Origin of the sequence: Enterococcus sp. AZ197, from assembly GCF_050556405.1 — a bacterium.
Classification (GTDB): Bacteria; Bacillota; Bacilli; order Lactobacillales; family Enterococcaceae; genus Enterococcus; species Enterococcus faecalis.
Genome location: NZ_CP187873.1, coordinates 1526888 through 1584558 on the forward strand (window position 1 = coordinate 1526888; position 57671 = coordinate 1584558).

A 57671-nucleotide genomic window follows, 5' to 3' on the forward strand; every position below is an offset into this window, starting at 1 on the left:
CTGAAATATTCCGAATCGCTGTTGTACCATTCGAATATTTCTTCATTACATCTTTCATTTCAATCATGGCGTTCTCTCCATCTCTTTTTTCTTCAATCCTACTTATTATAACATGTGAATATTGCAAACTTCTTGCATTAAGTTACATTTTTATTTCAATTTAATGAAGAGCTTAACGTAAGCGCTGTTTTAAGTAGGCATCAATGAAACCATCAAGGTCTCCATCCATCACAGCTTGTACATTGCCGGTTTCGTAATTTGTCCGATGGTCTTTGACCATTGAATACGGATGGAACACGTAAGAACGGATTTGTGAGCCCCAGCCAATTTCCATTTGTTCACCACGTAAACTTGCTGCTTCTTGGGCTTTCTTTTCCATTTCCAATTGATATAATTTGGCTTTTAACATACTCATTGCTTGCTCACGGTTTTTTAATTGAGAACGTTGTGCTTGGCTTGCGACAACGGTGCCTGTTGGAATATGTGTGATTCGAACAGCCGATTCTGTTTTATTAATATGTTGACCACCGGCACCACTTGCTCGATAGGTATCAATTTTTAAGTCATCTGGATTGATCGCAATCTCTATTGTATCGTCTAATTCAGGCATTACATCAACTGAACAAAACGAAGTATGACGGCGTTTGGCGGAATCAAAGGGCGAAATCCGCACAAGACGATGGACACCTTTTTCAGATTTTAGGTAACCATAAGCATTGTAACCTTTGATTAATAAGGTGACACTTTTAATCCCTGCTTCATCTCCAGCTTGGTAATCCAACGTTTCAACTTGGAAACCGTGACTTTCTGCCCAACGTGTGTACATTCGTAAAAGCATACTTCCCCAATCTTGTGATTCAGTACCACCGGCACCAGGGTGTAATTCAATTAGGGCGTTATTATGATCATATGGCTCATTTAGTAGTAAGGATAGCTCATACGTTGTTAAACGTTCTTGCAAGAGATGAATTCTTTCTTCCAATTCTTCTTGAATCTCTGCATCATATTCTTCTTGTTGTAATTCAAACATCACCGTTAATTCGTCAAGTTCCTCAGAGAGCTGATGAAATTGTTGATATTTTTCTTTCAAACTATTGGTTTCGTTAATTAGCTTTTGAGCCGTTTCTGTGTTGTCCCAAAAACCAGGTTCTCCCATCCGATTTTCCGCCTCGGCAATGTCTTCTTCTAACTGGTCTAAGTCAAAGAGACCTCCTGAAGCTAGTAATTTTTTGTGTCATTTCGTCTAATAATGTACGAATTTCTGGGTTTTCCAAAATGATTCCTTCTTTCTCTTTATTGTAAAAAGAGCAAAGGCGGGACAAATTGCCCCACCCTGCGTTTTTTCTTTAATTAAGCGTTTCTTCCATGACAATTTTTGAATTTTTTGCCACTTCCGCATGGGCATAAATCATTACGGCCCACTTTTTTATCTACACGCACAGGTTGACGCTTCGCACTTGTGTTGCTTTGTGCAGCTGCATCTTGTTCTGTTTCTGGATGTTCCGCTTGTCCTTGAGCTACTTGCTCACGTTGGACATTTTGGCGAATTTCCGATTTCATGAATAAACGTGTTACTTCATATTCGATTGAACCCACCATATTGTTATACATAGAATAACCTTCTGTTTGATATTCTACTAATGGGTTGTTTTGACCGTACGCACGTAAGCCGACAGATTGGCGTAATTGATCCATTGCATCAATGTGATCTGTCCATTTAGTATCGACAACACGCAAGATGACTACTTTTTCAAATTCTAGCAATTGTTCTTGGCCATTCAATTGTTGAGATTTTTCTTCAAATACTTCTTGCGCACGTGCCACTAAGTAGTCTTTGATTTCTTCAGCTGATTTATTTTCTAAATCTTTTTTAGAAATCGTATCTTCATGGACAAGTGTTGAGGCTGCAAAATCGACAATCCCATCTAAATTCCATTCTTCTTTTTCTAATTGTGTATGGCTATCCACCACTCGGCCAATCGTCCGTTTTACCATGCCCATCAATACATCAGACAAGTCATTTTCTTCCATAATTACTTCTTGTCGTTGCGCATAAATAACTTCACGTTGCTCGCGCATCACGTCATCGTATTGTAAGACATTTTTACGTGTGTCATAGTTATTTCCTTCCACACGTTTTTGAGCAGACTCTACTTGGCGAGTAAACATTTTACTTTGAATAACTGCATCTTCTTCTTGCACATTCATTCGTTCTAAGAATGTTTTAATTCGTTCTGAACCAAAGCGTTTCATTAAGTCATCTTCTAAAGATAAATAAAATTGTGAAACCCCTGGATCCCCTTGACGTCCTGCACGTCCACGCAACTGATTATCAATACGACGTGACTCATGACGTTCTGTCCCGATAACTGCTAGACCACCTAGTTCAAGTACACCTAAACCAAGTTTAATATCCGTTCCACGACCAGCCATATTTGTTGCAATTGTAACTGCGCCTTTTTGACCGGCATTCATAATGATTTCGGCTTCTTTAAAGTGATTTTTCGCATTTAATACTTCATGAGGAATTTTAGCTGCGTTTAATTTATCAGAAAGTAATTCTGACGTTTCTACCGCAACAGTCCCCACCAACACTGGTTGCCCTTTGTGGTAACGTTCTTTAATATCTTCCACCACTGCATTAAATTTACTTTCTAAGGTTGGATAAAGTAAATCTGGACGATCGTCACGGATAATTGGACGATTGGTTGGGATTTGAATGACTTGAATATTGTAAATTTCACGGAATTCTTCTTCTTCTGTTTTAGCAGTACCAGTCATCCCGGCTAGTTTTTTGTACATCCGGAAGTAGTTTTGGAACGTAATCGTCGCCATTGTTTTTGTTTCATCTTCAATTTCGACGCCTTCTTTTGCTTCAATCGCTTGATGCAAGCCATCAGAATAACGACGACCATCCATGATACGACCAGTAAATTGGTCAACAATTAAGACTTTATTGTCTTGAACCACGTAATCAATGTCTAATAACATGATATAGTTTGCCCGTAACGCTTGATCTAAATGGTGCGTTAATGCTGTATTTTCAATATCGTAAAGGTTATCCAATCCGAAAGTTTGTTCAGCTTTTTCAATACCTGCTTCTGTTAAACCAATTGTTTTAGACTGAATATCAATTTTGTAATCTTCGTCTTCTTTTAAGCGTTTGACAAAATTATCGGCACGCGTATAGAGTGCTGTCGATTTTTCAGCTTGTCCAGAAATAATTAATGGGGTTCTTGCTTCATCAATTAAGATTGAATCCACTTCATCGACAATTGCATAGTTTAATGGACGTTGAACCATTTGGCTGCGATAAACAACCATGTTATCACGCAAATAGTCAAATCCTAATTCGTTATTTGTACTATAAGTGATATCACAGTTATACGCTTCACGTTTTTCATCAGAAGATTTAGAGTTAATGTTTAAGCCAACGCTTAAGCCTAAGAAATTATATAATTCTCCCATTTCGTTAGAGTCACGGGTTGCTAAGTATTCATTAACTGTAACAACGTGTACTCCTTCGCCAGATAGTGCATTCAAGTATACAGGCATTGTGGCAGTCAAGGTTTTCCCTTCACCTGTTCTCATTTCAGGGATGTTCCCGTCATGAAGCACAATCCCACCCATTAATTGGACACGGTATGGGAATAAACCTAGTACTCGTTTAGCAGCTTCACGGACAACCGCAAACGCTTCTGGTAATAGTTCGTCTAAGGTTTCCCCTTTTTGATAACGGGCTTTAAATTCATCTGTTTTTTCACGTAATTGTTCATCGCTTAGTTGTTCCATTGCACTTGCATGTGCATCAATTTTATCGGCGATTTTTTCTAATCGTCTTAATTCTTTTTTATCGTTTTCAATCATTTTTTTCAAAAAATTTGCCATTGGTATCTGTGTTCCTTTCAATTACCTCTTTTTATTTTTGTATCCTTTTTGTACAAGAAGCACAATCTATCCGTTTTATTTTATCATTACTTGACGAGAAAGAAAACCATTTCTCTCTATTTTGCAGACATTTTCCTTTAAAAGATGAACTTTTAAAGTTATTTTATGTATTTCTTTATTTTTTCTTTACTCCGTGCTTTAAAGATGTTTAAAGAGCTGAAATGCACGAAGGCATTTCAGCTCTTATTTTAAGCTTTAGTCTGTTTCAATCAAGCCATATTTGCCATCTTTACGACGGTAAACAATGCTTGTTCCATTTGTTTCAGCATCTTCAAAAATAAAGAAGTTGTGTCCTAACATGTTCATTTGTAAAACAGCTTCTTCACTGTCCATCGGTTTTAATGATAGACGTTTTGTACGAACGATGTCTAATTCTGAAGGTGTTTCTTCTGTTTCTTCACCAACTAAGAAGACAGCGGCTTTTGTATTGTTACGTCCTGTTTCACGAGATTTTCTGTTGATTTTTGTTTTAAATTTACGAATTTGTCGTTCTAATTTATCGACAACCAAATCAATACTTGCGTATAAATCAGGTGACGTTTCTTCAGCTCGTAAAACTAGATAAGGAAGAGGAATAGTAACCTCGACTTTGGCTGTTTTTTCAGTGTACACTTTCAAATTCACGTGAACCGTTGCTTCAGGTGAATCGCTGAAATATCTTTCTAATTTACCGACTTTTTTCTCAACATAGTCTCGAATCGCTTCGGTTACCTCGATATTTTCTCCACGTACATTATATCTAAACATAACAATTACCCCTTTCATCTACCAGTAAAGAAAAGATTAAAGGACCACTCTTTAATTCCCTTCTTCTTAATCTCATTATATCGAATAATCTGGGTTTTGCCAACAAAATAGTCATCAAATTTATGAATTCTTTTCTTTTTACCGCGCGAGAGTAAACGTATTCAAACTTTTAGGATAACAGTCATTGATAACAGCAGCTGCGTGGAAAAGAGTTCGTCCAGTGGTATAGATGTCATCCACCAAAATAATAGAACAATTTTTTAATTTTTTTTGGTTTTCTTTTTGGATGGCAAATGGTTGTTGCAACTGCATCCTTTCCTTTCTAGTTTTCTTAGATTGCGGAACATTTTCCTCTTTTCTAATTAAAAAAGGGCTGTACGGAACATCAGCCGCTTCTAGTAAGCCAATTACTTGGTTGAAGCCTCGTTCTTGCATTCGCTTTTCGGATAAGGGCACCGGAATAATATAGTCCGCAGATTGTTGCTGAAAGTAAAAGTTGATTTCCTCGTTAAAACACATTCTTAAGCGATAGTCTCCTTGAAATTTATAGCGTTCCATCCACTCTTGCATTCCTTCATCATAATGAAACAACGCTGCATTATGAAAAGAATACTCTGGATAAAGCAGCTGCCACCTTTGACAATCAAAACAATAGCGCTCTTGGCTGACGCGACTACAGCCAAAACAAGTGCCTGTCATTGGCAGTTTCTGGAACTTTGCTTGGCAGTGCTGGCAAAGTGAAGGCCTCGCCCATTTTTTAAAACGTAAGAGCATTTTTAATGTTATCTCCAAACGAATGAGGCTTGCGCAATTTTTACAATCCATCTAACATCCCTCGTTTGCTAGCCAAGCGATTCATTTGCTTTATTTGCCGAATTGCCTCTTTCATGTCTCTTGTTTCCCCATCATGTAAAAATAAAACTTCGCCGTAATTGAATTCTTGTCTTCGATCGACTCGGCCCGCAATTTGGACAAGTGTTGAAGAAGTGAAGACTCGATGATTGGCACCATAAACAATAACTGAGACTGCATCAAAAGTCACACCACGTTCTAAAATGGTTGTAGTGATCAAAATATCCGTTTTCTGCTGACGCATTGCTTGAACTTTTTCCAGGCGAAGCTCATCACTACCATAAACGGCGACAACTTCTTTGTCGGAAAATCGCTCAGCTATTAATGCATGCAATTGGTGAATTAATGAAATGCTTGGGCAAAATAGTAAAACTGAATTACGCACCAATAAACGTTTCAAATGATGTGCAATGATTTTAATATTTTTGCTAGAAAGACGTTGCCACGACTGAACCCAAAATCGGCGTGGCACAGGTAATGGCCTACGATGATATCTTGCTGGCAAAATACTGGCTGCTAACTTCTTTTGCTGTAAAAGCTTCCGCAATTCTTTCGTAGGCGTTGCTGTTAAGTACACCAAGCTACTTCTTTTTTTTCGTGCGTTACGCACTCCATAATAAAGATGCTCGTTATTAACAAAAGGAAAAGAGTCGACTTCATCAACGATAAGTAAATCAAATGCTTGATGGAATTTCAATAATTGATGGGTGGTGCAAATCACTAGTTTCGTATAACGATACGGTTCTTGACTGTTTCCATGAAGTAAAGCAATTGCTTCATGAGGAAAAACCGCTTGGATTCTGGGAAACAGTTCTAAGCAAACATCGACACGCGGCGAAGCCAGCGCAATCCGCCCCCCTTCTTGTAAGGTTTGGTGTAAAACAGCAAATAACATTTCTGTTTTGCCTGCACCTGTAACTGCCCACACTAAGCGATTCTCTCTTGCTTTTGCTGTCTCACAAAGTTCAACCGAGATCGCTTGCTGTCCCTTTGTTAATTGTCCAGACCACTCAAAAAAGACAGTTCTTGGGCTATTGAGCCTTTCTGGTAAATGACAAAATTTTTGACAAGAAGTCACACGGCCTAATTGAATGCATGCATGACAGTAGTATACATTTGTCGCCAGTCTGTTTTCTTTTTTGGATACGACTTCCCCGCACCGCTGACATTGAATTGTTAGGGGGGAACGCTCTAACATTGTTGGTAAATAAACCAGCTTTGTCTGTATTGAACGTTCTGTTTCTTCAAGAATTATTTTACGTCCATGCAAATCTTCCATGTTAACCACCTCATTTATAAAATACGCATTTCTCCAGCTTTTTTGCGAAAAAAAAAAGACAAGTTGCTTTTTCGAAGATTCTCGAAAAAACAACTTGTTTTTACTCTTTTTTATCTGCTTGTGCTAACAAACCCAAGGCTTGTTCCAGCACTTTTTCCCCGTTCATTAAGCCGTAATCAGACATGCTAATGACATCTGTTGGGATACCTTTTGGTGATAGACGCTTTTCAAAATCACTCTTCATATAACGAACTTGTGGACCTAACAATAACACATCGACTGGATTATTTTCTAAATTTGTTTCTGCTTCCGATGCAGAAGCCGCAAATATATGGGCATCTAAGCCTTGATTAAATGCTGCTTTTTGCATTTTTGTAACAAGTAAACTAGTACTCATTCCTGCGGAGCAAACTAACATAATTGTTTTTTTTGACATTTTAACAGCCCCTTTTACCATTGCCTTTTTCAATTTTCAACATTATCTATTAAAAATATTATAGTGTAAAGTTAATTTTTGTCAATCATTCTTGTTTTTTAAAGCGGATACAATCTTGGTTTAAACGTACCATGCTGACTTCAGCAATTTATTAAATACCACATATTCTTTTTCCAAATTCACTTGAACTACTTGGTAACTCGCATTCAACCAACCATAAGCGCCCTTTTCTGGATGCTTATAATCGTTCGCCCACCAATCGACATCTGTCTTAGCAGTTTTTGGTAAACCAGAATGAGGGAATAACAATTCATCAAACTGGGTAAAGGTCAAGGTAACTTGGGAACCGCCATTCGTTTTCAAATAATGAGTAATTGTATCATATTTTTTCTGTCGTGTATGTACCATTTTCCAGCGCCTCCCTTTTCTCTATCATACCTTATTATAACGTTTTTTTCCAAAAATCTCACAAAAAAGATGAGAGAAAAAGTTGCTATTCAGTTGATTCTTTTTTATACTGACTTTATTACGAGAGAAAAGGATGCCCATATGTTAGAAAGCTATATTACAGTCAAACAAGATGGTTTCAGCGAGATTGAAATCAAGAAATCGCGGTTTATCTGTTCTGTAAAGCGCGTAACATCAGAAGAAGAAGCAAAAGCCTTTATCGCCGCAATAAAAAAAGAACATTGGAAAGCCAATCATAATTGTAGTGCTTTTGTGATCGGCGAAAAAAATGACATTCAGCGGAGCAGCGATGACGGCGAACCTAGTGGCACTGCTGGTGTTCCAATGCTGGAAGTCTTAAAGAAAAAAGAGTTAATCAACGTAGTGGCTGTTGTCACTCGTTATTTTGGCGGAATAAAATTAGGCACTGGTGGTTTAATCCGAGCATATAGTCATGCTCTTTCCCACACTTTAGATGAAATTGGTTTAGTCATTGGCAAATTGCAACAAGAGCTATTGATTACGATCGCCTATCCTTTATTAGGAAAAGCCCAAGCCTTTTTAGAACATAGTCCCTACACGCTTAAAGAAACTATTTACACAGAGTCTATTCAGTTAATTTGTTTAGTAGATGAACAAGCAACAGAAACATTTATAGCTGAAATGACGGATCTACTTAACGGCCAGTTGACAATTGAAAAAGGCGCAACAAGCTATCACGAACTACCATTTAACGAAAAAGGAGCACAAGCAAATGACATTTGAAGAAGTATTGCCACAGATTAAAGCAGGAAAAAAAGCCGTACGTAAAGGCTGGAGCGGTTTTGAACTTTTTATTGAATTACGTGATGAAATTGGCACCTCCGAAGGTGAATTTTTACAAGTTACCCCGTATTTTTTAATCAAAACTTCTGATGAAGGCTACAGCATGTTTTCACCAACACCTTGTGATGTCTTAGCAGAAGATTGGGTGATTGTTGAAGCATAATTACACACATAAGGTCTGGCAGATTACGGCGATTGCTCGTTCTTCCAGACCTTAATTTTTAAATGTTTAAAGGAGTTTTTCTTATGCCAAAAGAATTTGAAACAAAACGGGTGCTTGTAACTGGTGCAGCTTCAGGGATTGGCCAAGCACAAGCAATTGCCTTTGCTGAGCAAGGTGCTGAGGTTATTGGCATCGACCTAGACGAAACGGGGTTAAAACAGACAGCCGCACTGGTTAATCCAGATTCTACTAAGCCATTTACTTATTTTGTCGGTGATGTGTCTTCTCCCTCATTTGTGCAAGCCACGATGAATCAAATTGTGAAAGACAACGGCCAAATTGATATTTTATTAAATACGGCAGGTATTTTAGATGATTATCGTCCTTCTCTAGAAACTTCGGAAGCTTTATGGGATCAAATTTTAGCAACCAATTTAAAAAGTGTCTTTTTAGTGACCAATGCTCTATTACCTTATTTCCTCCAACAAAAAAAAGGAGTAATCGTTAACATGGCATCTATCGCTGGCTTAGTAGCTGGGGGCGGCGGCGCAGCGTACACTGCCTCTAAACACGCAATCATCGGGTATACAAAACAGCTTTCCTACGATTATGCCAAATTAGGCATTCGAGCAAATGCGATTGCGCCAGGTGCCATCCAAACACCCATGAACGCAGCTGATTTTGCAGGAGAAGGTGAAATGGCTGCTTGGGTAGCACGTGAAACACCCGCGGGCCGTTGGGCACAGCCACAAGAAGTAGCAAAACTTTCATTATTTCTAGCTAGTGATGACGCTGATTATATCCATGGCACAGTTATGACCATTGATGGTGGTTGGACCATGAAATAAAAAGACTTTACAGAGTGTCTGTTCTTCAGTAACATGTAACACAGTGAGGCAACTCACACCATAACACTTCAGTTGGCTTTGCTGCCCTTCCTTTGGTTATGGTTATCACTAAAACACGTCGTTGTTTTATAAAGGAGAATCTTAAATGAATCATTCATCAAATCCACAAACCAGTACGTGGTCAGCTACGGCGTTGGCTAAAATGGCGCTGGTTACCGCTTTGTATGTCGTTGTCACTGTACTTCTCGCTCCGCTTAGTTTTGGTCCGATACAGCTTCGTCTTGCCGAATTATTTAATTATTTAGGCGTTTTTAACAAGCGATATATCTGGTCCATTACGTTAGGGGTTGCGATTGCCAACACCGCTTCGCCTCTTGGTATCATCGATATAGTCATCGGTAGCGCTGGAACGTGCGCAGTCTTATGGATTGCCTATTTTGCGACAAAAAATCAGCAAAATTTATTGATTAAACTAATGCTGACGGCCATTCTTTTTGCTTTGTCCATGTTCACTGTCGCCGGACCCTTAACGTTCTTTTATCAGTTACCTTTTTGGTACACATGGTTGACCGTTGGACTTGGTGAACTTCTTTCAATGACCGTCGGCGGTATCCTGATTTACGTATTAAATAAAAAAATACAGCTTGCAAAACGCATCGAAGAATAAAAAAGCGCTTGGGATTTAAACCCCAAGCGCTTTTTAGCACTATCCTTTAGGTTGAATGAAGTCTGCTTGCCATTTTCCAAGAGATGGATTGTAATCAAAATACCAAAGTTGTGAAAAATATTGTTTTTGATGCTTGTATCCCGATAAAACACGACCGCTTTGAGTATCTTCCTCGTAGTCAATACAAGAAAAATGAAGCATCAGTGAAAAACTGGTTTCACTAATAGGATGATAATTCGAAGCTGGCGCTACTTTCACTTTTTTTACATGATTTCTGATGCCCGCTTGTTGATTTTCTTGTAATACTGCAAGATGTTTTTGATAAAGTTTTTCTGTATAGTTATCTTTGACTACAGACAAATTTTCTTGATCCCACGCTTGTTGTATTTCTAAAAACGTTTGTTGTATTTCTTTTAAGAGTGCCTTTTTTTCTTTTGATATTCCAGGTAATGCTGCCCACATTTCTTGAAAAGCGCCTTCATCGACTGGTTGATTTCTACGGCGTCTTTGCCAAATCATCGCGCCCCCAAAAAGAACAAAAAACACTGTTGAAATTAAGCCTTCCAGTGGCGTTGTGTTGCTGTTCCCGGTCTCGTTATGATGAACATAACTTCTTGATCCATCACCGCTTGGCGAAAAACTATTCGAGGGATTACCTCCGCTAGGACTTTCTACACGTCCGCCGCCATAGCCACCAGCTACAGCCGCCGCTTGATTAGGCCATAAACAAAAGGCCATGGCACAGCCCACAAAAACCAAAATTAACTTTCTCATTCTCTCACCTTTCGACCCCTTCAAACCAACAAATGAATAAATAGACGCAGAATACTAAACAAAGCGCCAAGATTAACAATGATTAATAATACCTTCAGCCATCTGCCATATGGTTGTACTGATTGATAACTTCGTTGATAAATACTCAAGCCAAACAGGACCGCTGGCCACATAAATATACTAGATCTTGGGCCAAACGAATTACCCTCGCCCAAAAAATTCACATGAATGGGCACATGAGCTGGTAAATCAGGATAAACCACCGCACTTAATAACAGTAAACCGACTGCCAAGACACTTGTAACAATAAACAACCGCTGACTAACTTTTTCAATCTGCTTGTTTCTCATTATCTTAGCTTTCTCCTTTAGTTTAATGATGGATATACTTTCAGTTTATGCCTCCCTATCTGAATTTGCAATAAAAAAAAGACAAGGAAACATTCGATTAAATGTCCTTGCCTCTGTTTTTGAAAATCCTAAATCAAGCCTTTCACACCTATATCTTTTCGATAGTACATTCCAGGAAATGAGTAATTATCCAATGTTTGATAAACTTTTTTGTGGGCTTCTTCAAGAGTCGAAGCAGTTGCTTCTGCTAAAAAGATTCGTCCGCCAGCCGAAACCAGAGCCTGTTCTGAACGAGTTACCCCTGCATAATAGATGGTTTCACCAGACATTTCTGGCAATGGTAGATTTGTCTTGTATTGATTAGGATAGCCTTCTGCTGCTACAACAACACCAACACTCGCTAACTCATTCCATGCAATCGTTGGTTGCTCTTTCGCCAGCAATGAAGAAATTATTTCTGAAAGGGGACTCTCTAAACGGGCCAACACAACTTGTGTTTCTGGATCCCCAAATCGAGCATTAAATTCAATAACCTTGGGGCCAGTTGCTGTTTGTATTAAACCAGCATATAAAATCCCTTGAAACGGACGTTTTTCAGCCACCATTCCTTTAGCAGTCGGTTTCAGGACTTGGCTAATGGCTTGCTGAACCGCTTCTTCTGGAATCTGAGGCACTGGTGTGTAAGCGCCCATTCCCCCTGTATTCGGCCCAGCATCCCCATCGAAAATCCGCTTATGATCTTGAGCAATCACCATCGGATATACCTTCTCATTAGAAACAAAAGCCATTAAGGAAAATTCTTCTCCTTGCAAAAATTCTTCGATTACAACCGTTTGACCGCTTACTCCAAATTGTTGGTCCTCCATCATCGCAACTAGCGCCCGTTTTGCGGCTGCTTTTGTTTCGGCAACTACTACTCCTTTTCCAGCTGCCAAACCATCCGCCTTAATAACAATTGGTACTCCTTGCTGTTCAATATATTCTAAGGCAGGTGCCAAACGTCGAAAGACCCGATATTCTGCCGTTGGAATCTGGTATTTTTGCATAAAATCTTTCGCAAAACTTTTTGAACCTTCAATTATTGCAGCTGCTTTTGTCGGGCCAAAAATCAGTAATCCCGCTGCTTGAAAGGCATCTACAATTCCTTCAATTAATGGCGTTTCCGGTCCGACGAATGTCCAATCAATCTGATTATCCTTCGCAAATTGAATTAGTTCCGTTTGCTGCTCTTCACTGATAGGTACAGTCCGAATATTATCACCACTCATACCAGGATTACCTGGTGCACAATAAACAGTCTTGACTTTGTTTTCTTGCTGTAATTTTTTGGCGATTGCATGTTCACGACCACCACGCCCAATCACTAATATATTCATCGGTTTCTCCTTTAAAAATTAATGTTTGAAATGACGAGTCCCAGTAAAAATCATCGCAATACCATAATGATTCGCTAGATCGATTGATGCTTGGTCTTTAATGCTCCCGCCTGGCTGAATAATTGCTTGAATGCCATGTTGTGCAGCATATTCCACGCTATCTGCCATAGGGAAAAAGGCATCACTTGCTAAGACGGCCCCTTGTAATTTTCCAGCTGCTTGGGCTTGATCAACTGCAATTTTTACTGAACCAATTCGATTCATTTGACCAGCGCCAATCCCCACCGTTTGGCTTTTATTGGCTAAAACAATAGCGTTTGATTTTACATGCTTGACTGCTTTCCAAGCAAAGTTCAATGCGTCTCTTTCAGCTGGTGTGGGTTGGCGCTCTGTAACTACTTGCCATGCTTGGTCATTTTCAACAACTGTATCTTGTTCTTGAATTAATAACCCGCCCATAACAGAAACTAATTCCGCCGCTTTTTTTTCTTGAGCATGAAAATCTAACGTTAACAAACGAAGATTCTTTTTCTGAGACAACAGTGCCAGAGCTTCTTCCTCAAAACTAGGCGCAATAATTATCTCTAAAAAGATTTGATGCATTTCAGCCGCAGTCGCTTGGTCCACTGGACGATTCAAAACAACAATGCCACCAAAAATTGAAACTGGATCTGCTTCAAATGCCTGACGATAGGCTGCCAAAATCGTTTTTCCTGTTCCAATTCCACATGGGTTCATATGTTTAACAGCGACGACCGTAGGTTCTGTAAACTCGCTAGCAATCCGGAGTGCTGCATCAGCATCTCGAATATTGTTATATGACAGTTCTTTGCCATGAAGTTGTCGAGCGGAAGCAATGGATAATGATACAGGTACAACGGATTGATAAAAGGTGGCTTGTTGATGGCTATTTTCGCCATAACGCAATGTTTGCTTACGTTCATAAGTAAGCGTCTGTTTCTCTGGTTCAGTTTCACCCACTTGCGTCGTTAAATAGTCAGCGATAAGCGCGTCATAAGCAGCGGTATGACGAAAGACTTTTGCTGCTAATCTTTTTCTAGTGGCTAACTGGCTAGTTCCAGTGCTGCTAATTTCACTTAATACCTGTTCATAATCACTAGGATCAACCACTGCTGTTACGTCTTGATAATTTTTTGCCGCTGAACGTAACATGCTAGGACCGCCAATATCAATCATTTCAATCGCTTCTGCTTCAGAGATCGCTGGTTTTAAAATTGTTTCTTTAAATGGATAAAGATTCACTACTACAAGGTCAATAAAGTGAATGCCTTGTTCAGTCAGTGCTTTTTGATGCGTTTGGTTTCCCCTTTTTGCCAAAAGTCCGCCATGGATATTCGGATGTAACGTTTTGACACGGCCATCTAACATTTCTGGAAAGCCAGTGATGTCGTCAATAGCAAGTGTCGGTACCCCCGCTTCTTCCAAGACAGTCCTTGTTCCCCCAGTGGAGATAATTTCAAAGCCATTTGCAACTAAGCCTGCTGCAAATGTTGTCACTCCTGTTTTGTCTGAAACGCTAATCAATGCTCTTTTGGTCATTTCGTTGTCTCCTTTACAATTTGTGAAATTATTTTTGGGTACCATTCGTGCTCAAGAGCATGAATTTTCTCTGCTAATGTGTCCAATGTATCTTCAGTATCAATCTTGGTGGTTGTTTGGAAAATAATCGGTCCTGTATCAACCCCAGAGTCAACATAATGGATAGTGATTCCTGTTATTTTCACTCCATAATGAAATGCCTCTTCAATTCCGTGAAGACCTGGAAAACTAGGTAACAGAGAAGGATGAATATTGACGATTCTCTTTGGATAAGCCTCCAGTAAAGTCTTGCCGATAATTCTCAAATAACCAGCTAACACGATTAAATCGATCTGATGCTCTTTTAAATGTTTCAATACTTGTTCTTCATACTGCCCACGAGATGGAAAATCAGATGGTGAAAAGCAAACAACGGGAATCTTGCGTTTTTTGGCACGGGTCAATACATAGGCTTCAGGCTGGTCACAAAAGACTAAGCTCAACTGCCCTGCGATTTTTTTCTGGGAAAAAGCTGCAGCAATCGCCTCAAAATTGCTACCATTGCCAGATGCAAAAACAGCTATCTTCATAAGGCTTCCTTAAAAATAACGGCTTTCGTTTTCCTAGGTACCAAACGACCAATTTCAAAAGCTTCTGGCAAAAGCTCCTGAACTTTTTCAACATGCTCTGGACTCACCGCTAAAATCATCCCTAAGCCCATATTGAAAATTTCATACATTTCTTCAGGTGGAATTTCACCGTATTTTTGAATCAATTTAAAAATTGGTAGCACTGGCCAACTATTTAATTGAATCTCTGCAGCTAATGAGGAAGAAAACATTCTTGGTAGATTTTCTAAAAACCCGCCGCCAGTAATATGCGCAGCCCCATGCACGAGTCCTGCTTTTAACAATGGCAATAATTCCTTCACATAAATTTTTGTTGGTGTTAATAATTCTTCCCCTAACGTTTTGGGTGCCAATTCTGGAAGCTTGTCCGTTGTTTTAAACGAATGTTTCTTAAAAAAAACATTTCTTACTAAAGAGTAACCATTAGAATGAAGACCACTTGAAGGAAGACCAATCAAGAAATCGCCTTCTTTTACGTTACTTGGAGTCAAGAGTTGACTTTTCTCAGCAATACCCACGGCAAAACCAGCCACGTCATAAGCATCTGCTTCATACATATCAGGCATTTCAGCTGTTTCGCCCCCAATTAAGGCTGCATTCGCCTCACAACAGCCAGTCGCAACACCCGTAACAATTGCTTCAACTTTAGCTGGATTAACGGTCCCTAACGCTAAATAATCTAAAAAATATAACGGTTCGGCGCCTTGTGCGACGACATCATTGACACACATTGCTACACAATCAATTCCGATTGTCTCGTGTTTCTGTTCTTCAATTGCCAAGAGTAACTTTGTGCCTACGCCATCCGTTCCTGATACCAAAACTGGTTCTTTAAGCTTGTAACTACTTAAATCAAAACAACCACCAAAACCACCAAGCATACCCAACGTTCCCGTCCGTTGTGTCTTTTGGCTATGCTTTTGAATTCGTTCCACTACTTCGTATCCTGCCTCAACATTTACGCCAGCTTTTGAATAGGCATTTTCCATGTCAATTCCTCCTAATTTCTTTTTTCAAGGATGCTTGATATTGTTCTTCATAATCATACAAAGGCGTTGGATAGTCTCCATTAAAGTAAGACATACACAGCCCAGAATAAGGAGCATCATAATTTAATTGAATCCCATCAATCAGCCCTGCTTCACTCAAAAAAGCCAGCGAATCTGCGCCAATCTGCTCTTTGATCTCTTCAATTGAATAGTTTGCCGCAATTAGTTCGTCCCGCGTCTGTATATCAATGCCATAAAAACACGGATATTTTAATGGTGGTGAAGCAATTCTGACATGAACTTCTTGCGCTTCTGCTTCTTTTAATAAATGAATAATGCGCCGAATAGTGGTCCCTCGAACAATCGAATCATCTACTAAAACGACTTTTTTTCCTTTGACCACGCCACGAACTGCCGATAGTTTCATACGGACACCTTGTTCTCTTAATTCTTGTGTCGGCTGGATGAATGTTCGAGCGACATATTGATTTTTTACTAAACCTAGTTCGTAAGGTATCTGTGCTTCTTCTGCATAGCCGCTAGCTGCAGACAATGACGAGTTCGGTACACCAATTACCATATCAGCTGCGACTGGACTTTCGATTGCCAAGTTCTTCCCCATTCTTTTACGAGCTGTATGCACATTAACTCCAGCAATATTTGAATCTGGTCGTGCAAAATAAATATATTCCATTGCACAAATTGCCGGTTGAACTTCCGTAGTGAAAACCTCTATTTTCAAGCCTTCATCAGAAATGATGACTACTTCACCAGGCGCCACATCTTGAATAAAGCGAGCCCCAACTGTTTCTAATGCACACGTTTCGGATGCCACAACGTACGCCCCATTGTTCATTTGTCCGATGGAGAGAGGGCGAAAGCCGTTGGGATCCAGTGCAGCAATCATCATCGTTTCTGTTAATAAAAGATAAGCAAAGCCACCCTTAACCAAATTCAAGCTCTCTTTTAATTTATCGAGAAACGAGGCAGCAGTGCTTTTTCGAATCAAGTGCATTAAAATTTCAGTGTCTGAATTGGAATGAAAAATAGCGCCTTCTCTTTCTAGTTGTTTTCGTAAACGTTTGGCATTTGTCAAATTGCCATTGTGTGCTAACCCAATTTGACTATCATAAAATTTAAATAAAAATGGCTGAATATTATCCACGCTACCCGTACCAGCGGTTGCATAGCGTACATGACCAATAGCCGCCGTTCCTTCTAACGCATTCAGTTTTTCTTGCTTTTGGAATACTTCTGCTAATAAACCTAAATCACGGTGGCCATCTAATTTCCCAGAATTGTTCGCCACAATTCCCGCGCCTTCTTGGCCTCGATGCTGCAAGCTGTGTAAGCCAAAATAGGTCACTTGTGCCGCATCAGGATGACCCCAAATACCGAAAATACCACACTCTTCATTTAAGCTTTTTGCTTCATAAGACATGGAATCGCATCCTCCCATAAGGCTTTGGCTTCTTTTGTTGAACAATTGATCACATCATCTAACGCATGAATGACCAAACCAGTTTCAGTCACTTTCCCAATATGTTGAGCTTTTCTTCCGATAAGTGTTTCAAATGCTTCTTGATGCTGGGGACTAACTGAAAGAATAAAACGGGATTGCGTCTCCGCAAATAGATATTCTTTTTTTAATGGCAGTGTCACCTGTAACCCCAGTTCGTTAGCAAAAGCCGACTCGGCTAAAGCAACGGCAACGCCGCCTTCAGCGCAATCATGCGCGCTAGCAACTAGGCCTGCTTGAATTGCTTTTAAAACTAATTCTTGGTTTGCTTTTTCCTCTTTTAAATCAAATGAGCGTAATTGCCCTTCAATTCGACCCAGTTGCATTTTTTGAATTTCTGAGCCGTTAAAATCTGCGTGGGTTTCACCGATGAGATAAATTAAGTCATCCACTTGTTTAAACGCTTGTGTGGTAATTTGCGAAACATCTTCAATCACGCCCACCATGCCGATCATTGGCGTTGGATAAATGGCTTGACCATCTGTTTCATTGTAAAGAGAGACGTTCCCTGAAATCACGGGTGTTCCTAGCTGACGGCAGGCTGCGGCGATTCCATCCGCCGACGTCCATAATTCCCAAAAACTTTCTGGTTTATCAGGGGAACCATAATTCAAGCAATCAGTGATAGCCAAAGGTTGTGCTCCACTTGCTACAATATTACGGGCTGCTTCTGCAACCGCAATTTGCCCACCAATTTCAGGATTTAAATACAAATAACGGCTATTACAATCTGTCGTCATCGCTAAGGCTTTATTGGTGCCCCGCACTCTTAAAACAGCTGCATCACTTCCTGGTTGCACCACTGTATTCGTTTGTACTTGACTATCATAGGTTTCATAAACTGATTTTTTCGATGCAATCGTTGGCTGTTGCAATAGGCGTTTTAATAATTCCGTGCTATTCGTAATTTCTGGAATGAAGGGCGCTAATTTTTTAAAAGCACGCATCCGCTCTGGTTCTTGATAGGCTTTCTGGTAGACAGGGGCTTCTTCTGCCAAAGCATCTACTGGTACATCTGCGACTATTTTGCCACTGTGAAAGACACGATACTGTCCATCATCTGTTACGGATCCAATCGCTACCGCTTCTAAGTCATACGTTTGAAACAATTCACAAACTTGCTGTTCTGCTCCTTTTTCCACACAGATTAACATCCGTTCTTGGGACTCAGACAAGAGCATTTCATAGGGGCTCATCAGCGTCTCTCTCTGCGGAACTTTATCCAGCTCTAGAATCAAGCCTGAACCTGCTTTTGATGCCATTTCAGCACTTGAAGAAACCAAGCCAGCCGCCCCCATATCTTGGATGCCGATTAAAATATCTTGATGATTTTTGATTAAATCAAGACAAGCTTCCAATAATAATTTTTCCATAAACGGATCACCTACTTGTACCGCAGATCGTTGCTGTTCTTCACCTTCACTAAATTCTTCTGAAGCAAAGGTCGCACCATGAATTCCATCACGTCCTGTTTTCGCACCTACGTAAAGAATGCTATTTCCGACGCCTTTTGCTTGGCCTTTTTGAATCTCATCATGACGAATCAATCCCACACACATAGCATTGACAAGTGGGTTTCCTTGATAACATGGCTCAAAAGCAATTTCGCCGCCAACGGTTGGAATACCAATACAATTTCCATAACCGCTAATCCCCGCCACAACTTCTTGAAACAAATAACGTGTTCGTGCATCCGTCAGTTCGCCAAATCTTAACGAATCAAGTAAAGCAATCGGCCGCGCCCCCATACTGAAAATATCGCGAATAATTCCACCAACGCCTGTGGCTGCTCCTTCGTAAGGTTCTACTGCAGAAGGATGGTTATGACTCTCTGCTTTAAAAACAACAGCTAATCCGTCACCAATATCGACAATCCCAGCTCCTTCACCAGGGCCTTGAAGCACTTGTGGCCCTTCCGTCGGAAACTTTTTTAAAACGGGCTTGGAATTTTTGTAAGAGCAATGTTCACTCCACATCACGGAGAATAAGCCAGTTTCTGTATAATTAGGTTCTCTTTGCAAAATGGTCTCAATCTGATGATATTCTTCATCTGTTAGTCCCCATTCTGCATACAACCGTGTCTCCTTGATTTCTTTTGGTGTTGGTTCATTCATCATTGGCTTAATTCCTTTCCAAAGTTTTTAATGATTGAAGCAAAAAAGCTGCGTCCATCTGTTGAACCTAACAATTCTTCCATCGCTCGTTCCGGATGAGGCATCATTCCTAGAACATTGCCCTGTTCATTACAAATACCAGCAATATTCGCAAGACTACCGTTCACCTTTTCTTGATACGTAAAAACAATTTGGTTCTTTTCTTTCAGCTCCTTCAACGTTTTTTCATCACAATAGTAATTCCCTTCGCCATGCGCTACTGGTAAATGTATCGAAACATTTTCAGGATACTCGCTTGTAAACTTTGTGTGCGTATTCACTTTCAATGGGACACTTTTACAAATAAAACGAAGCGAATCATTTCTTAGCAACGTGCCAGGAAGTAAGCCAATTTCTGTTAAAATTTGAAAGCCATTACAAGTACCAAAAACCATTTTGCCTTCTGTAGCAAAGCGAATCACCTCATTGATAATTGGCGAAAACCGAGCAATTGCACCACAACGTAAGTAATCGCCATAAGAAAAACCACCAGGCAACAATACGCCATCAAATTTTGCTAAAGAAGTGGCATCATGTCGGACAAATTCTGCATCGACGCCCATCACCTCTTTGACAGCCCACAATAAGTCTGCATCACAATTGGATCCTGGAAAAACAATCACTGCCAATTTCATTTAAATTTCCTCCAAAGATAAAATTTCAAAACGATAGGATTCCATATTTACATTGGCTAATAGTTGATCACAAATTTGTTCAATTTTCTCTTCAATTGCTTCTGTCTGCTGGACGTGCATTTCAAAATACTTACCGACACGGATTTCGGCTACTTCTGTAAAACCAAGCCGATGGACTGCTTCCTTAACCGCTTCACCTTGGGGATCCAAAATTGATTCTTTATACGTAACATAGACTTTGACAAAATACATACGCGCTTCCTCCTCAATTAGCTGTTAGTAAACGTTGTAAAACTTCTTCATATACAGGAACTATTTCTCCTAATTCACGGCGATAAACATCTTTATCCAGATGTTCGTTTGTGTTTAAATCCCATAGACGACAGGTGTCTGGAGAAATTTCATCTGCCAGTAACAATTGATTGGCCTTCGTCCGACCAATCTCGATTTTAAAATCGATCAAACAAATATTGAGGCGTTGAAAGAGTTGACTAAGCGCCTGATTAATTTGTAAAGCCAATGCTTTAATCTCCACAATTTCAGCAGGAGTGGCTACTTTTAGAAATTGAATATGGTCTTCGTTAATAAAAGGATCATCCAGACGATCTTCTTTGTAATAAAATTCAATAATGGGCGTCACTAATTTAGTGCCCTCTTCAATCGCTAAACGCTTTGAAAAACTTCCTGCCGCATAATTACGTACGACAACTTCCAAAGGAATCATTTCTACGGCCTGAATTAATTGTTCGTATTCAGATACTTTTTTGATAAAATGATTGGGAATCTTCTGTTGCTGTAAATGTTCAAAAATTAGACTAGTGATTTGATTATTTAAAGCGCCTTTCCCAAGAACTTTGTCTTTTTTTTGACCATTTAAAGCTGTTGCTTGATCAAGATATTCCACAAAAAGAACCGCTGCATTTTCTGTTTGATACAACTTCTTCGCTTTTCCTGTATACACAAGTGCTTTCTTTTCCATTCTTTCCCTCTTCTCGTTAGCTTCATGAACCCTATTCTTTCTAAGTCAGCTGATTTACATCAGACAAAAACTTACATTAGTTATAAAAAAACAATAATCGTTCGTGTTTGTCGAATGTAAAAATAAAAAACTTGCTTGGAGCAAGCATTTATTAAGTTACGTTCCAAATACCAACAGTCTCAATTTCCTTTAACGTTTCTGATAAGCAAGGTGTTGTAATGGTGACGTGGCCCATTTTTCTGTCAACTTTTGATTCGGCTTTTCCATAGTAATGGACTTGCCAAGTGGGTTTTGACGTGCATAACTGGTAGCTTTTTTCTAAGTGTTCACCTAAGAGATTCACCATAACCACTGGTTGAAGTAACTGGGGTAACCCAATGCCCCAATTGCTAATCCCTCGAATATGCGCATCAAATTGACTAAATGAGCAAGCTTCAATAGAGTAATGACCTGAGTTATGAGGCCGTGGCGCTAATTCATTGACGTACAACTCTTCTGAATCTGTTAAAAACAGTTCGATAGCTAAAACCCCAGATAAATTTAATTCCTCAGCAATGTGTTGCGCCAATTCCGCTGCTTTTTGTTGCACATTCTCAGAAATTCGAGCTGGCACAATTGATTCATGCAAGATATTCTTTCGATGAATGTTTTCAGATACAGGAAAGCTTTGGTAACCATGCTTATTCCCTGCAACGATGATTGAAAGTTCTTTAGTGAAAGGCACCCACTTTTCTAATTCACAAGTAGCGTTAGCTAATAATTCAGTCGCTTGGGAGAAATCCTCTTCGCATTTTAAGACGACCTGTCCTTTTCCATCGTATCCACCTTGAATAGTTTTTAAGACACATGGAAAACCAATCTTTTCTGTTGTTTGTGGCAGCTCTTTCTGACTTTTCACTTCCGCAAAAGGGGCAATCTTACAGCCAATCGATTGAAGAAACGTTTTTTCAAGCAATCGATTTTGAGTAATTTTTAACAATTCTGTTCCTTGTGGCAACTTTTCTAGTGGAATGGCCTTTTCTAGGGAGGCCACTTCAATATTTTCAAATTCATAGGTGATCACATCGCATAACTCTGCTAGTTCAGTTAAAGCAGATATCTGATCAAAGGCTGCCACAATTTGACGGTCAGCTACTTGACCAGCTGGACTATTGAGCGTTGGGTCCAACACAATCATTTGGAAACCCATTTTTTTACCACTCATGACTAGCATTCGCCCTAACTGTCCCCCACCTATAATGCCAATAGTTGCTCCGACTTTTAAGGGTTTATTCAAGTTGTTCCCCACTTTCCATAACCGCTTTTTCCAATGATTGTCGTCTTGCTTGGATTCTTTCTGCTAACTGTAAATCATCAATACTTAGTATTTCTGCAGCTAATAACCCAGCATTGGTAGCACCTGCTGAGCCAATCGCAGTTGTTGCTACAGGAACTCCCCCTGGCATCTGCACAATAGACAACAGCGAATCAATACCGTTTAATGTTCGTGTTTTAACTGGAACACCAATGACAGGTAAGGTTGTCTTTGCAGCTACCATCCCTGGTAAATGGGCCGCTCCACCAGCGCCAGCGATAATAACCTTCAATCCTTTTGTTCGTGATTCCTCTGCAAAACGAAACATCAAATCAGGGGTCCTATGTGCTGATATCACTCGTTTTTCATAAGGAATTCCCAACTCTTCCAACACAAGACAAGCAGCTTTCATCGTTGCCCAGTCTGAGGTACTTCCCATAATCACAGCGACTAATGGTTTCATGAATGTAATAACTCCTTCCGCCTTTTTTCACTGTTATTCTAACAATGAGAAAAAGAGATGTCAAAGAAAAACCGAAATATTATAGATTAAAATTATATAACGTTCGTGTTTATCAAAAAAAGAGTCATCGGAAAGATGACTCTTTTTTTGCTATTTTTAGCGTTGCTACCTCTTTAAGAAGAAACGTCGCCTGTATTAATAACTGGTTGTGTGCTCTTATCAGTAATGATTGAGACTAGTAAATTATTAATAAGTTGTACTTTTCGTTCATCGGTAAAATTAATTTCTTGCCCTTCTTCAATCTGTTCTAAGGCCATTTGTGTCATGCTTACCGCACCTTCAACAATTGTTTGTCGAGCCGCTAAGATTGCTTTTGCTTGCTGTCTTTGCAACATGGAGCTAGCAATTTCAGTTGCATAAGCTAAATGATTCAACCGTGTTTCGATAACCTCTACACCAGCCACTGCTAAGCGTTCTTGCAATTCTTTGGTTAACTCCTCGGAAATTTGTTCGGTATTTCCTCGCAGAGTTACATCATTATCTGAAAAAGTGTCATAAGGATATTGTGTTGCTACATGCCGGATTGCCGTTTCGCTTTGAATTTCCACAAAGTCTTGATAATAATCGACATTAAATAACGCCTTAGCTGTATCGACTACCCGAAAAACAATGACCGCAGAGATTTCGATTGGATTCCCGTCAGAGTCATTGACTTTTAATAGAGAACTATTGAAATTTCGTACTTTCAAAGAAATGTTCATTTTTTGCGTAAATGGAATGGTAATAAACAACCCATTTTCTTTAATCGTACCTAAGTAGCGACCAAAAAATAAAATAGCTTTCGCCTGATTGGGACTAACAATGGTTAAGGAACTTAAAAATAAAATAGCCCCAATTAACAAAATAATACCTAAAACAACAAGAACACCATTGGTATGACTTGCTCCATAAATAAATAGACCAATTCCCGCAATTAAAATAACTAATAAGCTCGCAATTCCTACGTAGCCACTCATATAAAATGTTTTTTTCTCTTCCATCTGTTTCACTCTCCTAACTCATTTATCTGGTCCTTATTATACACCTCATTGCCTTCAATAGAGTAACTTTTAACATTAAATAAACTGATTTTTTCGGGGCTCTTGTAGTATACTGAGAACAAAGAAATCCCAAGAAAAGGAGTGATAGAATGCGCTATTTAAGCAAGGACATTTTAGAGGAAGTCATCACTCAACGCCCCTCCGACTCTTACAAAAGCAATTTTGGGCGTGTCGTATTAATCGGAGGAAACCGTCAATATGGCGGAGCCATCATCATGAGTACCGAAGCGTGTATCAATAGTGGCGCTGGTCTCACCACTGTGATTACTGATGTTAAAAATCACGGGCCTTTACATGCAAGATGCCCAGAAGCGATGGTCGTGGGCTTTGAAGAAACAGTCCTTCTGACGAACGTCGTAGAGCAAGCGGAGGTTATTTTAATTGGTCCAGGTTTAGGCTTAGATGCTACTGCACAACAAATGTTGAAGAGGGTGCTTGCCCAACATCAAAAAAAACAGTGGTTAATTATCGATGGCTCAGCAATTACCCTGTTTAGCCAAGGCAATTTTTCCCTTACCTATCCTGAAAAAGTTGTTTTCACACCTCATCAAATGGAATGGCAACGTTTGAGTCACTTACCTATTGAGCAACAAACACTGGTAAATAACCAGCGCCAACAAGCAAAATTAGGCAGTACGATTGTTTTAAAAAGTCATCGCACCACAATTTTCCACGCAGGAGAACCTTTTCAAAATACAGGCGGCAACCCTGGGATGGCTACTGGTGGAACTGGAGATACCTTGGCTGGCATCATTGCTGGTTTTTTAGCTCAGTTTAAGCCGACAATTGAAACCATTGCTGGCGCCGTCTACTTACACAGTCTCATTGGTGATGATTTGGCCAAAACTGACTATGTTGTTTTACCAACGAAGATTAGTCAAGCCTTGCCGACATATATGAAAAAATATGCCCAGCCACACACTGCACCTGATTCTGAACTATTAGAACAGAAGCGTTCGAGATAAAACCCGAAAAGGCTAAATGGTGACAAATTTTGGGTTAAAAAGCAGGATTTAAGCCTGGGCCGAAAATCAAAAGCGATTTTCAGCCCAGGCTCTCTTTTTATTTTTCCTTATAAACATTTTTTAACGTTAATGGAGCGCCAAAGGTATGAAAATTCAAGCCTTTGACTTTATCATTTTGCAGGACTGTTTGTTCATTTTGGCTAAGTGGAATCATGCCAGCAGTCGTTTCAATCACTTCTTTTTCAGCTGCAATCAGTGTCGCCCATCTTTTTTCTGGCTCTAAGGCATAGGTTGTGGCTGCTTCATCTAATAATTTGTCATAGACAGGGTTCTGATAATTGCGATCATTGCCCTTGTATAAAGTCATCAGGGTAGAAATAGGATCTTGATAGTCTGGTGTCCAGTAAATTAAGAATAAATCATAGTCACTTTCTCGCCCAAAGTTCAATGCAGCTTCAGTCGGCAATGCGGTTAGCTCTATTGTCAAACCAGGAAACAGTTCTTGTAGCGAGCCTTGCAAACTTTCACCAATTTTTTTGTAAGAACCATCATCTGTTACCATCAATTCAACGTTAACCTTTTCTCCTAATTCTGCTTGTGCTTTTTTCCAATAACTTTGCGCTTTTTCTTTGTTATAAACCATTAAATTACCTGCTTCTTGACGAAAATCGAGGCCCGTTGTGGGATTCGCCACAAAGCCTTCCGTAATCGCACCATGTAGCGCTTTAGAACCATCTGCAATAATATTATTGACTAGATTTTCTTTATCTATGCCTAAAGCCAACGCTTTACGCAGGTTTTCGTTTGCAAGCGGCGTTGCTTGCCCTTTCCGTTTTTGATTTAAGCGCAAATAGTTCATTGTCGCTGTTGGGTACGAATGATACAACGTATTATTTTTATTCTGTTGCGCCAATTCACCACTTAGTGTAGCCACATCTAATTGTCCATCTTCAAAAAGATTCAATGCGGTAGATGTTTCTTTGATAACCGTATAATTGATAATGTCTGAGCGCACGTTCTGGTGATCCCAATAGCGATTATTTTTTGCTAGTTGCCAGTCCATCTTTGTTTGCTGCCAATCTTTTACCACGAACGGACCATTATAGACGACTTTATCACTAGCAGTTCCATAGTCCGCACCAAATTGTTCGACTACTTTTTGATTTTGCGGGAAAAATGTCGGAAAAGCTAACAAGGACGTAAAGTACGGTTTTGGCTCTTTGAGCGTCACCTTTAATGTATAATCATCCACAGCTGTGACACCTAGTTCATTGGGTGCTAATTTCCCAGCTGAGATTTCTGCACCATTTTGAATTGTTTCAACGATGAGGAAACTATAGACAAAGCCGTTTTTAGGATCAATCATTTTTTTCCAAGCATATTCAAAATCATGCGCTGTGACAGGATTATCGTTACTCCAAACCGCTTCTTTTCTCAAAGAAATCGTGTAGGTTTTTCCATCTTCTGAAATCGTCGGCAATGCTTTTGCTACGGCTGGTACCAATTGGTCTTGTTCATCTAAACTATATAACCCTTCAAACGCTGCTGTTTGGACAATAGCATCTGGAAAATCCAATAATACAGAGGTGTTGAGCGTTGTTAATTCTGAAGGTGACATCAGTTGAACGGCTTCTTTGGTATTTTTCTGTTTCTTTTTATTTTCATTTTTATTGGTACACCCAGCTAAAAATCCTACCAATAAAATACAAACCATTGTGATTTTTAAATACTTTTTCATCTTCTTTCTCCTATAACTCTTCATTTTTTTATGCTCTTACTTACAGAAAGACAGCTCCCCTTTTATTTTGTCCTTTCCACAAGCATCCAGACAACGACCGCTGGCTCCAACCCATCATTATAATTAATGTGCCCCTCACCAGCTTCAATTAATTGAGCTTGTCCAGCTTTTCCGACTAAGTCTTGACCATCTTCTAAAATCGTATGTGCTTCGCCAGAAATCACATAAGAATATTCATCCTGTTCATGGCGAGCATATCCAGCTAAAGGCCGTTTTTCACCAGGCTGTAATGTAATAATGCCCATTTGAACTTGTGTATTTGGTTGGTTTTCTTTATCAAAAAAAATCGCCATTTCGTCTGATTCTGCTGATTTAATAAGCAATAGCTTTCCCTCCTTTTTTAAATCTTGTATCTTCCATTATTCCTTTAAATAGTATCAAAGTCAATCTTTTTATAGAAAATTCTGAATATTCTACACAAAAAAAGAGAGCATGAATTCTCTCTTTTTTGTCTCTTTAAACTTTTACAATCCAGCCTTCTGGCGCTTCTTTGTCACCAAACTGTATGCCAACCAGTTCATCATATAGTTGCTTAGTCACTGGTCCAACTTCCGTTTCACTATAAAATACATGGAAATCTGTGCCGTTTTGAATCCCACCAATAGGAGAAATAATCGCCGCTGTGCCACAAGCACCCGCTTCGGAGAAGTCCGCTAATCGATCAATGTAAACGTCTCCTTCAAGCGCCGTCATCCCTAAACGTTCTTTTGCTAGCGTCAATAATGAATATTTAGTAATACTTGGCAAAATAGACGCTGATTTCGGCGTAATAAAAGTACCATCTTTGGTTATGCCAAAGAAATTGGCTGCACCAACTTCTTCAATTTTCGTATGCGTATACGGATCTAAATAAATGCAATCACTAAATTCTTTCTCATGTGCTTCTGCACCTGGTAAAAGACTAGCTGCATAATTGCCCCCCACTTTAGCGGCCCCGGTTCCTCGACCCGCTGCTCGATCATATTCAGAAACGATAAAGTTGGTTGGTGCTAAACCATTTTTAAAATAGGAACCAACCGGCACGCAAAAAATAGAAAAAATGTATTCTTTGGCAGGTGCTACGCCAATATTATCGCCGACACCAATCATATAAGGGCGAAGATACAACGTACCGCCCGTTCCATATGGCGGTAAATAAGCAAGGTTGGCTTTCACCACTTCTTGGCATGCAGAAACAAAGGTTTCTACTGGTACTTGTGGCATCAGTAGACGCGCACAACTTTTTTGTAGCCGTTTGGCATTTTCATCTGGACGAAACAAATTGACAGAACCATCTGCACATTGATACGCTTTTAATCCTTCAAAACATTGTTGGCCATAATGTAGAGCAGGCGAACCTTCACTAATCGTTAACTGATTGTTATCTGTTAGCGCGCCTTCTTCCCACTTGCCATCTCGCCAATAACTAATATAACGAAAGGGCGTTTTAATGTAAGAAAATCCTAAATTATTCCAATCAAGATTGGCTTTTTCCATTGTCGTAGCACCTCAATTATTTTGATTTTTTATCTTAATTAGTGTAATTGTACCCACCAAAAACTAGAAAAGCAAGCCTTATTCTCATTCTTAACTTTCTTAACTTTTGTTATTTTTTCTTACTTGTCCATTTCTCCCTCGCAAAAAAACCTTGATAGCCGTTTCTTGAATTGCAACGGAATATCAAGGTTTCGAAAAATTATTCAGTATATTCTTTGGTTTCTTGTAACGTTCCATCTTGCTTATAGATTTTCAGCTTTGTTTGCTTATTCCGAGCAATTTCTTGAGCTCGTTCAACCGCCTCTTGTTTGTGGGTAAATGTATTACTTGCTTTTTCAGCGCTGTCTGAAATCACCAACCATTGGCCGTCTTTATATTTAACGTTGACAGCCGCCGTTAATAATTTTCCCGCATGTTTATCCTGTTTATGCGAATCTTGTTTCGTAGGATTTGCTTCTTGTTCGAAGGCCTTTTTATCTGCTGCACTTGCCTCTTGATACCATTTCTCCGCTTGACTAATCGCAATTGGAATGGCGCGATCATCAGGGTAGCCATCCGCAAGCAACGCATTGCCAATATCTATCGCTTTTTTCCGAATCAAAGGTGCTAAATTTTTCATTGATGTAGGATAATCATTCATATTCCAAGGCATCAAAATCTCCTCCTTAAATTCTGTCTATTACTAGCTTACTACAGAAAAGGAACATTTGAAAAAGAAATGATTACTTTGAATATTTCCCGAACCTTCTTGAGAGAATAAGCCTAATTTCCCATTAGCCAAACTTCTCAATCTTTGAGTGTATGATTACTCATTTCCCTTTGAATCAGTTATGATAAAGGAAGAAATAAATAAATTTTTTGGAGGGATTTTCATGAAAATGTCTAAAGTACTCACCACTGTTTTGACGGCAACTGCTGCTCTTGTGTTGCTTAGTGCTTGTTCATCTGATAAAAAAACAGATAGTAGTTCTAGTAGCAAAGAAACAGCTAATTCAAGTACAGAAGTAGTCTCTGGTGCTTCAATTAGTGCCAAGCCTGAAGAGCTCGAAATGGCGTTAAGTGATAAAGGAAATTGGATTGTCGCAGCTACTGACAATGTCACTTTTGATAAAGAGGTAACAGTTGCTGGTACTTTCCATGATAAGGGGAAAGATTCCAACGATGTCTATCGTAAATTAGCGCTTTATTCTCAAGATGATAATAAAAAAGTAACTGCTGAATATGAAATCACGGTTCCTAAGCTAATCGTTTCTTCTGAAAATTTCAACATCGTTCATGGGACTGTCAAAGGTGATATTGAGGTGAAAGCAAATGGCTTTACTTTAAATGGTACCAAAGTTAATGGCAATATTACTTTTGATAAACAAGAATATAAAGATTCTGCTGACTTAGAAAAAGATGGTGCCACTGTTACTGGTGAAGTCACAGTAGCCAATAATTAAGTTATTACCAGACAATTTTAACTAGTAAAAAACCAATGACAAATGTTCAATCAAATTTGTCATTGGTTTTAGTTTGTAAACACAGTGCCAGCATTGGTAGATAATTACAAAATGAACTCACTCTTTGCCATAAGCCTAAATAATTAAATGGTTTTACCTGTTGTAGCTGTGGAATCCTTGCTAAGCCATATAAGCCGGCTGCAAGCATACATAAAATAAACAAAAAACCAAAAAGTTTTTTATTTTTTTGCGAACCGTATTTACTGTAGATAATGGTTAAGACGCCTGATAACAACAAAAAGCCTGTATAACCGACTGCTGATCCTCCGTTATGAAGCGCGGCAGCAACTGTGCCAGCGGTTGAAGTGTCTACGCTGAAGAGTCCACTGAAAATACAATCAAATAAACCATAAGCGCCAATCATTGCCACTACTAACCAAGCACCTTTTTTCGTTTTTCTGGAAAAAATAGCATATATCCTAGGTAAACTTGCTAACATCAACATTCCCGCAATGATAGTTAAATGATTAAAGGTTTCCCTAACTGGACTATTCACATCACCTAATAAGCTAATTACTTCTGTCAATTGATTGTAACCTTGATCTTTGAATCCGACATAATAAGGTGTAAAAAAATCAAGTAAGACCCCTAAAACTAAAAAATAGCCGCCATATTTTTTTAAAAACTGCATTTATTCACCTCAATTTTGATTTTCTATTTACTTTAAGTATAGCATATCAAAAATTCCAAATAATTAAACTTTCTTTTCCACTAAAAAACTTTTCGTCAACGCGAGACGAAAAGTTTTACTTTAAGATTCAATAGAATCTACAATCTTATCATTTTCTTTTGATTCATTTAGCCACTCCGAGACAATAATTTTAATGATTGCAGCAACAGGAACTGCTAAAAACATCCCTAAGACGCCGAAGTACGCTCCCCCAATCGTGATTGAAACAATAATTAAAATCGGATTGACATTTAGGGCATCTCCCATAATTCGAGGACCAATAATATTGCCGTCAATTTGTTGTAAAATTAATAAAACTAGTAACACCGTAATTGCTTGAGTAACACCACCTGTGAAAAGCGTAATCACACCAGCAACAATTGACGCAAAAATCGAACCAAAATAAGGAATCATATTACAAATACCTAATAAAATACCCAAAGTCACAGCAAATTTCACATTCAAAATACTTAACAAAATCGTTGATGAAACGCCAATTATACAAGCATCAAGAAATTGGCAACTGATAAATTTATAGAAAATTTTATTCGTTGTATTTAACCAGGTTTGTGTTTGCTTGTACACTTTTTCAGACAGCAATTTGTGGGCAGCCTTTTCAACAAATGTCAAAATAGATTGCTTAAATACCAGCGCATATATTGAGATAATCAACGTCAAAAATGCATTTAAAAAGAATGAGGAAACATTTTTAGTCAACGTTCCTAATGAAAATAACGCTTGTGTCCATTGATTTAAAAAACGTTCCGGCGACAAATCTTTAAGGACACTATTTAAATATTTTTCAATCGCGGCTGTTTTTAAAATCCCTTTATCTTCTAAACTCATCACAAACTGAACCATGTGATCATAAAAAGTGGGTAAAGAGTTTGCTAAATCTACTAAATTACTAATGAGTAGCGGAACGATATAGTTTAATGTCAAGACAAAAATAAACAAAATAATCAGGTATAAAAGGAGTACACTCAAGCCGTGTTTCGCTTTTTTAACGACTGGTAAAGGTACTCTTTCTAGTAATCCCTCGATTTTTTTCTGACTTCCACTCAATAAATAAGCAATCACGAACCCAGTAATGAATGGGGATAAGATGCCTAATAAACCCGAAACACTATGGACAAAGTGCTGATAATTCGTGATTAATAAATAGCCAACAATCAGCGCCATTACAAATAAAAAGCGGACAACCCAGTAATTCCAATCAACATTGTATTTCTTCAATCACTTCACCTCTAAATAAATTATGCCTATCATTGTAATTGTAAACGATTTGTGGCAAAAGGCAAGTTTGTCCATTCGTTCTTGATGAAATACACAAAGAAGCCTGACACTTTAAAAAATGTGTCTGTTTATTCTGCAGTATAAAAATGAGGCACTAGACCTTGCTTCTTTTCATAAAAGAAGCAACTTGGGCTACAAGTACGTTTAACTTGTAGCCCAAGTTGCTTAGATAGACTAAATTTATTTTTTCGATTCCACTGTGACCGTAAAGTTATCCATAATGAAATCTTTATCGGCACCTGTTGTAAAAATACCAAACGTAGTGTTTCCTGAAGCATCCCCAATTATTTCTGCTTCATAATGCTTGGTTTGACCATCTGCTGCTGTCGAAGTCAACTCACCGACTGGCTTAAAGTCATTGTTATTTTTCAACTCCCCATTAATGGTCCCAGCAGTAAAGACATTTTCACCATCAGTTTGATAATCAAATTGGACCGTATATTTCTTGTTCGGTTCAAATTTAATATTTTGCGGAATTGTTTGAAGCATCAATCCTGCTCCTTGTTTATGGGCTTTCAAGGACCAGTTGCCTTCTAATACATCTGAAACAAGATTTCCATTCCAACCATATTGTGTATAAGGTTCATTTCTTTCTGATAAATGAATCCGTGGATCTTCTACACCACCAGCTGAGCCTTTAACAAACGGATATAACCCAACTGCTTGTGTGTCTTCAAAATCTTGCTTAATAACTGTTTGTTTGTCTGGGTTCATGATATCCGTTTGACGCTCAGCAATTCGTAAATCATCAAATTTTGTAACGGAATTGCCTTTATCAACCGCTAACGTCACCGAGCCTTTTTTGGCATTATCTGGGATTTCAAAATCAATTCGCATATTTTGCATATACTGCGGATTTTTCCTGCTTGTATGGTTAATATCTGCCTGAATGTAGTTTTGGGCAACCGAATTATTCACTGTCCGCGTATATTTCTTACCACCAATTTTAACAGTTACTGTGGCTTTGCGATCATGTGTTTCTGTGTTTAGATACAAACTATATTTTCCTGGTTTAGGAAGATTGATGTCTTGTTTGATTTCGGTTCTTTCTTTTTCTGAACTAAAGACATAATCACCGTTAGCATCTTTTTTAACTTCACCATCACCTCGGAAAACTTTCCAGTTATTTTTTAAGGTATTGGCTTCATTAAATCCAGGATCTTTAAATGGTGTTCCTGTTCCAAATGTCATCGGTTCAATACTGTCAGGTTCAGCAATGACATACGGTGTATTAGCCTCGGCTTGGATGGTCACTTGGTTATTTGTAGTGGCAATTGCGCCTTTGTCAATACGCCCTTGATCTGTTAATTCATATAAATGTAAATTCGTTTTTCCTTGCATTTTCTTATCCAATGACCAAGTGCTGGTACCGCCTTTTGGATTCCAGTGATATAGTTTGTCTTGACCATTGACATTCCAAGGCAGTAGATACGCATCACCTTTTAGAACTTCTGTCTCATTTAACGTAATGCTTCTTGGCGAATTAGCATCTGCTTGAGTAACGGTCACTTTTTCAGTACCGTTCGCTAATTTAATCGTACCATAGATTTGACCATCTGCTGCTGTTGTAGTTTCCCAGTTTGTAATTTGGTAATGTTGTAAGAACTTAGTCGGGACATTAATGGCAAAAGTTTTTTGGCGATAGGTATTAAAATTGGTTTTACCCACCCAACCTTCATAGGCTTCAAATTCAGCTCCACCTAACAAAGGGTTGTCGGAAATAATCCAAGTGTCTTTTTGATGATTCCGAATAAAACGAACGATTGTACTGTTAAAGCCTTTCGTTGTTGTACCGCCGTAATCTTTTTCTGCAGACCAATGGTTCCAAACCGAGTCATACTCTAGAGCATTCGGAAATTCATTGGTTGTAAACCAACCGAGTGAATTAATTTCTTTACTTAGTTGACGACTTGCCCAACCTGATTCGCCTTGATTGCCCCAAACATCAACATAAATATAATCTAGATTCGGTGCTTTTTGTTTTAATTCTTTAAAGCGCTCATAGCGACGACCACTCAATGCATCGGGTCTTTGTTTAATAAAATATGACGGATCTAACCAATCCCAGCCACGCTTCGTTGGATCAACTAATTCCTCATTAAATCCTTTTGCTTCTGGGTAAGACTCGGTGTCATTAATATGCACACCGAAAACGGCATTTAATTTATGGCCTTCGTCAATTAATTGATTCAACGCTTGTTCCCCGCCAGGTCGCTGACCAATAGCACCGTAATCTGGATGCGCAGAATCATGTCCTTCATTTTGATACCCTTTTAGTAAATTCATTTGTCCTAATCCATCTGTTAAATTGTAAATGCGTTTTGATTCGTCTAACGTCACTAAGAATGGGTTCGTCGCCTGACTAGCAAAGTTAAAAGGAATCCGTTGGTTGACTAATTCAGGGACTTTTTCCGCACCCATTGGGTTATTCATAATTGAACGGAACCCAATTGCCGCATCTTGCCAATCCACCCGATTGTCGTCGTTGCTATCTTTTGAGAATTTAACTTTCACTTCTGGCGTTTCTCCAGTTGTGTAATCTTCCGGTGCATCAAATGGTCGATAGGTCCATGCCCCACTTGACAAGGTTGTTACAAAACCAGTCGCCGCTTCTTTTGTTTGTTTATGGATTCGATTGTTGTCACTACCATCGACAGAGCCGTCTCCATAGGCGTTCGTCCAAAAACTTGCAGCATAATTCGCCGTATTTAAGAAACCATACATATATTTTTTCGTTTCTTCTTGGCTTGTTGTAGTTAAATCTTGGATAGTATCACCATTTTTATTTCCGTTATTTGCATTTGTCCCAGTATTCATCACAACGCCAGCAAAAGTCGCCCCTTCATCTGTACTATTGACAGAAATCAAGCCTTGATTTGGAATTGAAATTGTGTGTATTTTGGTTCCTTCTTCACGAATATCTGAGAGTTTCATAGCTAATTCTTGGCCTTCGGAAACAGTCAATGTTGTTGTGAAATGCAAACCAATTTCTGGGACAGCTACGTTATAAACGGCTTGATTTGCTTCACTCTTTTGTTTTTCAGCAGTTGCTTTATATGCTTTGCCATCAATCATTACTTGGTCAATTTTCTCGTGTTGGCCATTAAAAATCACTTGATTACTCTGAGGGTCTTCGTAGCGAATAATTCGTGGAAATTGTGGATCAACCACGGCTGTTAAATCTGCGGAAGAGATTTTGTCGCCTTTTTCAGCTTCATTGTCTTTAGCAACAACAATGCTGGCTTTTGCTTTGATGTTTGTATTTTCCAAAGTACCGTCGACTTCAAAAGTTCCTGGTTCTTTGTATGCATCAGGATCGATTTCATTCCAACTTACTGCTTCATTGGCTTCTTTACCAGTATTATAGGTCACTTTTACTTGTTTCGGTAATTTTGGTGCAACACCAATTTTTATAAAAACTTTGACTGGCGCAATTTGGGTCACTTCTGGCACAATTTCCGGAATGCTATCCACGGGGCCATTTTTAAAATAGTCATAATTGACAATTTTTTTGTCGTACCACAATCGGACACCCACATGTCCGGCTTCTGTTGGAATTTTGTCTCCGTTGGCCAAAACAGGTTCTCCTTCGTAAATCAACGTGGTGTTAAGCCAGATAGTAATTTTTTCACCAACATAACGTACTTTCAACAAATAATTCGTATCTTCATTTAACGTTGGCCCAGAAATTGAATCATTCCACGAATTAGGGCTTTCAACTAACCATTTGCCATTCGCGTTATAGCCTACAAAAACCCAGCTATCTTTGGTATTACCACGAATAATCACACCCGTCCGACCGCTTCCAGCAGTGTATTTAAACTTTGTTTCTACTTCACCATCAGCTAATTTAGGGGAATCTAAATTTAAAGATACGGCATTATTACCTGCTGCTGCATCTCGTGAAATCGCCAATGACTCTCCTGCTAATTCTCGATTTGTTTTACCAATCACATCTTGCCACTCACCAATTTTCCCTCCTGGAAAATCAGATTGCCACAATTTTTCTTCTGTTGCGGTAGGTTCCACCATTGATGAGCTTGTTTCAGTGCTGCTGTTTGTTGTTTCTTCTGCAGACGTACTTAATGGTACTAAAATCGTTGCGCTTGCCAATAGTGTCAATGTACTAAATCGTTTTATTTTTCCATGTTTCATCTGATAAATCAGCCCCCTAACATTTTTGAACACGCTTTCATTATTAACAATTAAAGGGGCGTTCCAAAAATAAATTCTTTTATTTTTGGAACGTCCATCTCTAAATCATTCTCTTAAAAACTTTGATTACTTACGACAACAAGTCAGAATTATTCATCCTCATCATCTACTGCAACATTTAGCAGCAATTCGTTGACTTTCACAATACTTTCTGCTGATTCTTTAACATAGTCACCTTCAATTGCTAATAAACTTGCATTTACATAGCTGATAACCATCGGTAAATTCATCCCAGTATATAAGTCAAACGAGGCACCTTGCATAATTTTTTTGGATAAAATATTACAAGGTGTTCCCCCTAATAGATCAGCAAAGACAACAAAATCTTCTAACGATTCCGTAATCGCTTCAAATTTTTCTAAAAAGTCAGCTTCACCTTCTTCTGGTAATAAAGCAACAGTGGAAATTGTTTCTTGCGGTCCCATAATCATCTCCGCACTTTTTTTCAATTCCTCGCAAAAACGGCCATGACTTACTAAAACTAAATGTTCACTCATCGATTTTCTCCTGTCTTACTTATTTTGAAATAACACCTAACGCAGACAATGCGACACAGACAATTAATACGATAAAAATGGCTTTAGTAGACGTCATATTCTTTTTACCTAGCATCCAATAAACACCACCGACAATTCCTGCAGGAAGTAGACGTGGTAAAATCATATCCAAGTTATTTTGCATGTTAAGTGTTACATCCCCAATACTTGGTGCCCATGATAGTTTGACATTAACCATCGTTGCCACTAAAGCGCCAACCATGAAGACCCCTAGTAAAGTTGCAGCATCTGTTAAGGCAGTTAAGCGGTGTTGCATAGTTGTTACCAAAGAAATTCCTTCGCGATACGCAAATTCCAATTGTTTCCAACGGAAGACCATCACGGCAATTTGAGCAACAATCCAGATAAAGATACCAGTTGGGTTGCCATTAATCGCCATGTTGGCAGCTAGCGCCCCAAAAATAGTTGGAATTAAAGCTGCGAAAATTGAATCCCCAATTGCTGCAAACGGTCCCATTAAACCAGTTTTCAAACCTGAAACTGTTTGTTTTCCAGCAATGCCTTCTTTTTCTTCAATGGCCAAATCGATCCCTGTAATAATTGTATTAAAGAAGTTTGAAGTATTGAAAAATTGCGTGTGTGTTTTCATCACTTCTTTTAATTCAGGCGTATCATCCCCATAAATTTTACGCAATTGTGGCAAAATCGTATACAAGTAACCTGATCCTTGCATTCTTTCGTAGTTCCAACCTAATTGGAAAGTAAACAAGCTTCTGCGATTAATTTGTTTAAAATCTTCTTTCGTCAATTTATAATTAGATTTCGTCATCTTCAATCTCTCCTTCGTCTGAATCATTCGCTGCATGTTCTTTTTTGGCTGCTGGTCCACTCGGAATCATTTGGCCATTTTTGTAGCTAATTGCGGCTAAAGCGAAACCAATTAAAGCGACTGCTAACATTGGTAGTGCGTTAAATACACCACTGAAGTCTTTCACAACGCTCGCAACAGATGTTCCTAAAAGTTGCATGTTTGTAAAGATTGTTCCTAGTAAAGCAGTTACAGTGAAACCAAGAATTAAATAAGGGAAATGTTTTTTCACTGGTAAGTAACGTAGTAAAATTGCAAAACCGACCGCTGGTAAGACCGCCCCAGCAACAGACAAGCCATCACCTAACCATTTCAAATCGCCATTTAGGACAGATACAACTTTTTGTACTAAACCACCACCAAAAGCAAGTGCTAAGAAGACTGGAATCATTCGAGAAAGAGACCAAGGTAAGGCACCCATTAAGAAGTTACGTTCAATTCCTTTGTAGTTCATATCTTCGACCATTTTATCAATTCGATGTGCAAAGTAGGTATTCGCAAAACGAGCCAAAATGTCTAATTGAATCATTAAACTAGCAACTGGTACTGCAATAGCAGCGATTGCTTGTTCAGGGTTCATTCCTAAAGACACAGAAAATGCTGTGGCAAGAATCGTGCCTGAGTTAGCATCAATTTTGGAGGCACCCCCGAAAGTCCCAACTCCTAATACAGTTAATTGCATACTTCCACCAATAATAAGTCCTGCTTTAATATCCCCCATCACTAATCCTGCAAAAAGACCTGCAAACACTGGCGCACTTAATGAAGAATAAATTTGTAATTCATCTAAAATTTGGTATCCTGCGTATAATGTTAATAATAAGATCTGCCACCATAAGATATTCATTTTTTGTTCCCTCCTATTTTGTTATCAAACTCATAAAGTCTTCCGCTTTGTCACTTGGCACCATTTGAGCAATCAGATGTACACCTTTAGCATTTAAGTCTTTAAAAACCTCAATATCTTGATCGACCACATTGATTGACTTAGTAATCGACCGTGTTTCGTTTGTTTGAGACATGTTCCCAACATTGATTTCTTTAATCGGCACCCCAAGTTCTACTAGTTTTAATAAACGATCTGGTTTCCGTACCACAATTAATAAACGTTGTGAGTCGTATTTTCCTGCTAAAATATTTTGAGCAGCTTTTTCAACTGGTAACACGCTTAGTTTCACGCCAGCTGGTGTTGCTAATTTCAAGCCACTTTTTTCAATGGCATTCCCTGCAACCTCATCATCAACGACCATAATTCTGGAAATATTCAATTTTGTCGCCCATAAATTTGCCACTTGTCCATGAATCAAACGTCCATCAATTCTTACGCCAATAATACTCATTGTAATCCCTCTTTCATTTCTTTATATAGTGATTCTTTTACTAACTGAATTTCTGGTTGGTACGTTCCTTCCGTTTCAAAAATGACGATCTCATTTTGCCCTTCTTTTAATAATCCTTTGGGAATATATAAGGAAAGCGTGGGACCAACATTCCAGAAACGACCAAGATTGGTTTGGTTAACAAAAACAATTCCTTTGCCAAATTTAGAAACATCAATAAATGTATCTTTCACTTCTGCTAACTCCACATGATACTGGTAAAAGCTTGGTTGATCAGGCTGCCATTCTCTTGAATAGTCTACCTGTTCACAGCTTGTCATAGGTAAACAATATTGTTGCCATTGCGTCATAAAATGTAAATCTGCCATGACACCCGTTCGAATCCCTTTTTTCTGAGTATCTGCAAATAGTTTATGCCCGTAATTGACACGACCCATATTTTCCATTAAAATATCGATTTGATTATTCTCTTGCGGCAGTGTAACGTAAATATCTTCGCCAATTTCCGTTTGATATTGCGTTGCTTGATGTACCTGATTGACAAATAATTGCAGACGATCACGACCGTCAATCACTCTTAGCTTTTCTTCTGCAGCATCTTTTTCAATGCTTGTTCGGTAAAGAAGATAGCCGGTATTTTGTCCTAATTGTTCCATGGTTTGCGGATAAACGCTGACCACTGGCTGACTAATCGTTTCTAAAGTCGCAAACAAACTCACTTTGTTTGTTAAAGGAATTGCTGTTTGCGCAAAAGAATCTTTTACTAGTGGTTCAGCTTGTGGTAACGCAGGGTACTCTTCGTGAAGCATTTTTTGTAACGCAAAATACTTTTCGGTTGGGTTCCCTTGTTCATCCAGTGGCGCATCATAATCATAGGAAGTGATTTGTGGTAAATCAATGGTTCCTCGTGCGGAGCAGCCATTCATAAACCCAAAATTGGTGCCGCCATGAAACATATATAAGTTGATACTGCCTAATGCTAATGCTTCTCTAACTGATTCAGCCAATTCTTGCGGATCTCGTTTAATAATTGGCTCTTTCCAACGATTAAACCAGCCATCCCAAAATTCCATACACATTAGCGGCCATTTTTTACCATGTTCTTCAAAAAAGGCTTGCATCATACCGAAATTTTCTTTGGCTTTTGAGCCAAAATTCCCAGTTACTAAAATATCATCTTCAATCATGCTGCCTGCCCGCAATGTTGCGCGCCATGGCCCGTCAGAAGTAAAAAATGGTGCTGTCACGCCGCGTGCAATCATCAAATCGCGAATCGCCCGTAAATACGCTTTTTCTTCGCCAAATGAACCATATTCGTTTTCGATTTGAATCATTAAAATATTGCCACCGTTAGCAAGTTGATGCGGAACAATTTTTTCCATTAAAACATCATAATATTCCGCAACATGCTTCAGATAGGTTGGATTATTCGAACGCATCCGTCCTGGTTCATTTAATAGCCAGGCTGGAAAACCGCCAAACTCCCATTCTGCACAAATATAAGGAGACGGCCGCACAATCGCATATAGTCCAAGTTCTTGTGCTAATTTTAAAAAGCGCTCCAAATCTAATATTCCCTCAAAATGAAATGTTCCTTTTTGCGGTTCATGTAAATTCCATGGTACATATGTCTCAACTGTATTGAAGCCTAAAGCTTTCAAGTTATAAAGTGAATGATACCAATCTGAGGGATCTACACGAAAATAATGAATGGCGCCTGATAAAATTTTAAATGGTTGACCATTTAAAAGAAACTCCTCTTTAATTTCAAATCTGTCCACATTGCCACCCTTTCTAGTAAACGCTTTCAATTACTGGATAATTGCTAAATAAAGAAAGATCTTTATTTAGCAATTTCAACTACTTGGATGTTCATAAGATGTTTCTTCACGTTCTCTACGTCTACATGCCCAGTCATTCTTTCTTGGGCATTAGCTATTCCAGCCGCCATGCCCCATTTTAGCAGTTCGGCAGCTGGGGCATCCTTGGCTAGTCCATATGCAAGACCAGCAATGGTTGCATCTCCTGAACCAACAGGATTTTTAGCTTGAATCGTTGGAATTTTTACACGATAGAATTGATCGTGATGTTTGGCAATTGCACCATCTTTTCCTAAAGATACGACAATCCATTCAATTCCCGCAAACATTGGTTTTGTTAAAGCTGTTTGTACAGCTGCTAATGGATTTTCTGAAAAATCTTGCTCTAGCAATCCTTCTAGTTCCTCTAAATTAGGTTTAATTAAATACGGTTTCCATGGTCCTTGAAGAACTTGCCTTAAACTATCACCAGAAGTATCTAGTAGCACTTTAACCTCTTGTGCTTGAGCTTTTTGAACTAATTCTTGATAAAAATTTGTTGGTAATCCTTTCGCTAAACTGCCAGAAATTGTGACAATTTCTGCTTGCTTAATTAATTGATCGAAATTTTCAAGGAAGTTACTGATTTCTTCTGGGGAAACAGTTGGTCCAGCTTCTAAAATTTCAGTTTGATTCCCCTCGTGCAAAATCGCAATCGAATCACGTGTTTCTTCTTTGATTGACGTAAATGCTTGGGGGATGTTTGCTTTCTTTAACTCATTTGCAATAAACGCCCCATGAAAACCACCAAGAACGCCGGTAGCGATAACATCTCCACCTAAATCATGAATAACGCGAGTGACATTTAGTCCTTTGCCACCAGGGGTTTTGGTCACCTGACTGGTCCGATTAACGGTATCAAGCTTTAGATGATCTAATAGGTAGGAGATGTCAATTGACGGATTCATTGTTACTGTTACTATCACAGCTATGCCTCCCAATTACCCTTCGTTTACTTGAACTTTCGCATGCCAAGAGCTGGCGGTTGCTGCGATGACTTCATTTAAACTTTCAATGTTTTCTCGGCCTTCTGTTTTTAACCAATCACAAGCCGCAGTTTCTCCTGCTTCAACGAAAGGTTTCACGCCATTTTTCCACGTAGCTCGGCCACATAAAACACCATTAAATGTAGAACCAGCTTCTTTAGCGAAACGTAGTGTTTCTTGGAATAGCTCTGTTGAGACACCGGCACTTAAAAAGATGAATGGTAAATCAGTGGCTTGACTTTGTTCTAAGAAATAATTCGCCGCTTCCTCTTTTGTATACGCTGTTTCAGCCGGCGCAAAACCTTCTACAAAATTCATATTAACTGGAACTTCCACTTTCAATACATCTACTTTATATTGGGGTTTAGAAAATTCTTTCATCATTTCATTCACTTTATGCGGTTTAACTTTTGCATATTCTAAAGAAGTCGCATCTGCTATTTGTGCATCATAAGAAACTAATTCTAAGTAAAATGGTAGGTCTTCTTCTGCACATTCACTTCCTAAGCGTTCAATGAATACATGTTTTTGATGATTGATTTCTGGATCCTCATCCACATCATAGTATAGTAAAAATTTAATCGCATCTGCGCCTTCTTCTTTCAAGCGTAAAACAGACCAATCTGCTAGTAAATCAGGCAATCGTCCCGGAGTTGTTGCATCATAGCCCGTTTTTTCATAAGCGAGTAACAATCCAGCCTCGGTATCGCGTGCTTTTGCAGCAGGCAATCCATATTCTGGATCCAATAAAATGGCAGACGCATAAGGTGTCAATTCTTTCGAGACTAATTCTTTAAACGTTTCAATTTGTGCATCAGTTGGCTCTACATCTAGCGCTTTGATCATTTTTTTCAAGGCACCTCGTTGATCAATGGCTAATGCGCTAATGATTCCTTCTTGGGTTGACAAACGATCCATTGCCGCTTTTTTTCCAGCTGTTAACGTAAGCATAGTTCCTCCTCCAAATGTTGTATTATTTATAGTCATAAATCGTTACGCCTTTAACCACACGATTCACTGTACCTGTCGGTGAAGGGGTATCCGGTTTATTTCCAACTTTAATAGATGTTAAAAGTGCGACTGTTTGGGCTACCATGATATCTGCTAATGCTAAATAGCCATCAGGTAATAGAGCAGTTTCTGCGGAATATTCAATAGTTGAACCTGAGAAATTACGTTTGCCAGGTTGAGCAATCGCAAAAACACCCGCCGCAATTTCGTCACCGTGAACTTCTTCTAAGATATCCAAGTCATAATCTCTTGTGTATGGTGTATTATTAACAAAACCAAACATTATTGTTTTTTCATTAATAAATGATTTTGGTCCATGACGGAAGCCCATAGAAGAGTCAAAAATTGTGGCAACTTTGCCGGCTGTTAGTTCTAAAATTTTCAATTGCGCTTCTCTTGTCAAACCAGCTAAACTTCCAGAACCAACATAAACAATTCGTTCAAAATCAAGGTTAACAATTTCATTTAATTCTTCTTCACGGGATAGCACTTCTTCACCTAATTTAATTAGAGCGGTTACATAATCTTGTTTTTGCTCAAAGGCTGTTTGATCAAAGAGTAGTAATGTACCCAAGGTCATGCAAGAAAAGCTACCAGTCATCGCAAAACCACCATCATTGGAACGTGTTGGCATTAAGAATAAAAAGCTGTTTTCTTCTTTTTGGCTTATTTGTGCCAGTTGTCCTTCTTCGGCACAAGTAATCGCTAAATGATGAATTGTTTCAACCACTTGATTAGCTACTTCAACTGCCGCTAAACTTTCAGGACTATTTCCACTTCTTGCAAACGAAACTAACAATGTTGGTTCGTCTTTAATCAAATAATCTTCTGGTTTGGCCACAATATCCGTTGTCCCAATACTTTCGAATGAAAAGGCTTGTGTGTCGCCGTGTGCTCGGAGATAAGGTACAACCGTATCACCGACATATTGCGAAGTCCCTGCTCCTGTAAAAATTACTCTTGTGCGTTTTCCTTGCGCTTTGGCCTGGACTTCTTTTAAAAAGTTTTCCAAAGCTGTTTGATTTTCATGATAAAGTGTCACGGTTTCTTGCCAAAGCTCAGGTTGCTGACGAATTTCACGTGTCGTGATTTCCGCTCCTAGTTGTTCTAGTTCTTCTTTTTCTGCTGTAAACATACTTAACTCTCCTAACTATTCCGAATATGGCGTATCTGATAATGAAATTGATCTGCTCGCGCCACACTCAACGTAAATTCAATAATTTCATTTTTCATGTTATATGTCTGGCGTGCTAAATGAAGGACTGGCGCTCCTTCCGGAATCATCAATAATTTGGCATCTTCTTTTGACGCAATGCTAGCGTATAATTCTTCATCAGCTAAACGAACGGTTTGCTTAAAATCTTCCGAAAATAGATCATATAATGGTTTGCTACGTAGTAATTGATCCGTGAGTGATAAGAAAAATTTCACAGGCAAGTATGTGTCTTCAACCATTAATGGCTCGTTATCAGCAATCCGCAACCGACTTAATTTAAAAACTGCCTCTCCTAACGAAAGATTCAAATGCTGACAAATAAATTTATCCGCTTCCAATTTTTCGAAGGATAATATACGGGTATGTGGTTTTCGACCCAGCCCTTTCATTTGTTCTGTAAAACTATATGCGCCAGCTAAATCAGCGGCCTCTTTTTTTATATCTGAAACAAATGTTCCTTTGCCATGACGACGATAGATGGAACCTCTATTTTCTAGTTCTTGTAGCGCTAACCGGACCGTCGTCCGACTCACTCCATATTGTGCAGTCAATTCACGTTCAGAGGGCAACTTGTCATGAGGAATCATGCATGTTTCGATTCGTTCCTGCAGCAAATCAACAAGTTGATGATACAAAGCTTTGTTTTTAAAGGCATTTTCCATAACTTTCTCCTTTACCCTAACTGGTTATAACCACAAACCAATAGTACGGTGGTTTTTTTTATTTTGTCAATAAAAAGTATTAATAAATATCTTCATACCGCTATAACCTTGAAATGATAACGTTTACATTTTTTTATTTTTCTTTATTGTAATATTTTTTTCCTAAAGAAATCATTTTTTTATAAAAAACCATCCTTAAATATGATACCAGTTGCTGGCTTTATTTTAAATAGACAAAAAAGAGTATGAGACAAAAATCACTTTAGATTTTTGTCTCATACTCAAAATCTGAAAAACAGTTCTATCCCGACTTCTTCGTTTCTATTGTTTGGTTCTGGCAACAACTAACAAGTAACTGATTTTACGAAATCCATGACAATATTCATTATTGAGCATATTCAATCCTTCTGCTAATTTTCGTATAAGATAAATATTGATTGAATGTGTTGACACAACGAAAGGCCGTCCTATTCGCATATTGATCATAATAACGCTTGGTATACCACTGAAATTCTTTCGTCCAAGGTTTGACATGGCCAGTAAAGTGGATAATGGATGGTGCTCTTCTCGTTTCTTCATATTGTTTTTCTCCATAAATAGTTGGATGTTTTTTCGCTTTTGACAGAATATAACCTTGGGCGTTCCACTTAGGATGCAACAGGGTCCAACGGTCGTGTAAAACCGCATTCAATGCATCTTGATCATGGAAACGTAATTTATCTGGATTTTCTTCAATAAATCTTAAGACTTTAGTGGTTACATCTAAATTCAACCATTTTTTAACATCGATTAGCAACAAGCCTGAGTTAAAATAACACATAGATTCTGCAGGAATCGCCATTTTTTCCAAACGTTGATGGAACCCTGCATCTTCAACAGCGGCGATGATATTTTCACCTAAATCAACTGTCCATAATTTTGCGACATCATCTAAGGCAATCATGTCACAATCCATATACAACAGCCGTTCGATCTGGCTTCCTCTAAACAGCTCTGGAATAGCAATCCTGTAGTAAGCTGTTTTGGGAATTCGTTCACTGGTTACAACATTTTTGAAAAAATGGGGGTTGATTTTTAAAAATGTTAACTCTGCATTGATTTGGGTATGTTTAATCGTAAAATACAGTAGTTGCTTGCTTTCAAAATTGATATTGTCATCAATCACATAAAAATGAACAGCTGCCGCTGAAGGACTATTTTCTAAAATTGAAACAAACATAGCAGCAAGATGCGGTACAAAGTTGGTATTGCAACAGGAGACAATCGCTAATTCTTTTCTATTTTCCATTTATTGCACCTACTTTCTTTAACTTGTTTAGATAAAGAGCTGTATAAGGATGATTTTCTAACGTATTCCAGGGTTTATCGTGACCAGTAAAATGAATAATCGCTGGCTCTTGATTTCCCGCTGCATATAATTTTTGGTAAGCCTCATTAGGCGCTTCATGACGATTAAAAACTAAAGACGTCTGCATATTCCATCTTGGTTCTAAAGCTAGCCAATCTTCATAAAGAACGGCGTTTAAAGCATCTTGGTCATGATAGATTATGCGGTCCCCATTTTCTTCTAGATACTGAATTGTTTTTTGCGTGATTGCTTTCTCGTTCCATCGGTCAATATCAATAATCATGACTCCTGAATTAAAATAATAATCGGAGGAACGGATGCCCAAACGTTTCAAAGCATATGCTTGACCAGGATCAATAACCGCGCCAATCGTTTGGTTCACTAATGGCGTATCATACAACTGGACAACATCATCTAAAACAAGCGTATCTGCATCTAAATAAAGAACCTTTTTATAGCTATATTTTTGTAAAAGTGACGGTAAAGAAATGCGTAAGTATGCGGTCGTTGTAATATGATCACTCACTAAAAAATTTTGATAGACTTCTTTGTCTGCTGTTAGAAATTCAACAGTTGCATTTTGTGAGTTACTACTAACCGTTTCTCGGAGTGCTTTTTTGCTAGATAGCGACAGCCCATCATCAATCACATAAAAATGAACAGGTCTCTCCGCATGACAATTTTCTAAAACAGTTGTCATCATTACATTCAAATAAGGAGCATAATTTTCGTCTGAAGCTGTCACAATTGGCACAATCTTCTGATTTTTTCTCATCAAAACCACTCTCCTCTTTTATTTTTATAGCTAAGTTCCTATTCAGAATAGGCCCTGAAAAACTTATCTGCAAATCATATGCTCATTATTTTATAATATAATTATAATAAAAATATATTTTATGGCTATAAAATAATTTTGTTTTCCGTTAACAACTATTAAAAAAACAACATTTCTCTTACTTTATCCTCAAAAATACTATTTATTTAATACTTGTTTTACTAATTTTTTTATCTAGAAATCCGCCTGTTGTATTTTCTGTTGATGGTAATTTTAAAATGTACAGCGAAACTTAATATAAATTCTAAACTGACTTCTTACTCAATAAAAGAGCGAAAAAGCCTGGGACAAAAATCACTTTGGATTTTTGTTCCAGGCTCAAAACCTGATAAATGGCGAGAACAGAACCAATTCCTTCGAAAATAACCGGTTCTTTCCTGACCTCCTTCACTTCATATATGATTCTCTTTCCCTTCCAAAAATTATCCTTCTTAAATGATCTACGGCGTAGTCGGATAATTTTGGACTGTCGTTTGATTGCCATTTTGACTAAACAAGCTGGTTGATTGTGCATTTTTTTGTTTTTCTACTTCTAAGACTTTGTTTTTTTCAAAAGCCACATCATAGTTGTAGTCCTTTGGTTGCACTTCTTGGAATCCTTGTGGTTTATAAAAACGTAAAAGGTTTTCCTGATTTAATTTGTCAGATAAACTTAACGATTTTTTCACCCAATCGTTATCTTTCGTGACTTCTGCTTTTAAATCTGCTGGAACTTGGTCTAATTTTTTCCCTTGATTATTGTAGATTTCCCCACCTAGATACGAAAATTGAGGCGTTACAAAATCGCCATTTCTAAAAGGAACCACTTGTTTATATTGAGGAGATAAAAGGTCCGTGCCAAAATGGATATAATTTTTATCATCGACACCTAAAAGATGGTACAGTGTCGGTAAAACGTCAATTTCCCCACCATATTCGTGCATGATTTTCCCTTGCGTATAGCCTGGCATGTAAAACATCAAAGGTACTCTTTGCAATTGCGCATTGTCATAGTTTGTCCACGTTTTTGGATCGCGGTTGAAGGCTTTACATAAGTCCTTGTTGTTCGCATCTGAAATACCGAAGTGGTCACCATAAATAACAAAAATAGAATGATTGTATAAACTTGTTGTTTGCAAGTAATGGAAAAATTGTTCTAGCGATTGATCCAAATAGTGCGCTGTTCGAACATAATCATCCACAATCGAATTGCCTGTGTTCAATTTAGGAAACGGGAAGTTTTGGTCATCCGTATAATAAGGGGTATGATTGGTCACAGTTAAAAACTTCGCATAGAATGGCTGCTGTAAATGTTCAAGCTCACTAGCTGATTCACGCAACAATTGTTTATCTAAAATACCGTAACCTAGCATTTTGTCATCTTTTGAAAAATATGACCGATCAAAAAAGTATTGATATCCTAAGTTTTTATACACATGGTCTCGATTCCAAAAACTCCCCACATTTCCATGGAAAACAGCGGTTGTATAGCCTTTTTGTCCTAAAACTGCGGGAGCCGCTTCGAAAGTATTGTCTGATCCTAATTGTGTAAAAAGAGAGCCTTGCGGGAGCCCGAATGTTCCTGTTTCCAACATATTCTCCGCATCACTCGTTTTTCCTTGCCCTACTTCATGAAAGAAATTATCAAAACTGATTGTCGCTTTGTTTTGATAGAGCTGATTTAAAAATGGTGTAACCTCTTGGCCTTGGACTTTCATATTAATCAAAAATTGTTGAAAACTTTCTAAATGAATCACAAATACATTTTTTCCTTTGGCAATTCCGGCATACTGTGGATTAAGCGGTAAATTGTTTTGCTTGGTAAATTTCATGATTTCAGGTAATTCGTTTGAACTAGCTTCTGCTCTTACCTCATTTGACATGGCTGTTTTGACACCATCGATGGCTGTGAATGCATCCAAGCCAAGATATTTTACAATATAATTACGGTCAAAAATTCTTTGAAGCAATTGAGGACGATCGGTTTCGCTTAAAAATAAGTTAACCGAAAAGAGCAAGACACTTAAACAACTAATTGAGATCGCCAATCTTCTGTTGATAGGTTTGGTCACAAAGACTTGATGATTCCGTCGCTGTTTAAAAGAGTAAAATACCAAAACGAGCAGTACTAAAGTATCTAGCCAATAAAAGACATCGTGGACTCTCATTAAAGCAAGTAAATCACCAGAAATCCCTTCTGAAACTTTTGAAAAGCCAAAAACAGATTGGATGGTAATAAAGTCAGTGAATTCACGATAAAAAATAATATTCAAATATAAAATTAATGTATTTAAAACATTTAAAAGAGTTAAGCTAAGCATAAATGTTTTATGCTTTTTAAAATACAAACTAAAGCCAAATAATAACAGCGTAGTAGCAACTGGATTGAACCACAAAATTTCTCGTTGGAGACTGCCCTTAACGCCCAATGAGAAATCTAGGTAATACGCCAGAATCGTTTTTGCCCAAAAGAGTAAAACAAAAAATAAAAAGAGTCCTAATCGGTTATTTATTTTTTTCATCTAAGTTTGTCTTCCTTTCCCTTCAAAAAAATCTTGATTTGTTAAAAATAAAACCTAACTCTGCGCAATGACTTTTTCGCTAGCGGAGAATTGGATAAATAACTTAAAAAGATAATCGCAATGGCGCAACATCCAAATAAAAGCCATACGTTTGTAAAAGGTGTTCGAGTAAGCGAACTAGTAATAGGCTTTGTAATTAAAAGACTTGGTAGCGCAACCCCTAAAGAATTGCCAATTTGCTTACATGTCACCGCAATGGCTGCTGCCGTTCCTGACTGAGAAAGTGGCATTCCTTCAATCGCTGTAATGGTAATCGGTGAATTTAACATCCCAAACCCAATGCCTAAAAAGATATAAATAACAAATAAAATAATCATAGGCGTTGTTTTAGTTACAAATAATTGTAAAAAGCTAACAGCCAACATTGAAATACCACAAAGCATAATAGGACGTTTCGTTCCTATTCTCCCTACCATTTCGCCAGCTCTCGGGGCAACAAGAAAACTAACAAAAGCCAAAGGAATGGTTGATAAGCCAGCTTCCAACGGGCTGAAGCCTCTCATCTCTTGCAAATATAGCGTGTTTAAAAATAAATAGCCGTTATATATGATAAAGCCAAAAATAGCTAAAAAAGAAGCCGATGTAAATGGAATAGATAAAAAGAAACGCGGGTTGATTAACGGATTGTCAATGTTATATTCATAAATAAAGAAAATAACAATGGCTAAGCAGCCGATTATCCCAGTACTTAAAATATCTGGCGCGAAAAGCCCTTTTCTAGGTAGTCCGATAATGGAATAGATAGAACTAAATAGAAAAAGAATCATCAATGCTTGACCAACAAAATCATTTTTCGCCGTTTTCTCTACTTTTGACTCAGGTACAAACTTTTGTGTAAGGATAATTGCCGCAGCAATGATCGGTACATTTACAAAAAAGACATATCGCCAGCTAAAATAAGAAACAATTAGTCCGCCAATAATCGGGCCCATGCCTAAGGAAATCCCTGTAACAGAGCCCCACAAGCCAATTGCTTTCGCTCGTTCTAACTTTTCGGTAAATACCTGTGTAATAATAGACATTGCTACCGGATTTAACATAGAACCACCAATCCCTTGCAACATGCGAAACGCGATCAATTGCCCTGGGGTTTGCGAAATCCCACATAGGAAAGACGCTAAACCAAAACAGGCTAAGCCCAATTGAAGGACTCGTTTACGGCCAATTCGGTCTGCTGTAGACCCAGATAACAATAATAAGGATGCTACCATTAAAGTGTAGCCATCTGTTACCCACTGTAATGTAGACAGATTCGTGTGAAAATCACTTTGAATGGATGGTAACGCCACATTGACAACCGTAACATCCATGGTCACTACAAACAAACTCATGCAACAAGTATACAAAATAACTTTTTTTCTATCGATCATAAAAACAGTCCTTTCTAGCAACTACATAAAACAGGAAAAGCAACAATGACACTTAAACTTCTAACGACACAGTTATCGCAAGTACTCACGTATCAACAGTTCTTTATATTCCTTGCCATTTAGTTATTTTATACTTAAAAAAATAAATCTTTAGATAGCCAAACTATACACCAGAACCCCTTTAAATTGAACCGTAATAGATACGATTTATCGATTCTTAAGTTATTAAATAATTGAACATTCCGTTCAGAAATATCGAACAGCCCCATAATTGAGCATCTCTTTTAAACAATGAACAACAAAAATAGCCTTATCCGCAGCAGAAGTAAATCTAAGCGAATAAAGCTATTTTTGGTAACTATTCCAAAGTAATTTTAATGGCTAAGTCTCTAGCAACTTTTGTAAAGTTGCCTTGATTTGACCAGGTTGGACAAAAACCGAACTGGAAACATTTCGGTATAAATAAAATTTTTGTTTTCGTTCAATCGGTAAAAAGAAGAGTTTAGAATCAATTTCCTGCAGTTGTTCTTTCCGAAGAGAGATCACCGCATAAACTCCTTTACTTTTTTCAATGAGACGAGTAAGCATCAACGTATCGTAGCAACAAACAAGCGGACTTGTTAATTGCAACATTTCTAGCACACTCTTGGTAGCTTCTAAATGATCTAAGTGATGAGGCAAAAATAGAAATGGATAGTTGGTCAAACAGCTGAAGCCTTCTTCCTCAATTTCTTGTTTAATTTCTCTTGAAACACAAAGATACATTTTTAGTTCAATTAATTGTTCTTTCTTTAAAACTGGACTATTCACATCTGCAGAAGTAATCACAAAATCCAACTCATGATTCTCCAATTTATTCAATAACTCAAACGATGAACCATGGTAACATTCCCAAAAACGATTCAGTTGATCCTCATTTTCTGTCACTTTATACATCAAGGACGTATTTCCAAAACCTAAACGCATCACTGGATTCTCAATCATTTCATGCAAATTAAGTTTCATTTTCTTAGCCTCGTTTAAAATGATATATACAGATTGGACGATTTTATCACCATAGGAATTTAACGTCAAAGAATTACCGTTACGGTCAAAAAGTAAATGGCCCAATTCACTTTCCAAATCTTTTAATGACGCACTTAAGGTTGATTTACTAACATGGAGTTCAGAGGCTGCTTTGGAAATACTATTATATTTTGCAATGGTATAAAAATATTCTAATTTTTCAATAGTCATCTTTTGTCATCCCTTTTATTCAAATTCATTTGCCCACGCAACCTGTTCAAAACACGCCTCACTCTTTATCAATAGCGTAGTTATTTTTGCTCTAATAAGCTATGTCCATCTTGTTATTTTTCTATAACTAATAGCAGATGGATATGAAAGTGCCTTTGGTAAAACTTTTTCTCGGAAATAGCATGAACATTCACAACAAATTCAGCTTATTAAAAAAGGCGTCTAGCTTTTTGTATTTTACGCAAATTTACTTAAGAAATTCCATTTCAATTCTTCTCTAAAAAAGGTAAGATGGACACAACAAATGTTTCAGTTTCCATGCCCATTTACTTTAAGGTTCAGCGTTATCTACTAAGTATGAAGACTGTCAAAGAAAGGTTAGGTACTCCCAATGAAAATCAACTATTTAGGTACGGGTGCAGCAGAACGGATTCCAGGAATTTTTTGTAATTGTAAATTATGTAAGTACGCTCGAGAGAAAAAAGGACGAGAAATTCGTACACAAACTCAATTAATTATTGATGATGTCCTGCTGATTGATTTTCCAGGGGATTCTTATTTACACCTGTTGCAGTATGACTTGTGTTTTGCAGACTTTAACTCTTTACTAATCTCTCATTGGCATTCCGATCATTTTTACGGCGAGGATTTGGCTTATCGAATGTCTGGTTATGCATTAGATATTCCCAATCGTTTAACTGTTTACGGAAATGAAGCAGTTAAGACGTTTTATCAGCGCTCCTTTGATTTAGAAGGTCGTCAAGACGATACCCGATTACATTATCAGGTTATTCAGCCCTACAAATGTTTTACTATTGCGAACTATACGATTTATCCCCTTCCTGCACAACATGGAAATTTCAGTGAAGATTGTTTTATTTTCGTTATAGACGATGGTAAAGATGCTTTTTTAACCACCCATGATACAGGTTACTTTACGTCAGAAATGTTTGAATATCTTGAAAAGAGCCACTTACTTCTTAGTATTGTTTCTTTAGATTGTACTAGTCAAACAAACGAAACTGGCAATAGTCATATGAATTGGGAAGAAAATTTAAAATTAATTGCAGAATTAAAAGAAAGAAAACTCGTCACAGATAAAACGATTTACGTTGCCAACCATTTTTCTCACAATGGCGGCTTGTCTTATGCGGAGATGGCGGCTTTATCTCAAAAGCATGAAATCATTACGAGTTATGATGGGTTAGAAATACTAACTTAATCGGATTATTTGCCTTCTTTTCAGCACTATTATATGCTTTTAACCGATAATTACAAGGTACTTTTATCGTAACTTACACTATCTTAAAAAACAAAAATACTCGAAATTTCCCGTGATTCTGGAAATTCCGAGTATTTTTATGGTTCTTTACGCTGCTGGCACAGCGGATAAACGTTTATTTTCTTCTTCATTCACTCGATTGACAATAAAGTTATAATTCACTTCATTTAGTCTTTGACCATGATTTCCTGTTTGCTTAATGCCACCATTGGAATGAACACCAACTACTTCAAACTGAGCATTATAGATTGGTGAACCAGATTGACCACCTGTTGTATCGATATCATAAAATAGTAATGGATTTTCTAAGTCTGTAAAGTTAGATGTAAACAAATCATTTTCATGAGACCATTGTGTGTGGTTTTTCTCACCTGGATAGCCTGATATTGTTACATGGGTATCTGAAGATTCAAACTTTTTCAAAACAAATGGCGTTAAAATTTCTCCCAACTCTGGGCCATCTGGACGATCGTTTTGTTTGCCGACAGTCACTACCGCAATATCCGCATTCGGGGAAAAAGCTACATCAATCACTTTGAATTTGCCAAATGGTGTCGCACTGCCATCTCGACCTGGATAAAACCAAGCATCATCTTTGGCATTCGGATTTAATACTTTGGCATTCTTAAAACTTTCAGCCACATGATTATTGGTGACAATTGTATTGGTTCCAACAACAAAGCCTGTTCCTAAAGAAATATAGCCTGGTTTACTGGCAGGGGAAATGATTCTTCCGATTGACGCAAAAGGCGCTTCGGTTGTATCTGCTACTTCTTGTCTTCTGTCCTCAGGGTCCAGTAACGATCTTTTTTGTCGCGAATGACTTTCGGCAGGAACGATATACTCTTCTGCATTTGCAGACAGGCTAAAACCGGCGATCAAAGTTACTAAAATCAGAAACAAAAAACCAGCACTAATTTTTCGTATGGAGAACTTTTTCATAAGATTATGCCACTCCTTATCCATTTTTATTTAATTGGGGAATTTTTTTCATTCATTGACCAGAACAGATTCACTTGGTTGATTTACTTGAATATCCTCTTTAGCTCCGATTCCGGCAGAGTTAAAGGCTGCTGACACCACTGAAGCTGCTTCATCGCCATATTGAACTTTTGCAGCAGCAAGCATCGCATCACGAGCATCACTGAATTGTGCTTTAGGTGTTAAGTAATTTACTAACGAGCTGTAGAAAATAGTCTGTGCTTTTTCAATGCCTAAGTTCTGGATAATGGTGTAACCAATCCGATTAATAATTCCACTATTATAATGAACACCGCCTTGATCATAATAAGGCGTTCCTTTATACCGTGCTCGATCGTCGTATTGAGCCATGGTTTCTGGTTGTCCGTGTTTACTTGGGGTTTGTAAATTTCGAATACCTGTTTTTCGGTCAACACTCTGAGTATCCGCACCAATTTCTGGATTAGATGCACCCGAAATAATATAACCCATCAAATCAGAATAAGATTCATTCAAGGCACCTGATTGTCCTAAATATTCTAAACCGGCAGTATGTTCCGTCACACCATGTGTCATTTCATGACCAACTACATCTAAAGAGGAAGCATACGTTTTTCCTGTTGGTGTACTTGTTTCACCATAACGCATTGCTTTTCCATCCCAAAAAGCATTGTCATAAGCATCTGGATGTTGTTCATCAACAACTGACAAGATGGGCATCCCTCGATCATCAATACTGTGTCGTTGGAAATGATCTTCATAATATGTTTTCACAAATTTTCCATGCGTATAGGCGTCAACAGCATTCTGATTTAATGCTGCTAGTGATGGTGCTTGAATAATAGAATAATTATTTTTGCCATCAACTACTGCATGGTAAACCCCTGTGTTATCCGTTCCGTGTAAAGCAATTCCCGTATTGCTTTTTTCAACTGGTACATTAAACGCTACTTGAAAAGAGTTTTTTAACGTTACTTCGCTACCGACATGTTCCGTTAAATCTTGTTTTTCCATAATTGTTCCATCTGTAGCGTTCACTTTATAAACCAATGATACGGGGTCACCAGTTGGTGAAGAAGTTACTCTGACTTTATAAAATAATTGCCCTTCATTATTTACACGTTTGTCAATAGCTAAAAAGACAAGATCTTTATTTTCCGGATTATCAGAAGCAATAATTTTTTTAACTCCTTCTTCACCGATTGCATCAACCGATTGAATTTTCACTACTTGATCAACTGGATTTCCTGTAACACTTGTTACTGCACCATTTTTATCTAAATGAATAATCACATTATCCGAATCAACAGTAACGCCTTCCGTTTGCTTTTCTAACTTAAGATGCTTCATCCCCCACGCATCTTCTTTTCGATCTACAACCGTATATTGTTCAGCAGCTGCCTCAGAAATTGCCTCCTTTTCCAACTTCGATAAAACTGTTGAAACTTCACTTTCTGAATAAACTTGTTCTTCTGCGGCTACAAAAAGTGAAGAAAATAGACATGAACTTCCAACAAAGATGCCTGTACCTAAAATGTATAAAATTTTATTTCCCTTCATCAAACAATTAACTCCTTCCCCAGTTTCCTTTTATTTCTTTTCCCAACAAAAGTATTGCTTTATCCTCCCTAATTTTTCCCGTTAAACGACCGCCCCTTTCCCTGCGTAAATATTTGTTGCTATTTTCATTATAGACAACTACCTAACCGGCACTATCTAAATTCCTTAATCAGCCGACATTTTTCCCTGTATTGCCCCTCATAACTCAATACCATAGCAAAAAAGTTGTTAACAAATTCATTCGTTAACAACTTTTTTACTATTATGATTTTTTTCAATAATTAAATGTTGAGTAACCGATCCTTCATTGAAGGACGTTTGCAAATCAAATTGATCTGAAAAATCAACAATTTCTTTTACATATAACAATCCCCAACCGTGCTCTTCTGGGTTACTTTTAGAACTAAATTTGGTTTTCTTCATAACCTTAAAATCAAATTCGGCTTGTACACTATTTGTTATCACAAACTCTTGTGTTTCATTTTTATTGAAAATTGAGATAGCGAACATTTTCAATTCTGATTTTGCACTGTTTTCAATCGCGTTATCTAATAGAATAGCCAACAAACGAATCACAACCACTAAGTCGATTGATGTATCAAGAATAAATACTTCTGGCACATCAACAATCACTTTTAGTTTTGCTTGCTTTGCGGTATTAATTTTCATACTTATGAGTGCCTTAAGTTCCATATTTTTCAAACGATTTAACTTCATAAGTTCAAATTCTTCATTATCAATAATTTTTTTGGTTGGTGCAATCGTTTCTTCATAAATTCTTTTGATTTCCAGAATATCTTCGTATGAAATAGCAATTTGTAAACTATACAATAAATTTTTATAATCATGACGAAACATCGCTAGCTCTTCGTTAATGGATTCTATTTTTTCAGTATAAATCGTTAAATTATTCAATAATTGAGTGTTGATACGTTGTTCTTCCAAATAAGCTTCAATGACTAAGCCAATCAGAATTAAAAATAAACCTACACTTATTAATAACTCCAATTTAGAACTATTTACCGTGACAAATCCTCGCATAAAGTCAGGTGAAATCTCTGGCGAAATCAAAAACACAAAAAGTAACAACAGAATCAACAATAAAAGTAAACAACCAAAAAAAATTCGGCTATTTTCTAACACACGATTTAATCTTAAAAAAACACTATTGGGAATTTTTAAAGCAATCCAGATATTTATAAGCAACAGAAGAACATTTGAGGCAATCCATAATAATTTATTTTGATAAATCTGTTGAAAAAAAACACTTAAAATCGTTTGCTCCGTGTAATTGATAAACGAAACCATAAGCAATGTAAAAACGGATAAAAATATCGCTTTAAAAATTGAGAACCTCTTTTTGTGAATGAGTAAAAATCCTGTAAAAATAACGACTGTCAGCGCATAAATCAACCAAGAGTAGCCCAACATTAATGCCGCAAACGAACAAAGATTAATGACAATAAGCAATGAAAGTAACGGTATTTTACATTCAATCTTGATCAATGTTACTCGTAAAAAGACAAAAACGATAAAGCTAGATGCCAGCAAAACGTTAGTAGCTAATAACAACAAAATCATTTTTCAATATTCTTTTTAGGTTTTTCAGTTTGTCCCATCCATTGTCCAAATATATTGGGCGAATTTTGATTTAATCTAGGCTTAGTTCCCACACCATCACTAACTTTTGCAACTCTTTTTTCAATAACATTTTTAATTATTTTTTTACCAAATTTCATAAAAACACTTCCTTCAATTAAATTTTTTGTTACAGGGAGTATCATCAGACCTTGGATGACGAGACCGTAGAGTATTACTGAAGCAATCTTTTCTTTGACAAACAGACTACATAAAATAAGTAAACACACCCTTATAAGGCTTTGCTTTTTGAGCACGTTTAAATCAGATGGCTGAACAGGTTCGATTGCTGTTCCTTGTGGCGCATACCAATAAAATAATACGACTAAGAGGCAAATCAATAAAATTTTATAAATAAACGGTAAGCTCACAGAAGAATTTTTCAATACAAATGGTATGGCAACATAGATAACAATGCTTTCTAGACGACAGAGCCATTTGGTTTTTGCATGCCAGCCACCTGCGACAGGCCGTAAAAAAATCAGTACGACGTATACAATAAAGGTTT

Annotated in this window: 54 protein-coding genes (2 of these 54 running past the window's edge); 7 read left to right on the plus strand and 47 right to left on the minus strand. The window is 38.0% G+C overall.

Going from position 1 to position 57671, the window contains the following annotated elements; all coding sequences use genetic code 11:
- The 8 genes from ftsE to IGK82_RS07520 form a co-directional block, all read right to left on the minus strand.
- Nucleotides 1–67, minus strand: the 5' portion of a protein-coding gene (gene ftsE, locus IGK82_RS07485) for a cell division ATP-binding protein FtsE (protein ID WP_002361935.1). Its footprint begins 620 nt before the window's first position; the window shows 67 of its 687 coding nt (coding positions 1–67); the start codon lies at nucleotides 65–67; the stop codon falls past the left edge of the window.
- 105 nt (nucleotides 68–172) lie between these two features.
- Nucleotides 173–1274 (minus strand): peptide chain release factor 2 gene (gene prfB / locus IGK82_RS07490; RefSeq protein WP_113843894.1). Its coding sequence is split into 2 segments (ribosomal slippage): nucleotides 173–1201 and nucleotides 1203–1274, totalling 1101 coding nucleotides; the frame shifts between segments, so codons are not numbered across the junction.
- A gap of 76 nt (nucleotides 1275–1350) precedes the next feature.
- Complete coding sequence (gene secA, locus IGK82_RS07495; RefSeq protein ID WP_002381826.1) at nucleotides 1351–3888, minus strand: preprotein translocase subunit SecA; 2538 nt, start codon at nucleotides 3886–3888, stop codon at nucleotides 1351–1353.
- 255 nt (nucleotides 3889–4143) lie between these two features.
- A complete protein-coding gene (gene hpf, locus IGK82_RS07500; RefSeq protein ID WP_002357293.1) occupies nucleotides 4144–4695 on the minus strand; it encodes a ribosome hibernation-promoting factor, HPF/YfiA family in 552 nt (183 codons plus the stop codon).
- Between the two features lie 138 nt (nucleotides 4696–4833).
- Nucleotides 4834–5520, minus strand: coding sequence for a ComF family protein (locus IGK82_RS07505; RefSeq protein ID WP_016622387.1), 687 nt, complete (start codon nucleotides 5518–5520; stop codon nucleotides 4834–4836).
- On the minus strand, nucleotides 5510–6826 hold the full coding sequence (locus IGK82_RS07510) for a DEAD/DEAH box helicase (protein ID WP_025194129.1): 1317 nt from the start codon (nucleotides 6824–6826) through the stop codon (nucleotides 5510–5512). Before IGK82_RS07510 ends, IGK82_RS07505 begins: the two co-directional genes overlap by 11 nt.
- A 100-nt stretch (nucleotides 6827–6926) precedes the next feature.
- Nucleotides 6927–7262 (minus strand): PTS sugar transporter subunit IIB, encoded by a 336-nt coding sequence (locus IGK82_RS07515; RefSeq protein WP_002360150.1) that lies wholly within the window; start codon nucleotides 7260–7262, stop codon nucleotides 6927–6929.
- A gap of 120 nt (nucleotides 7263–7382) precedes the next feature.
- Complete coding sequence (locus tag IGK82_RS07520) at nucleotides 7383–7670, minus strand: DUF7662 domain-containing protein (RefSeq protein WP_002357286.1); 288 nt, start codon at nucleotides 7668–7670, stop codon at nucleotides 7383–7385.
- A gap of 141 nt (nucleotides 7671–7811) precedes the next feature.
- Between IGK82_RS07520 and IGK82_RS07525 the strand changes: the two genes are divergently transcribed.
- The 4 genes from IGK82_RS07525 to IGK82_RS07540 all read left to right on the plus strand — a co-directional run bounded on the left by IGK82_RS07525 (nucleotide 7812) and on the right by IGK82_RS07540 (nucleotide 10212).
- Entirely contained in the window at nucleotides 7812–8474 is a 663-nt protein-coding gene (locus IGK82_RS07525) for a YigZ family protein (protein ID WP_002357285.1), read from the plus strand.
- Complete coding sequence (locus IGK82_RS07530; protein ID WP_002357284.1) at nucleotides 8464–8697, plus strand: DUF2829 domain-containing protein; 234 nt, start codon at nucleotides 8464–8466, stop codon at nucleotides 8695–8697. Before IGK82_RS07525 ends, IGK82_RS07530 begins: the two co-directional genes overlap by 11 nt.
- Before the next feature lie 62 nt (nucleotides 8698–8759).
- Nucleotides 8760–9545 carry a 3-oxoacyl-ACP reductase gene (locus IGK82_RS07535; RefSeq protein ID WP_016622385.1) on the plus strand — a complete coding sequence of 262 codons (786 nt, stop codon included), beginning with the start codon at nucleotides 8760–8762 and terminating at the stop codon, nucleotides 9543–9545.
- A 145-nt stretch (nucleotides 9546–9690) separates the two neighbouring features.
- Nucleotides 9691–10212, plus strand: a complete 522-nt coding sequence (locus tag IGK82_RS07540; RefSeq protein ID WP_010708718.1) for a QueT transporter family protein — start codon at nucleotides 9691–9693, stop codon at nucleotides 10210–10212.
- Between the two features lie 39 nt (nucleotides 10213–10251).
- Here the strand turns inward: IGK82_RS07540 and IGK82_RS07545 are convergent, their stop codons facing one another.
- The 14 genes from IGK82_RS07545 to IGK82_RS07610 all read right to left on the minus strand — a co-directional run bounded on the left by IGK82_RS07545 (nucleotide 10252) and on the right by IGK82_RS07610 (nucleotide 23952).
- Nucleotides 10252–10986, minus strand: coding sequence for a TIM44-like domain-containing protein (locus tag IGK82_RS07545; protein WP_430605074.1), 735 nt, complete (start codon nucleotides 10984–10986; stop codon nucleotides 10252–10254).
- A gap of 20 nt (nucleotides 10987–11006) precedes the next feature.
- A complete protein-coding gene (locus IGK82_RS07550; RefSeq protein WP_010709481.1) occupies nucleotides 11007–11336 on the minus strand; it encodes a DUF1648 domain-containing protein in 330 nt (109 codons plus the stop codon).
- Nucleotides 11337–11464: 128 nt separating this feature from the next.
- Nucleotides 11465–12712, minus strand: coding sequence for a phosphoribosylamine--glycine ligase (gene purD / locus IGK82_RS07555; RefSeq protein WP_016622383.1), 1248 nt, complete (start codon nucleotides 12710–12712; stop codon nucleotides 11465–11467).
- An 18-nt stretch (nucleotides 12713–12730) separates the two neighbouring features.
- Nucleotides 12731–14317, minus strand: coding sequence for a bifunctional phosphoribosylaminoimidazolecarboxamide formyltransferase/IMP cyclohydrolase (purH, locus tag IGK82_RS07560; protein ID WP_370456974.1), 1587 nt, complete (start codon nucleotides 14315–14317; stop codon nucleotides 12731–12733).
- Nucleotides 14269–14841 carry a phosphoribosylglycinamide formyltransferase gene (purN, locus tag IGK82_RS07565; protein WP_016616312.1) on the minus strand — a complete coding sequence of 191 codons (573 nt, stop codon included), beginning with the start codon at nucleotides 14839–14841 and terminating at the stop codon, nucleotides 14269–14271. Before purN ends, purH begins: the two co-directional genes overlap by 49 nt.
- Nucleotides 14838–15869 (minus strand): phosphoribosylformylglycinamidine cyclo-ligase, encoded by a 1032-nt coding sequence (gene purM, locus IGK82_RS07570; RefSeq protein WP_016622382.1) that lies wholly within the window; start codon nucleotides 15867–15869, stop codon nucleotides 14838–14840. Before purM ends, purN begins: the two co-directional genes overlap by 4 nt.
- 1 nt (nucleotide 15870) lies before the next feature.
- Nucleotides 15871–17310, minus strand: coding sequence for an amidophosphoribosyltransferase (gene purF, locus IGK82_RS07575; RefSeq protein ID WP_430605075.1), 1440 nt, complete (start codon nucleotides 17308–17310; stop codon nucleotides 15871–15873).
- Nucleotides 17286–19505 carry a phosphoribosylformylglycinamidine synthase subunit PurL gene (gene purL / locus IGK82_RS07580; RefSeq protein WP_016622381.1) on the minus strand — a complete coding sequence of 740 codons (2220 nt, stop codon included), beginning with the start codon at nucleotides 19503–19505 and terminating at the stop codon, nucleotides 17286–17288. Before purL ends, purF begins: the two co-directional genes overlap by 25 nt.
- Complete coding sequence (purQ, locus tag IGK82_RS07585; RefSeq protein WP_002361952.1) at nucleotides 19502–20176, minus strand: phosphoribosylformylglycinamidine synthase subunit PurQ; 675 nt, start codon at nucleotides 20174–20176, stop codon at nucleotides 19502–19504. The genes purL and purQ overlap by 4 nt, the downstream gene beginning before the upstream one ends.
- Complete coding sequence (gene purS, locus IGK82_RS07590; RefSeq protein WP_002357271.1) at nucleotides 20177–20428, minus strand: phosphoribosylformylglycinamidine synthase subunit PurS; 252 nt, start codon at nucleotides 20426–20428, stop codon at nucleotides 20177–20179.
- A 13-nt stretch (nucleotides 20429–20441) separates the two neighbouring features.
- On the minus strand, nucleotides 20442–21155 hold the full coding sequence (purC, locus tag IGK82_RS07595; protein WP_010708727.1) for a phosphoribosylaminoimidazolesuccinocarboxamide synthase: 714 nt from the start codon (nucleotides 21153–21155) through the stop codon (nucleotides 20442–20444).
- 151 nt (nucleotides 21156–21306) lie between these two features.
- On the minus strand, nucleotides 21307–22431 hold the full coding sequence (gene purK / locus IGK82_RS07600; RefSeq protein WP_010709487.1) for a 5-(carboxyamino)imidazole ribonucleotide synthase: 1125 nt from the start codon (nucleotides 22429–22431) through the stop codon (nucleotides 21307–21309).
- Entirely contained in the window at nucleotides 22424–22912 is a 489-nt protein-coding gene (purE, locus tag IGK82_RS07605; RefSeq protein WP_002360132.1) for a 5-(carboxyamino)imidazole ribonucleotide mutase, read from the minus strand. The genes purK and purE overlap by 8 nt, the downstream gene beginning before the upstream one ends.
- A gap of 173 nt (nucleotides 22913–23085) precedes the next feature.
- A complete protein-coding gene (locus tag IGK82_RS07610; protein ID WP_010709488.1) occupies nucleotides 23086–23952 on the minus strand; it encodes an SPFH domain-containing protein in 867 nt (288 codons plus the stop codon).
- 149 nt (nucleotides 23953–24101) lie between these two features.
- Here IGK82_RS07610 and IGK82_RS07615 point away from each other — a divergent pair, with 149 nt between their 5' ends.
- Nucleotides 24102–24977, plus strand: a complete 876-nt coding sequence (locus IGK82_RS07615) for an NAD(P)H-hydrate dehydratase (protein ID WP_002410588.1) — start codon at nucleotides 24102–24104, stop codon at nucleotides 24975–24977.
- A gap of 97 nt (nucleotides 24978–25074) precedes the next feature.
- Here IGK82_RS07615 and IGK82_RS07620 read toward each other — a convergent pair whose 3' ends face one another.
- The 4 genes from IGK82_RS07620 to IGK82_RS07635 form a co-directional block, all read right to left on the minus strand.
- Entirely contained in the window at nucleotides 25075–26715 is a 1641-nt protein-coding gene (locus IGK82_RS07620) for a peptide ABC transporter substrate-binding protein (RefSeq protein WP_010709489.1), read from the minus strand.
- A gap of 62 nt (nucleotides 26716–26777) precedes the next feature.
- On the minus strand, nucleotides 26778–27098 hold the full coding sequence (locus tag IGK82_RS07625; RefSeq protein WP_010709490.1) for a cupin domain-containing protein: 321 nt from the start codon (nucleotides 27096–27098) through the stop codon (nucleotides 26778–26780).
- 133 nt (nucleotides 27099–27231) lie between these two features.
- A complete protein-coding gene (locus IGK82_RS07630; protein ID WP_010709491.1) occupies nucleotides 27232–28251 on the minus strand; it encodes a branched-chain amino acid aminotransferase in 1020 nt (339 codons plus the stop codon).
- 199 nt (nucleotides 28252–28450) lie between these two features.
- Complete coding sequence (locus IGK82_RS07635; protein ID WP_010709492.1) at nucleotides 28451–28903, minus strand: DUF2188 domain-containing protein; 453 nt, start codon at nucleotides 28901–28903, stop codon at nucleotides 28451–28453.
- 178 nt (nucleotides 28904–29081) lie between these two features.
- Between IGK82_RS07635 and IGK82_RS07640 the strand changes: the two genes are divergently transcribed.
- A complete protein-coding gene (locus tag IGK82_RS07640; RefSeq protein ID WP_002382413.1) occupies nucleotides 29082–29693 on the plus strand; it encodes a lipoprotein in 612 nt (203 codons plus the stop codon).
- Nucleotides 29694–29739: 46 nt separating this feature from the next.
- On the opposite strand, the gene IGK82_RS07645 is transcribed toward IGK82_RS07640, so the two are convergent.
- The 17 genes from IGK82_RS07645 to IGK82_RS07725 form a co-directional block, all read right to left on the minus strand.
- Complete coding sequence (locus IGK82_RS07645; RefSeq protein WP_002361965.1) at nucleotides 29740–30384, minus strand: DUF998 domain-containing protein; 645 nt, start codon at nucleotides 30382–30384, stop codon at nucleotides 29740–29742.
- 120 nt (nucleotides 30385–30504) lie between these two features.
- The gene (locus tag IGK82_RS07650) at nucleotides 30505–31659 is read right to left on the minus strand and encodes an AI-2E family transporter (protein ID WP_002386882.1); all 1155 of its coding nucleotides are present in this window, start codon (nucleotides 31657–31659) and stop codon (nucleotides 30505–30507) included.
- Nucleotides 31660–31899: 240 nt separating this feature from the next.
- Entirely contained in the window at nucleotides 31900–35874 is a 3975-nt protein-coding gene (locus IGK82_RS07655) for an endo-alpha-N-acetylgalactosaminidase family protein (RefSeq protein WP_430605076.1), read from the minus strand.
- A gap of 149 nt (nucleotides 35875–36023) precedes the next feature.
- Entirely contained in the window at nucleotides 36024–36431 is a 408-nt protein-coding gene (locus IGK82_RS07660) for a PTS sugar transporter subunit IIA (RefSeq protein ID WP_002361967.1), read from the minus strand.
- 19 nt (nucleotides 36432–36450) lie between these two features.
- On the minus strand, nucleotides 36451–37260 hold the full coding sequence (locus IGK82_RS07665) for a PTS system mannose/fructose/sorbose family transporter subunit IID (RefSeq protein ID WP_002357254.1): 810 nt from the start codon (nucleotides 37258–37260) through the stop codon (nucleotides 36451–36453).
- Complete coding sequence (locus IGK82_RS07670) at nucleotides 37247–38146, minus strand: PTS mannose/fructose/sorbose/N-acetylgalactosamine transporter subunit IIC (RefSeq protein ID WP_002357253.1); 900 nt, start codon at nucleotides 38144–38146, stop codon at nucleotides 37247–37249. The genes IGK82_RS07665 and IGK82_RS07670 overlap by 14 nt, the downstream gene beginning before the upstream one ends.
- A 13-nt stretch (nucleotides 38147–38159) precedes the next feature.
- Complete coding sequence (locus tag IGK82_RS07675; RefSeq protein ID WP_002410586.1) at nucleotides 38160–38639, minus strand: PTS system mannose/fructose/N-acetylgalactosamine-transporter subunit IIB; 480 nt, start codon at nucleotides 38637–38639, stop codon at nucleotides 38160–38162.
- Complete coding sequence (locus tag IGK82_RS07680; RefSeq protein ID WP_185066734.1) at nucleotides 38636–40450, minus strand: glycoside hydrolase family 35 protein; 1815 nt, start codon at nucleotides 40448–40450, stop codon at nucleotides 38636–38638. Before IGK82_RS07680 ends, IGK82_RS07675 begins: the two co-directional genes overlap by 4 nt.
- Nucleotides 40451–40482: 32 nt before the next feature.
- Complete coding sequence (locus IGK82_RS07685; RefSeq protein ID WP_010708733.1) at nucleotides 40483–41424, minus strand: hexose kinase; 942 nt, start codon at nucleotides 41422–41424, stop codon at nucleotides 40483–40485.
- A 15-nt stretch (nucleotides 41425–41439) separates the two neighbouring features.
- Nucleotides 41440–42435 carry a tagatose-bisphosphate aldolase gene (gene lacD / locus IGK82_RS07690; protein ID WP_002357245.1) on the minus strand — a complete coding sequence of 332 codons (996 nt, stop codon included), beginning with the start codon at nucleotides 42433–42435 and terminating at the stop codon, nucleotides 41440–41442.
- Nucleotides 42436–42457: 22 nt separating this feature from the next.
- Nucleotides 42458–43630 carry an SIS domain-containing protein gene (gene agaS, locus IGK82_RS07695; RefSeq protein ID WP_002357242.1) on the minus strand — a complete coding sequence of 391 codons (1173 nt, stop codon included), beginning with the start codon at nucleotides 43628–43630 and terminating at the stop codon, nucleotides 42458–42460.
- An 11-nt stretch (nucleotides 43631–43641) separates the two neighbouring features.
- The gene (locus tag IGK82_RS07700; protein ID WP_002360115.1) at nucleotides 43642–44373 is read right to left on the minus strand and encodes a GntR family transcriptional regulator; all 732 of its coding nucleotides are present in this window, start codon (nucleotides 44371–44373) and stop codon (nucleotides 43642–43644) included.
- Between the two features lie 385 nt (nucleotides 44374–44758).
- Nucleotides 44759–45661, minus strand: a complete 903-nt coding sequence (locus tag IGK82_RS07705) for a glycosyltransferase family 8 protein (protein WP_002382420.1) — start codon at nucleotides 45659–45661, stop codon at nucleotides 44759–44761.
- Nucleotides 45651–46496, minus strand: a complete 846-nt coding sequence (locus IGK82_RS07710) for a glycosyltransferase family 8 protein (protein ID WP_010709495.1) — start codon at nucleotides 46494–46496, stop codon at nucleotides 45651–45653. Before IGK82_RS07710 ends, IGK82_RS07705 begins: the two co-directional genes overlap by 11 nt.
- A gap of 500 nt (nucleotides 46497–46996) precedes the next feature.
- Nucleotides 46997–49057: an LTA synthase family protein gene (locus IGK82_RS07715; protein WP_002361977.1), complete on the minus strand. Its 2061-nt coding sequence runs from the start codon at nucleotides 49055–49057 to the stop codon at nucleotides 46997–46999.
- A 41-nt stretch (nucleotides 49058–49098) separates the two neighbouring features.
- Nucleotides 49099–50487: an MFS transporter gene (locus IGK82_RS07720; protein WP_010712556.1), complete on the minus strand. Its 1389-nt coding sequence runs from the start codon at nucleotides 50485–50487 to the stop codon at nucleotides 49099–49101.
- Nucleotides 50488–50868: 381 nt separating this feature from the next.
- Nucleotides 50869–51723: a LysR family transcriptional regulator gene (locus tag IGK82_RS07725; RefSeq protein ID WP_002361978.1), complete on the minus strand. Its 855-nt coding sequence runs from the start codon at nucleotides 51721–51723 to the stop codon at nucleotides 50869–50871.
- Nucleotides 51724–52114: 391 nt separating this feature from the next.
- On the opposite strand from IGK82_RS07725, the gene IGK82_RS07730 reads away from it, so the two are divergent.
- Nucleotides 52115–52945 carry an MBL fold metallo-hydrolase gene (locus tag IGK82_RS07730; RefSeq protein WP_010709497.1) on the plus strand — a complete coding sequence of 277 codons (831 nt, stop codon included), beginning with the start codon at nucleotides 52115–52117 and terminating at the stop codon, nucleotides 52943–52945.
- Nucleotides 52946–53092: 147 nt separating this feature from the next.
- On the opposite strand, the gene sprE is transcribed toward IGK82_RS07730, so the two are convergent.
- The 4 genes from sprE to IGK82_RS07750 all read right to left on the minus strand — a co-directional run.
- Entirely contained in the window at nucleotides 53093–53947 is an 855-nt protein-coding gene (gene sprE / locus IGK82_RS07735; RefSeq protein ID WP_002364098.1) for a serine proteinase SprE, read from the minus strand.
- Nucleotides 53948–53995: 48 nt separating this feature from the next.
- Nucleotides 53996–55528 (minus strand): M4 family metallopeptidase coccolysin, encoded by a 1533-nt coding sequence (gelE, locus tag IGK82_RS07740; protein WP_002374632.1) that lies wholly within the window; start codon nucleotides 55526–55528, stop codon nucleotides 53996–53998.
- Between the two features lie 234 nt (nucleotides 55529–55762).
- On the minus strand, nucleotides 55763–57106 hold the full coding sequence (gene fsrC / locus IGK82_RS07745; protein ID WP_010709499.1) for a sensor histidine kinase FsrC: 1344 nt from the start codon (nucleotides 57104–57106) through the stop codon (nucleotides 55763–55765).
- Nucleotides 57103–57671, minus strand: partial view of an accessory gene regulator AgrB gene (locus IGK82_RS07750; protein WP_002377181.1) — the 3' portion only. It continues 160 nt past the right edge of the window; the window shows 569 of its 729 coding nt (coding positions 161–729); its start codon lies off the right edge, out of view — the gene reads right to left on this strand; the stop codon is at nucleotides 57103–57105. Before IGK82_RS07750 ends, fsrC begins: the two co-directional genes overlap by 4 nt.

Excerpts from the sequence above, each read along its gene's own strand:
- secA (WP_002381826.1), bottom strand. The coding sequence starts at position 3,888 with ATGGCAAATTTTTTGAAAAAAATGATTGAAAACGATAAAAAAGAATTA.
- hpf (WP_002357293.1), bottom strand. The coding sequence starts at position 4,695 with ATGTTTAGATATAATGTACGTGGAGAAAATATCGAGGTAACCGAAGCG.
- IGK82_RS07505 (WP_016622387.1), bottom strand. The coding sequence starts at position 5,520 with ATGGATTGTAAAAATTGCGCAAGCCTCATTCGTTTGGAGATAACATTA.
- IGK82_RS07510 (WP_025194129.1), bottom strand. The coding sequence starts at position 6,826 with ATGGAAGATTTGCATGGACGTAAAATAATTCTTGAAGAAACAGAACGT.
- IGK82_RS07515 (WP_002360150.1), bottom strand. The coding sequence starts at position 7,262 with ATGTCAAAAAAAACAATTATGTTAGTTTGCTCCGCAGGAATGAGTACT.
- IGK82_RS07520 (WP_002357286.1), bottom strand. The coding sequence starts at position 7,670 with ATGGTACATACACGACAGAAAAAATATGATACAATTACTCATTATTTG.
- IGK82_RS07525 (WP_002357285.1), top strand. The coding sequence starts at position 7,812 with ATGTTAGAAAGCTATATTACAGTCAAACAAGATGGTTTCAGCGAGATT.
- IGK82_RS07530 (WP_002357284.1), top strand. The coding sequence starts at position 8,464 with ATGACATTTGAAGAAGTATTGCCACAGATTAAAGCAGGAAAAAAAGCC.
- IGK82_RS07535 (WP_016622385.1), top strand. The coding sequence starts at position 8,760 with ATGTTTAAAGGAGTTTTTCTTATGCCAAAAGAATTTGAAACAAAACGG.
- IGK82_RS07540 (WP_010708718.1), top strand. The coding sequence starts at position 9,691 with ATGAATCATTCATCAAATCCACAAACCAGTACGTGGTCAGCTACGGCG.
- IGK82_RS07545 (WP_430605074.1), bottom strand. The coding sequence starts at position 10,986 with ATGAGAAAGTTAATTTTGGTTTTTGTGGGCTGTGCCATGGCCTTTTGT.
- IGK82_RS07550 (WP_010709481.1), bottom strand. The coding sequence starts at position 11,336 with ATGAGAAACAAGCAGATTGAAAAAGTTAGTCAGCGGTTGTTTATTGTT.
- purD (WP_016622383.1), bottom strand. The coding sequence starts at position 12,712 with ATGAATATATTAGTGATTGGGCGTGGTGGTCGTGAACATGCAATCGCC.
- purH (WP_370456974.1), bottom strand. The coding sequence starts at position 14,317 with ATGGTACCCAAAAATAATTTCACAAATTGTAAAGGAGACAACGAAATG.
- purN (WP_016616312.1), bottom strand. The coding sequence starts at position 14,841 with ATGAAGATAGCTGTTTTTGCATCTGGCAATGGTAGCAATTTTGAGGCG.
- purM (WP_016622382.1), bottom strand. The coding sequence starts at position 15,869 with ATGGAAAATGCCTATTCAAAAGCTGGCGTAAATGTTGAGGCAGGATAC.
- purF (WP_430605075.1), bottom strand. The coding sequence starts at position 17,310 with ATGTCTTATGAAGCAAAAAGCTTAAATGAAGAGTGTGGTATTTTCGGT.
- purL (WP_016622381.1), bottom strand. The coding sequence starts at position 19,505 with ATGATGAATGAACCAACACCAAAAGAAATCAAGGAGACACGGTTGTAT.
- purQ (WP_002361952.1), bottom strand. The coding sequence starts at position 20,176 with ATGAAATTGGCAGTGATTGTTTTTCCAGGATCCAATTGTGATGCAGAC.
- purS (WP_002357271.1), bottom strand. The coding sequence starts at position 20,428 with ATGTATTTTGTCAAAGTCTATGTTACGTATAAAGAATCAATTTTGGAT.
- purC (WP_010708727.1), bottom strand. The coding sequence starts at position 21,155 with ATGGAAAAGAAAGCACTTGTGTATACAGGAAAAGCGAAGAAGTTGTAT.
- purE (WP_002360132.1), bottom strand. The coding sequence starts at position 22,912 with ATGAAACCATTAGTCGCTGTGATTATGGGAAGTACCTCAGACTGGGCA.
- IGK82_RS07610 (WP_010709488.1), bottom strand. The coding sequence starts at position 23,952 with ATGGAAGAGAAAAAAACATTTTATATGAGTGGCTACGTAGGAATTGCG.
- IGK82_RS07615 (WP_002410588.1), top strand. The coding sequence starts at position 24,102 with ATGCGCTATTTAAGCAAGGACATTTTAGAGGAAGTCATCACTCAACGC.
- IGK82_RS07620 (WP_010709489.1), bottom strand. The coding sequence starts at position 26,715 with ATGAAAAAGTATTTAAAAATCACAATGGTTTGTATTTTATTGGTAGGA.
- IGK82_RS07630 (WP_010709491.1), bottom strand. The coding sequence starts at position 28,251 with ATGGAAAAAGCCAATCTTGATTGGAATAATTTAGGATTTTCTTACATT.
- IGK82_RS07635 (WP_010709492.1), bottom strand. The coding sequence starts at position 28,903 with ATGCCTTGGAATATGAATGATTATCCTACATCAATGAAAAATTTAGCA.
- IGK82_RS07640 (WP_002382413.1), top strand. The coding sequence starts at position 29,082 with ATGATAAAGGAAGAAATAAATAAATTTTTTGGAGGGATTTTCATGAAA.
- IGK82_RS07645 (WP_002361965.1), bottom strand. The coding sequence starts at position 30,384 with ATGCAGTTTTTAAAAAAATATGGCGGCTATTTTTTAGTTTTAGGGGTC.
- IGK82_RS07655 (WP_430605076.1), bottom strand. The coding sequence starts at position 35,874 with ATGAAACATGGAAAAATAAAACGATTTAGTACATTGACACTATTGGCA.
- IGK82_RS07660 (WP_002361967.1), bottom strand. The coding sequence starts at position 36,431 with ATGAGTGAACATTTAGTTTTAGTAAGTCATGGCCGTTTTTGCGAGGAA.
- IGK82_RS07665 (WP_002357254.1), bottom strand. The coding sequence starts at position 37,260 with ATGACGAAATCTAATTATAAATTGACGAAAGAAGATTTTAAACAAATT.
- IGK82_RS07670 (WP_002357253.1), bottom strand. The coding sequence starts at position 38,146 with ATGAATATCTTATGGTGGCAGATCTTATTATTAACATTATACGCAGGA.
- IGK82_RS07675 (WP_002410586.1), bottom strand. The coding sequence starts at position 38,639 with ATGAGTATTATTGGCGTAAGAATTGATGGACGTTTGATTCATGGACAA.
- lacD (WP_002357245.1), bottom strand. The coding sequence starts at position 42,435 with ATGCTTACGTTAACAGCTGGAAAAAAAGCGGCAATGGATCGTTTGTCA.
- agaS (WP_002357242.1), bottom strand. The coding sequence starts at position 43,630 with ATGTTTACAGCAGAAAAAGAAGAACTAGAACAACTAGGAGCGGAAATC.
- IGK82_RS07700 (WP_002360115.1), bottom strand. The coding sequence starts at position 44,373 with ATGGAAAATGCCTTTAAAAACAAAGCTTTGTATCATCAACTTGTTGAT.
- IGK82_RS07705 (WP_002382420.1), bottom strand. The coding sequence starts at position 45,661 with ATGGAAAATAGAAAAGAATTAGCGATTGTCTCCTGTTGCAATACCAAC.
- IGK82_RS07710 (WP_010709495.1), bottom strand. The coding sequence starts at position 46,496 with ATGAGAAAAAATCAGAAGATTGTGCCAATTGTGACAGCTTCAGACGAA.
- IGK82_RS07715 (WP_002361977.1), bottom strand. The coding sequence starts at position 49,057 with ATGAAAAAAATAAATAACCGATTAGGACTCTTTTTATTTTTTGTTTTA.
- IGK82_RS07720 (WP_010712556.1), bottom strand. The coding sequence starts at position 50,487 with ATGATCGATAGAAAAAAAGTTATTTTGTATACTTGTTGCATGAGTTTG.
- IGK82_RS07725 (WP_002361978.1), bottom strand. The coding sequence starts at position 51,723 with ATGACTATTGAAAAATTAGAATATTTTTATACCATTGCAAAATATAAT.
- IGK82_RS07730 (WP_010709497.1), top strand. The coding sequence starts at position 52,115 with ATGAAAATCAACTATTTAGGTACGGGTGCAGCAGAACGGATTCCAGGA.
- sprE (WP_002364098.1), bottom strand. The coding sequence starts at position 53,947 with ATGAAAAAGTTCTCCATACGAAAAATTAGTGCTGGTTTTTTGTTTCTG.
- fsrC (WP_010709499.1), bottom strand. The coding sequence starts at position 57,106 with ATGATTTTGTTGTTATTAGCTACTAACGTTTTGCTGGCATCTAGCTTT.